Annotated in this window: 41 protein-coding genes (2 of these 41 running past the window's edge); 27 read left to right on the top strand and 14 right to left on the bottom strand. The window is 42.6% G+C overall.

The window, feature by feature from the left end; all coding sequences use genetic code 11:
* Positions 1 to 2,258 carry the 3' portion of a T9SS type A sorting domain-containing protein gene (locus tag AC1XUE_RS06685; RefSeq protein ID WP_483355162.1) on the top strand. It extends 166 nt beyond the left edge of the window, so only the last 2,258 of its 2,424 coding nucleotides appear in the window; the start codon falls outside the window, past its left edge; the stop codon is at positions 2,256 to 2,258.
* Between the two features lie 101 nt (positions 2,259 to 2,359).
* On the opposite strand, the gene AC1XUE_RS06680 is transcribed toward AC1XUE_RS06685, so the two are convergent.
* The 4 genes from AC1XUE_RS06680 to AC1XUE_RS06665 all read right to left on the bottom strand — a co-directional run bounded on the left by AC1XUE_RS06680 (position 2,360) and on the right by AC1XUE_RS06665 (position 13,306).
* Positions 2,360 to 3,922: a glycoside hydrolase gene (locus tag AC1XUE_RS06680; protein WP_483355161.1), complete on the bottom strand. Its 1,563-nt coding sequence runs from the start codon at positions 3,920 to 3,922 to the stop codon at positions 2,360 to 2,362.
* A 62-nt stretch (positions 3,923 to 3,984) separates the two neighbouring features.
* Positions 3,985 to 5,667 (bottom strand): RagB/SusD family nutrient uptake outer membrane protein, encoded by a 1,683-nt coding sequence (locus AC1XUE_RS06675; RefSeq protein WP_483355160.1) that lies wholly within the window; start codon positions 5,665 to 5,667, stop codon positions 3,985 to 3,987.
* Between the two features lie 15 nt (positions 5,668 to 5,682).
* Complete coding sequence (locus AC1XUE_RS06670; protein WP_483355159.1) at positions 5,683 to 8,805, bottom strand: SusC/RagA family TonB-linked outer membrane protein; 3,123 nt, start codon at positions 8,803 to 8,805, stop codon at positions 5,683 to 5,685.
* Positions 8,806 to 9,100: 295 nt separating this feature from the next.
* Positions 9,101 to 13,306 carry a two-component regulator propeller domain-containing protein gene (locus AC1XUE_RS06665; RefSeq protein ID WP_483355158.1) on the bottom strand — a complete coding sequence of 1,402 codons (4,206 nt, stop codon included), beginning with the start codon at positions 13,304 to 13,306 and terminating at the stop codon, positions 9,101 to 9,103.
* A gap of 292 nt (positions 13,307 to 13,598) precedes the next feature.
* Between AC1XUE_RS06665 and AC1XUE_RS06660 the strand changes: the two genes are divergently transcribed.
* On the top strand, positions 13,599 to 14,885 hold the full coding sequence (locus AC1XUE_RS06660) for a DUF6055 domain-containing protein (RefSeq protein ID WP_483355157.1): 1,287 nt from the start codon (positions 13,599 to 13,601) through the stop codon (positions 14,883 to 14,885).
* Between the two features lie 303 nt (positions 14,886 to 15,188).
* Here AC1XUE_RS06660 and AC1XUE_RS06655 read toward each other — a convergent pair whose 3' ends face one another.
* Genes AC1XUE_RS06655 through AC1XUE_RS06645 form a run of 3 tightly spaced genes read right to left on the bottom strand, consistent with a single transcriptional unit; the run spans position 15,189 to position 19,623 of the window.
* Positions 15,189 to 16,622, bottom strand: coding sequence for a TolC family protein (locus tag AC1XUE_RS06655; RefSeq protein ID WP_483355156.1), 1,434 nt, complete (start codon positions 16,620 to 16,622; stop codon positions 15,189 to 15,191).
* On the bottom strand, positions 16,622 to 17,956 hold the full coding sequence (locus AC1XUE_RS06650) for an HlyD family secretion protein (RefSeq protein WP_483355155.1): 1,335 nt from the start codon (positions 17,954 to 17,956) through the stop codon (positions 16,622 to 16,624). Before AC1XUE_RS06650 ends, AC1XUE_RS06655 begins: the two co-directional genes overlap by 1 nt.
* A gap of 2 nt (positions 17,957 to 17,958) precedes the next feature.
* On the bottom strand, positions 17,959 to 19,623 hold the full coding sequence (locus AC1XUE_RS06645; protein WP_483355154.1) for a peptidase domain-containing ABC transporter: 1,665 nt from the start codon (positions 19,621 to 19,623) through the stop codon (positions 17,959 to 17,961).
* 146 nt (positions 19,624 to 19,769) lie between these two features.
* Between AC1XUE_RS06645 and AC1XUE_RS06640 the strand changes: the two genes are divergently transcribed.
* The 3 genes from AC1XUE_RS06640 (at position 19,770) to AC1XUE_RS06630 (ending at position 23,051) form a co-directional block, all read left to right on the top strand.
* A complete protein-coding gene (locus tag AC1XUE_RS06640) occupies positions 19,770 to 20,441 on the top strand; it encodes a TetR/AcrR family transcriptional regulator (RefSeq protein WP_483355153.1) in 672 nt (223 codons plus the stop codon).
* A 273-nt stretch (positions 20,442 to 20,714) separates the two neighbouring features.
* Complete coding sequence (locus AC1XUE_RS06635) at positions 20,715 to 21,326, top strand: gluconate 2-dehydrogenase subunit 3 family protein (RefSeq protein ID WP_483355152.1); 612 nt, start codon at positions 20,715 to 20,717, stop codon at positions 21,324 to 21,326.
* Between the two features lie 9 nt (positions 21,327 to 21,335).
* Positions 21,336 to 23,051 carry a GMC oxidoreductase gene (locus AC1XUE_RS06630; protein ID WP_483355151.1) on the top strand — a complete coding sequence of 572 codons (1,716 nt, stop codon included), beginning with the start codon at positions 21,336 to 21,338 and terminating at the stop codon, positions 23,049 to 23,051.
* Positions 23,052 to 23,120: 69 nt separating this feature from the next.
* Here the strand turns inward: AC1XUE_RS06630 and AC1XUE_RS06625 are convergent, their stop codons facing one another.
* On the bottom strand, positions 23,121 to 25,610 hold the full coding sequence (locus AC1XUE_RS06625) for a glycoside hydrolase family 95 protein (protein ID WP_483355150.1): 2,490 nt from the start codon (positions 25,608 to 25,610) through the stop codon (positions 23,121 to 23,123).
* 569 nt (positions 25,611 to 26,179) lie between these two features.
* Between AC1XUE_RS06625 and AC1XUE_RS06620 the strand changes: the two genes are divergently transcribed.
* The 6 genes from AC1XUE_RS06620 (at position 26,180) to AC1XUE_RS06595 (ending at position 32,406) form a co-directional block, all read left to right on the top strand.
* The gene (locus tag AC1XUE_RS06620) at positions 26,180 to 28,744 is read left to right on the top strand and encodes a TonB-dependent receptor (protein WP_483355149.1); all 2,565 of its coding nucleotides are present in this window, start codon (positions 26,180 to 26,182) and stop codon (positions 28,742 to 28,744) included.
* Positions 28,745 to 28,748: 4 nt separating this feature from the next.
* A complete protein-coding gene (locus AC1XUE_RS06615; protein WP_483355148.1) occupies positions 28,749 to 29,708 on the top strand; it encodes a DUF1684 domain-containing protein in 960 nt (319 codons plus the stop codon).
* 259 nt (positions 29,709 to 29,967) lie between these two features.
* Positions 29,968 to 30,261 (top strand): type II toxin-antitoxin system HigB family toxin, encoded by a 294-nt coding sequence (locus AC1XUE_RS06610; RefSeq protein ID WP_483355147.1) that lies wholly within the window; start codon positions 29,968 to 29,970, stop codon positions 30,259 to 30,261.
* 21 nt (positions 30,262 to 30,282) lie between these two features.
* Complete coding sequence (locus AC1XUE_RS06605) at positions 30,283 to 30,663, top strand: helix-turn-helix domain-containing protein (protein ID WP_483355146.1); 381 nt, start codon at positions 30,283 to 30,285, stop codon at positions 30,661 to 30,663.
* Between the two features lie 49 nt (positions 30,664 to 30,712).
* A complete protein-coding gene (locus tag AC1XUE_RS06600; protein ID WP_483355145.1) occupies positions 30,713 to 31,060 on the top strand; it encodes a cysteine-rich CWC family protein in 348 nt (115 codons plus the stop codon).
* Between the two features lie 554 nt (positions 31,061 to 31,614).
* Positions 31,615 to 32,406, top strand: a complete 792-nt coding sequence (locus AC1XUE_RS06595) for an alpha/beta hydrolase (protein ID WP_483355144.1) — start codon at positions 31,615 to 31,617, stop codon at positions 32,404 to 32,406.
* 58 nt (positions 32,407 to 32,464) lie between these two features.
* On the opposite strand, the gene AC1XUE_RS06590 is transcribed toward AC1XUE_RS06595, so the two are convergent.
* From AC1XUE_RS06590 to AC1XUE_RS06575, 4 genes are all read right to left on the bottom strand, one after another.
* Positions 32,465 to 33,466: a WG repeat-containing protein gene (locus AC1XUE_RS06590; RefSeq protein ID WP_483355143.1), complete on the bottom strand. Its 1,002-nt coding sequence runs from the start codon at positions 33,464 to 33,466 to the stop codon at positions 32,465 to 32,467.
* Between the two features lie 114 nt (positions 33,467 to 33,580).
* On the bottom strand, positions 33,581 to 34,936 hold the full coding sequence (locus AC1XUE_RS06585; protein ID WP_483355998.1) for a M24 family metallopeptidase: 1,356 nt from the start codon (positions 34,934 to 34,936) through the stop codon (positions 33,581 to 33,583).
* A gap of 93 nt (positions 34,937 to 35,029) precedes the next feature.
* Positions 35,030 to 37,531 carry a PIG-L family deacetylase gene (locus AC1XUE_RS06580; protein ID WP_483355142.1) on the bottom strand — a complete coding sequence of 834 codons (2,502 nt, stop codon included), beginning with the start codon at positions 37,529 to 37,531 and terminating at the stop codon, positions 35,030 to 35,032.
* A gap of 19 nt (positions 37,532 to 37,550) precedes the next feature.
* On the bottom strand, positions 37,551 to 38,177 hold the full coding sequence (locus AC1XUE_RS06575) for a 4'-phosphopantetheinyl transferase family protein (protein WP_483355141.1): 627 nt from the start codon (positions 38,175 to 38,177) through the stop codon (positions 37,551 to 37,553).
* A gap of 147 nt (positions 38,178 to 38,324) precedes the next feature.
* Here AC1XUE_RS06575 and AC1XUE_RS06570 point away from each other — a divergent pair, with 147 nt between their 5' ends.
* From AC1XUE_RS06570 to AC1XUE_RS06505, 14 genes are all read left to right on the top strand, one after another.
* Positions 38,325 to 40,019, top strand: a complete 1,695-nt coding sequence (locus AC1XUE_RS06570) for a C45 family autoproteolytic acyltransferase/hydrolase (RefSeq protein WP_483355140.1) — start codon at positions 38,325 to 38,327, stop codon at positions 40,017 to 40,019.
* 18 nt (positions 40,020 to 40,037) lie between these two features.
* Entirely contained in the window at positions 40,038 to 41,288 is a 1,251-nt protein-coding gene (flxY, locus tag AC1XUE_RS06565; RefSeq protein ID WP_483355139.1) for a flexirubin biosynthesis putative acyl-CoA ligase FlxY, read from the top strand.
* Between the two features lie 261 nt (positions 41,289 to 41,549).
* The gene (locus AC1XUE_RS06560) at positions 41,550 to 42,179 is read left to right on the top strand and encodes a hypothetical protein (protein WP_483355138.1); all 630 of its coding nucleotides are present in this window, start codon (positions 41,550 to 41,552) and stop codon (positions 42,177 to 42,179) included.
* Positions 42,180 to 42,366: 187 nt separating this feature from the next.
* Entirely contained in the window at positions 42,367 to 43,023 is a 657-nt protein-coding gene (locus AC1XUE_RS06555) for a YdcF family protein (protein ID WP_483355137.1), read from the top strand.
* A gap of 8 nt (positions 43,024 to 43,031) precedes the next feature.
* Positions 43,032 to 44,096 carry a methyltransferase gene (locus AC1XUE_RS06550; RefSeq protein WP_483355136.1) on the top strand — a complete coding sequence of 355 codons (1,065 nt, stop codon included), beginning with the start codon at positions 43,032 to 43,034 and terminating at the stop codon, positions 44,094 to 44,096.
* 43 nt (positions 44,097 to 44,139) lie between these two features.
* Positions 44,140 to 44,622, top strand: a complete 483-nt coding sequence (locus AC1XUE_RS06545) for a hypothetical protein (protein ID WP_483355135.1) — start codon at positions 44,140 to 44,142, stop codon at positions 44,620 to 44,622.
* Between the two features lie 27 nt (positions 44,623 to 44,649).
* Positions 44,650 to 45,552 (top strand): hypothetical protein, encoded by a 903-nt coding sequence (locus AC1XUE_RS06540; protein ID WP_483355134.1) that lies wholly within the window; start codon positions 44,650 to 44,652, stop codon positions 45,550 to 45,552.
* Between the two features lie 48 nt (positions 45,553 to 45,600).
* Positions 45,601 to 46,743, top strand: coding sequence for a dialkylresorcinol biosynthesis protein DarB (gene darB, locus AC1XUE_RS06535; protein WP_483355133.1), 1,143 nt, complete (start codon positions 45,601 to 45,603; stop codon positions 46,741 to 46,743).
* 66 nt (positions 46,744 to 46,809) lie between these two features.
* Positions 46,810 to 47,208: a flexirubin biosynthesis protein DarG gene (gene DarG, locus AC1XUE_RS06530; protein WP_483355132.1), complete on the top strand. Its 399-nt coding sequence runs from the start codon at positions 46,810 to 46,812 to the stop codon at positions 47,206 to 47,208.
* 4 nt (positions 47,209 to 47,212) lie between these two features.
* Positions 47,213 to 48,244 (top strand): BtrH-related acyltransferase DarH, encoded by a 1,032-nt coding sequence (darH, locus tag AC1XUE_RS06525; RefSeq protein WP_483355131.1) that lies wholly within the window; start codon positions 47,213 to 47,215, stop codon positions 48,242 to 48,244.
* Between the two features lie 11 nt (positions 48,245 to 48,255).
* Complete coding sequence (locus AC1XUE_RS06520) at positions 48,256 to 49,005, top strand: ABC transporter ATP-binding protein (protein WP_483355130.1); 750 nt, start codon at positions 48,256 to 48,258, stop codon at positions 49,003 to 49,005.
* A gap of 4 nt (positions 49,006 to 49,009) precedes the next feature.
* Positions 49,010 to 50,287, top strand: coding sequence for an ABC transporter permease (locus AC1XUE_RS06515; protein ID WP_483355129.1), 1,278 nt, complete (start codon positions 49,010 to 49,012; stop codon positions 50,285 to 50,287).
* A gap of 73 nt (positions 50,288 to 50,360) precedes the next feature.
* Positions 50,361 to 50,627, top strand: a complete 267-nt coding sequence (locus AC1XUE_RS06510; protein WP_483355128.1) for a phosphopantetheine-binding protein — start codon at positions 50,361 to 50,363, stop codon at positions 50,625 to 50,627.
* Positions 50,628 to 50,631: 4 nt separating this feature from the next.
* On the top strand, positions 50,632 to 51,816 hold the full coding sequence (locus AC1XUE_RS06505; RefSeq protein WP_483355127.1) for a beta-ketoacyl-[acyl-carrier-protein] synthase family protein: 1,185 nt from the start codon (positions 50,632 to 50,634) through the stop codon (positions 51,814 to 51,816).
* A 1-nt stretch (position 51,817) separates the two neighbouring features.
* Here AC1XUE_RS06505 and scpA read toward each other — a convergent pair whose 3' ends face one another.
* Both scpA and AC1XUE_RS06495 read right to left on the bottom strand, forming a co-directional pair.
* Positions 51,818 to 53,899: a methylmalonyl-CoA mutase gene (gene scpA, locus AC1XUE_RS06500; RefSeq protein WP_483355126.1), complete on the bottom strand. Its 2,082-nt coding sequence runs from the start codon at positions 53,897 to 53,899 to the stop codon at positions 51,818 to 51,820.
* A 10-nt stretch (positions 53,900 to 53,909) separates the two neighbouring features.
* Positions 53,910 to 55,259, bottom strand: a complete 1,350-nt coding sequence (locus tag AC1XUE_RS06495) for a methylmalonyl-CoA mutase family protein (protein WP_483355125.1) — start codon at positions 55,257 to 55,259, stop codon at positions 53,910 to 53,912.
* 262 nt (positions 55,260 to 55,521) lie between these two features.
* On the opposite strand from AC1XUE_RS06495, the gene dnaA reads away from it, so the two are divergent.
* Together dnaA and AC1XUE_RS06485 are read left to right on the top strand one after the other, a co-directional pair.
* A complete protein-coding gene (gene dnaA, locus AC1XUE_RS06490) occupies positions 55,522 to 56,949 on the top strand; it encodes a chromosomal replication initiator protein DnaA (RefSeq protein ID WP_483355124.1) in 1,428 nt (475 codons plus the stop codon).
* A gap of 48 nt (positions 56,950 to 56,997) precedes the next feature.
* Positions 56,998 to 57,671: the 5' portion of a GNAT family N-acetyltransferase gene (locus AC1XUE_RS06485; RefSeq protein WP_483355123.1), read on the top strand. The gene runs 319 nt beyond the window's last position; 674 of the gene's 993 nt are visible here — the first part of the coding sequence; the start codon lies at positions 56,998 to 57,000; the stop codon falls past the right edge of the window.

Raw genomic sequence — 57,671 nt, 5'->3', positions numbered from 1 at the left:
ACTGGCCGGTATTGGCCTCAGATGTACAAATTGCATCTTTGACCATCAACAATGGGGCTCAGCTGGATGTAAACGGGTACAAAACTACCACTATCAATTTTTTAAAAATAAATGGAGTCTCGTTAGGGGTGACCATCAATAATAGTAATGCAAGTAGCGACATTGTGTTTGAAGTACTTGGAGATAGGGGTGATGCCCAAGAAGTGAAGAATTATATTGCCGGAACCAGATTTAATGGTAACGTAAAATTTAATATTAGTGGCTTGGCCAATTTTTATGATAGTTACAATGGAATAATAGCAAGTCCATGCTATTATTCAGGAAACGTTGAAGTGAATAGTAGTAATGGAAATGATATATACATCAGTTCTTCCGGAAAGTCTACCTTTAAATCGAATCTGAGTGTAAATCGAAGTTTCCCTGGGAATACATATCTTTTTAAGGCTGGAGGTGATGTTGAAGGAAATTTTAGCTATACAAGTAATGCGGGAGGTACGACTTCGATAGGTGGAAATATAGATACAGAAATTAAAGGAACTGTCAATATTGAACACATTGTCGATATGGCCAGCTCTCCTCCCTTATGGATAGATAGGTATGGCTTTTACATGAGTCAAATCACCAATCTTATCGGAGGGGGAAAAATAAAAGTACAAAACCCATCGGCGCGTCCTGCTGAGATTGACGATGGATTTCGAATGTCTTATTGTAAACTATTGGTAAATGACATTGATTTAGTCATAAACCATGGAGCACGCATGCAACGTAACACTATTGAGGGAAATATAAATGTTATCCATTCAAAAGGAGGCTATGATATGAGGTGGGGTGGAAACATTATACATGGAAATATTAACTGCAATTTAAGTAAATATTTAGCGATGGGTTCCCACATGTGGGAAGATGGAATGTATGTACGTACTGAAGACCAGATTTTTGGAAATTTAACTATACAAAGTAGTTCCACAAGCGCAATTTTTTGGTTAAACGCGAGTCTATACGGTGATTTGGAAGTTAACGTACCAATCTGCTATTTGAGTGGACGTTTTGTAGGCTTAAAGAATACTGTGATTTCTGGAACTACATTCTTCAATGTGGAAAAATTGATTCTTGATAAGAAATCGGGGGCCAGCATAACTCTTCTTTCAAACCTGAACATTTCCGGAAATGCTGATTTTATTGAGGGAAATATTCATACCGGAATAAATAACAGGTTAGAATTTTTAAATGGTTCTACTTATACCGGCGGAAGTAAACTTAGTCATGTAGTTGGTGCAGTATCTAAAATAGGCAATGAAGCCTTTACATTTCCTATTGGTAGTATGCAATCGTATAATCCTATTAGCATCAGTCCATCAGCTAATAGCACGGTATCAGATAGTTTTCTGGCTCAATACTTTAATTTGAATCCCGATGATGCTGGGTACAATACCAGCTCTTTCACAGGTGCGATAACTAAGGTTGGGAAATGTGAGTACTGGACTTTGGATCGTTTGGCTGGTAACGCATCTGCTATTGTCGGGCTTGGATTATCATCACCATGTGCCGGGACAGGTTATGTAACTGATTTGAGTAAAGTAAATGTTGTTCGTTGGAATGGAACAACTTGGGAAGACCTTGGGAACGGGGGTACGTCAGGCACGGCTGCAGAAGGAAAAGTAAGAACGCTGAGTACAGTAAGTTCTTTCAGTCCGTTTACTATCGGAAGTACGGATGTTTCGTTAAATCCTCTACCAGTGAAGCTGATAGGATTTAGTGTAACTAAGACGGAAAATTGTAATCTGGTAAAATGGCAAACAGCAAGTGAGATAAATGCAAGCCATTTTGATATAGAGTACAGCTTAGATGGGAAATATTTTAAGTTTCTGGAATCAGTGCAATCAAGAGGAATGAGTGCGAATCATTATGTTTATGAAGATTTCAGTAACTTATCTAAGGGAGGGATCTATTACCGATTAAAAATGTTGGATAATGATAATAGCCATGGATATAGCCAAATTATTTATCTGGTATCGAAAGAGGCGCCCATCCTAACGTATCATCTATACCCCAATCCTTCCAATGGAGTGGTGACCTTAGAATCCAAATCTTCAAAAATGGATGATCTTAAAGCGGTTATTACGAATGCTTATGGTATACCAGTTAAAAACTATGAGCTTAAAGATCAGACATTCTCAATTGATTTGAAATCTTACCCGACAGGTATGTATCTTTTGAAACTCTCTACTGGCGAAACGTTTAAAATTATGAAGGAATAAGGCAGAATTATGCCTGGGATTGTAGCAAAGACCATTTACTATTCTGAATTAGTAAATGGCCTTTGAGTTTTTGTGAGTGCTGTATCTGTTAAACCAGAGCTCTATTGCACAGTCCCTATTAATGTGACAATACTTCTAGGGCCAACTTTCAAGCCCGATGCAGCAGATGTTATGTCGAAAGGAGCCATGTCCAAAGTTGCTGAAGTCTGGTACCCTTTTGTGATCTTCATATTACTCTCTCTTGTTTTGATCGCTATATCTCTGGCTTGGGTGCCGGAATTAATCAATACCGTAACCAGTTCACCGTTCACATTTTTGTAGGATGAGATCAGAAGATCATTCTCTGGCCTGTTTGAAATAATCTCTGTGCGAAGAGCGCCGGGGCGAACAAAACGGCTAAACTGTCCCAATGCCCACAGCATTTTGGAACTTTGGAAATCACCGTCTGTTTTATTTTTATCGATATAAATAAGACCGTCTTTGTAATCATACGGGGAAATCGCAATCCACCAATGCCACGCTGATGCTTGTGCGTTGACCAGATCGTTGTGAATCACTTTGGCCACATAAATCCCCGGATCTATTCCCAGGTCCTTGCCATTGCCGTTGATTTCTCCATCGTTTTCGCCAAGAATGCAATATTCGGACATCCAGTATTTTAATCCGTCCACAGATTTGATTTTTTCCGCCAGCTTTACTCTTTTTTCTGCGGCACTCCGGAAAGGAGAAGTTGTGAAATAGCTATGTCCTGAAATACTTTTGGACAGATTTGGCAGATCTCCAACATAGTTAGAAGAGGCCTTATCAAAGAAAGCATAAATCTGATTCTGACGATCCTGTTTGTTGAATTCAGAATACAGGTAATCGATCTGACCCGCTTCCGCTATATCTATTTTGGTAGGCAGGTTCTGGCTGGTTAATGCTGAGCTGAGAGCTTTGGTGATTTGGGCAATTTCATTGTTGTAAAATGGCGTTCCTTCCTGTCCGCCATCACTCCAATCCCATTGTGGCTCGTTCACCGGGCTGATGTGATTGAATGTTATGCCCGTTTTGTTTTTTACTCCCGCAACTACATCAGCCAGAAAAGTTGCAAATTTCGGAAAATTGATGGGGGCCAGGTTGCTTTTACCGTTGTCAGCATATCCTTTTTTATTGATGGTAAACTGCACCGGAGGGCTATTTGGAAATGCTAAAAATTCGTTAACGCCACGTTCTTTGGCTGCATTCAGAAACCAGACCTGACCTGCCTGTTTGTTCCAGTCATAGGTGCCATCCTCATTTAAAAACGATTCGGCTCTGCGCCATTCATCACCAATTCCGCTTTGTGCACCCTGTTCGGCAGTACCAGCTCCGATATTGAACCGCCATAACGACAACCCAATTCCTTTTGGCTGCCCATCGGAACCGCTTTCCCGACTGAAAAGTAAATCTGCAATGGCGTTTCTTTTGGCATCAGGCCAGTTTCCTACAAATTGCCCGGACCAGGCGTCTGAAGCTCCAAAGTGATTAATGGTTTGAAATGTATTGTTGGGATTAATAGTGAGTGTGATGACATTCTCGCTTTCTTGGTTTTTAAGACCTGTTTCTGAGCCTTTACAAGCAAAAAACAGTGCAGTAATGCCAGCCAGCAGGAGAATGCGGCAGGGGATATAGATAAAAGACATGGTTTAGGGGTTTAAAAAAAGCCCTTTTCCTGGTTTTGGAAAAGGGCTTTGGTGATAAATACTTAGTAACCCTGATTCTGAGTTAACTTATTGTTGGAAGCTTGTATTTCCGCCCGAGGAATTGGCAGCCAGTATTGTTTCTCAACAAAACTTTTACCTGTAAGTGCTTCTTTTCTTCTATAGACATAGTTGTTTCCACTCCTTGTGATCTCAATACCATAAGCTGGTACGTTTTCTTTTACAGGAGCCGTTTTCCAACGGCGTACATCGTAGAAACGGTGTTCTTCAAATGCTAGCTCAATTCTTCTTTCATTATGAATACGCTCGCGCATCTGAGTCTGAGTAAGCCCTGCTGGCAGAGCCGGCATGTTTACGCCTGTACGTTGTCTTACTGCATTAACAGCTGCATACACAGTTGCATCCGGACCGCTTGCTTCATTTTGAGCTTCCGCATAGTTCAGAAGAATTTCAGCATAACGGAAATAGATCCAGGTTTGTGTTCCTGCTACGTCCCATGGGTTATCAATAGGAAGGTTATCATTCATAAATTTCTTCAGATAATATCCCGTTCTTGACGTGTTCCAGTTTGACGGACCATCCTTACTATCTTTTCCACCTGGGGTGAAAGTTTCAATAACGCTGTTCCGGTAAGGAGCACCATTGTAAAGGATCGTTGCATAGAAGCGCGGATCACGGTTCAGATACGGATTTTGCGGATCGTAGGTTGTATTGGCATCTGTAATTCTGGTACCATCTTTCATCTCGTAATCATCCACAAGGTTTTGAAGAGGTACATTTCCTCCCCAGGCATTGTAACTGTTAGGACCGTTGGCTATTTCCAGACACACGTGGCGCGCACCAATAGCGTATAAACGTCCGAATATGATTTCGGGATTGTCGTTGGTCAGAAACAGATTTCGGTAACCTCCTGTATAAAGGCTATATTGGTTCAGATCCATTACCGCTTTTGCTGCAGCGGCAGCCTGTGCCCATGTAGCGGCGTTGTTGTAAAGCGGACTGGCCCCATAAAGCAATATTCTGGATTTAAGTGCCATAGCAGCACCTTTTGTAGCACGGCCTAGTTTCCAGTTGTTATTATCATTAGCAGCTGGAAGCAGAGCAATGGCTTCGTCAAGCTGGGCAGACACGTAGTCAATTCCTGCTTTGATATCCGAGCGGTTGAAGAGATCCTGACTTGTCAGGTCGTCGCTGATCTGGGTTACTTTGTCGCCCATCAACACCACACTTCCGTAATTGCGGATCAGATCATGGTAACGGAATGCACGTAGGAAATGCAATTCGCCTTTCAACATATTCTTTTTACCCTGGCTCATTGGCACCTGATCCAGATTTGCCAGTGCATAATTGATCTCACGAATACTGCGGTAGCTTCTTCCCCAGAAAGTGCCGGCGATACCGGTATTTTCCGGAGCAATTTGTCCGCGTTGGATGAGCCACGTATTGTCGTCATTGTTGTAGATGGACTCATCCGTCAATGATGACCACATGGCGTATTCGAAACCACGTCCGAAGCCCGGGTTAGTTCCTTCGGCTTCTTTATCGGTAAGTCTTGTGCCCATGTATCTGTTCAGTACAAAAGCTTCAAACAAAACGGAGTCAGACAAAATGGCTGCATCGGAAACACGGTCAGTGGGTACTACGTCCAGGAAATTCTCCTGGCAGGATACCATAAACAACGATGCAGCAAGTGCTGATGAAACGGCTATTTTCTTGATATACTTCATTTTGATTCTTTTCAATTAAAACTTGATGTTTAATCCAAGGTTCAGAATACGCTGCTGAGGATAGAACTGACCACTTCCCTGGCTTCCTTCCGGATCGAAATCTTTCACGCCTGTGATGGTGAACAGGTTGAAAGCGCTTGCATAAACTCTTAGCGACTGAATTTTGAGCTTCGATAGCGCATCTTTCGGTAGTGTATAACCGAATTCCACATTTTTAAGACGTAGGAATGATGCATTGTTCAACCAGAAGTTGTTTTGGTTCAGTCCACCATTGATCGATGAAGATGCACGGGTGTCAGCACGTGGGTAGGTTCCCTCAGGATTTGTAGGACTCCATCTGTTGTCTGCCCAGCTGCTGTAGAAGTTACCCACTTGTCCGGATTCAGGGAGTACATATTGGCTCACCATCCCTTGTCCTGCAAAGACGATCGACATATCAAATGCCTTGTATCCTCCATTGAAAACAACACCGTAGGTAAGCAATGGGATGTTACCATATTGGGTTCTTACTTTGTCATCAGCAGTGATTTCTCCGTCTCCGTTAAAATCTTCAAGGATCAGGTCACCAATCTGTGCACCTTTCAGGTGTGGGTAAGCATCAAGCTGTTCCTGGGTGCGGAAAATGCCGAGCGTATTGTAAAGCAGATAGGTATTAAGCTGGTTTCCGGTTTCTCTTTGGTAATCCAGCGTACCTGGTGCTTCGTCTTTAAAGATGATCTTGCTTTTTGCGTAAGTTACGTTCCCAGAGATATTGTAACGGAATTTACCGGAATGGTTGTAGCCCAGTGTAGCTTCAAATCCACTATTGTTTACTTTTCCGATGTTTTCACTTGGTACTAATGCGTCAGATCCGTGTGGATTCACAATACCAGATGTATTCGGTATAGATGCATTACGTGTCGCAAGAATATCCGAACGTTTCTGATCAAAATAGATTACTTCGATATTGAAGTTTTTCAGGAATACAGCGTTCAAACCGATATCAAGCTTGTTGGATTTCTCCCAGGTAATGTTCGGGTTAGCCAATTTGGTAAGGTCGATACCAGGTGTGATTACATTTGCTCCTGTAACGTATTGGTTTACAAAAGTGTAGTTGTTGTAGAACTGGAACTGGCCTACATTGTCATTACCCAATGAACCATAAGAAGCGCGGAATTTCAAATCATCTATGAAACGTACACTGCTTTTGAACCAGTCTTCTTCAGAGATACGGTAACCAGCAGAAACCGACGGGAAGAAACCATATTGTTTACCTCTTGGGAAGATCGAAGACCCATCAACACGTGCCTGAACCTCAGCCAGATACTTTTCATTGTAGTCGTAGGCGAATCTACCGATATAACTTTTTCTTGTGAAGTTGATGGTGCTACCGCTGTTGTTTCTATCCGTAGCTGCTGCACCACCCTGAGATAATTCGGGCGTAGACGCAGTAGGGAAATTGATACGGTTTGCATCAAAAATGATCTCATTTCTCTTATTCTGCTCGTAGGCAACAAATGTATTAATGTTGTGCTTGCCTATGCTTTTCAGGTAATTCAAACGGATATGCTGTGTAATATTGGTCAGGTTCACCTGTTTCTGATACAACGATGCTTTTCCGGCAGATCCACCTGTTACAGTTTGTGAGTAGGAGTCAGTGACCTCGTTGTAGTTGTAAAGCGTGTAAGGAATAGCAAATGTTTTGGTGAAGTTGAAAGACTTATCCACCGAGTAAAAACCATCCACCGATAATCCGCTTACAAATGGCAGATTATAGCTCGCTCTCAAAATACCGTTGAAAATCGAAGTTGGGTTGTTGGTTGTTCCTCCCATATCAGTTCCTAATACCGCCGGATTACTGTTTTCAACCCCTGTGGAATAGTATCCATTCGGATAACGGTCGATCAGTGTCGGATAGGCGCGGTAGATAGAACGGAAGGTATTCTCTGCAGATGATACCGGGAACATTCTGTTTTCCTGACGGCCGTTTAATCCAAGACTTACTTTGAAATCCTTGGTGACGTTCGCATCGATATTTGAACGGAAGTTATACTGCTTGTACTTCGTTGCAGAGTTTCTGTAAAGGGCATCCTGATAGATCGTACCCAGAGACACATAGTATTTTACATTTTCGGTACCACCGTTAATACCCAGATTATGCTGGTTTTGCAGCGCGAAGTTTTTCAACGCTACTTTTTGCCAGTCTGTATCCGGGTAATTGATAGGATCAGAACCGTTTCTGAATTTCTCGATCTCATCTGCAGAATAGAACTGGTTCATTCCTCCTGCAGGATTGTTGTAATAGTCGATCTCATTCATGATCGTAGCATAAGTCGCTGCGTTTGCCATTTTAGGCAAACGGGTAGGGGAGGAGAATCCCTGGTTAAAGCTGTATGAGATAACCGGCTTACCCGTTGTTCCGCGCTTTGTAGTGACAAGTATTACCCCGTTTGCAGCACGGCTTCCGTATACCGCGGCCGATGCATCTTTCAGGATAGAAATACTTTCGATATCATTCGGATCAAGACGATCCAAACCACCCACCTGGCCAGGAATACCGTCTACAACAACCAATACATCATTATTTCCTGTTGAAGCAGAACCACGGATTGTGTAGCTGGAACCATCATACCCCGGCTCACCACCACGGTTGTTGGCAACGAAACCAGAAAAACGTCCTGCCAATGAGTTGGATACGTTAGGCTGGGGACTTTTTACAATATCAGCTCCTTTCAGTTCAGATACAGAACCTGTAAGCGTGGCTTTCTTTTGAGTGCCGTAACCTACCACAACAAGTTCGTCCAGGGTTTTGTCATTCGTCTCAAGTTTTATATCGATCTGACTTCGATTGCCCACTGCCATTTCCTGAGCAATGTATCCAATGTAGGTATATACAAGTGTACCGCTTCCGTCCGGAAGGTTCAATGTATACTTTCCATCTACGTCTGTAGTTGTTCCTGTGGTGGTCCCTTTCAGTATCACACTGGCTCCGGGAAGTGTCTCTCCATTGTCACCCGTCACTACTCCGCTTACCGACAAAGTTTGTCCGTAAGAGAACGTAGAAAGCACTGAAAGCAGCATCAGGAACATCCCTGCCACTTTTATTTTTTCGTAATACAGCCGAAGGAATTCAGCATGTTTATGAAAACTTTTTTTCATACTTGAATTTGGTTGATAGTTAAAATTTGGTCTGGTAAACAGTCTTGGATTATCCTTGTTTTTTCAGCTCACATTCATACCGATCCGCATGGAATAAGGCGAATCTTGAAATAATACCAGGAGCTGAAAAGGGTGGGGAGTTTTATAAACTGATCGATCAAAAGTAGGATTATTTAAATGTTACAAAGAGGGGGTATTTTCACAATAAAGAGGGGGTATATCAACAAAAATGCCCGATCCTATTAGAATCGGGCATTTTTAGCTAAACATATTTCAAAAAATGGTCACAAATTTTTTATTTAGATTTGAAAATATCCTTGTTGAGGGAATGCCGCTCATGAAATGGTTTTCTGTATTTTTTTATATATTCTGATGGCTTCATACCAAAGAGAGCCGTGAATTGTTCCCGGAAATATTTAACGTCGTTGATGCCTACTTGTTCCGATGTTTCGAGTATCGTGGTGTCGGTACTGATCAAAATTTCGGCTGCCCGTCTCAATCTGATGAACCTGATAAAACCATTAGTCGACTGGCCGGAAATTGACTTGATCCGGTTGTACAGAGTTGAGTGGCTCATACCAATTTCTGATGCCAGCATTTTGATGTTGAATTCGGGATTTGTGATATGCTGTTCCACAATCGATATACACTTTTCAAGAAACTCTTTGTACTCAGGCGATATCTTCGAATCACCGGACTGCAATGTAATTTCGTTATAAAAATACTTCTGCAGATCATTGCGGCTTTTGAGCAGAGAAGCCACCCTAGCCACGAGTAAATCCTTATCAAAAGGTTTACTGAGGTATTCGTCTGCTCCGCCCTCGATGCCTCTTAAACGGGATTCCTGAGACGAGCTTGCTGTAAGAAGTACAACCGGAATATGACTTACAGAAATATCCTGCTTCATGCGTTCACACATTTCAATGCCCGTCATGCCGCCCATCATCACATCGCTGAGTACAATATCCGGGGTATGTTTTTTGATCATTTCCAGACCAAGTTCCGCGCTGTCAGCTTCAAGCAACTGATATTGATTACCAAAAATGACCGACAAATACTTTCTCATTTCTAAGTCATCATCTACAATCAGCATGGTCTCCATTTTGGCATTGAGCTCCTCTCTCACAGGCCGGGCGAGTTTTATTCTTGCAGAACGGTCGCGATCCTCATCCGGCAGCGATAGCTCCTCAAGAAAAACGGAGGAGCGGTGACGTACATCATCCGGTTTCTTTTCTACTATCAGGTCAGGATGTTTTTTGGGTAATGATAATGTAAAAATGGTGCCTCCTGATGGGTTAGGGGCATATGCCAGCGTTCCAAAATGATTTTCTACAAACGTTTTGGCAAGAAACAGCCCTATTCCAAAGCCTCCCTTGGACAGCACTCTTTTATCATGGTACTGGTCAAAAACAGAAAAAATGCTATCCCCGGCTTCAGCTGGTATACCTATTCCGCTATCTGTCACTGTAATCTGGACCTGACCATGACTTTCCTTCAAATGTACCAGCACGTCTCCGTGATCAGGTGTAAACTTGATGGCATTCGAAATAAGGTTAAACAGCGCTATCTCCAATTTCTCACTGTCGACCGACATTTCCAGATTTTCATTTTCACATAGTAATTCATACCGAATTTGTTTTTGTTCGGCCTGATGCAAAAAGTAAGAAAAAACTTCTTTCACCAAAGTGGGTATGTGATGTACGCCAAGGTTGAGCTCATTGTGCTTCTGATCTGCTTTACGAAAAAGCAGAAGCTGATCTACCAGGCTAAGCAATCTTTTCGCATTCCTGTAAATAATATTCAGACTTGCATTGTTGTCACCTTCCTGTTTAAGAAGTAATTCCTTTACCGGATTGATGATCAGCGTAAGCGGCGTTCGGAATTCGTGAGAAATATGGGTGAAATAGGAAATCTTTCGTTCGTTGAGCTCCTTTTCTTTTTGCGATTCCAGCTGTGCGAGACGTACCTCATATTTTAACGAGGCCTGTCTGCTTTTATATTTCTGATAATAATAGATCAATAGCCCTAAAACGAGCATATACAAAACCATGGCCCACCATGTCTCATACCAAGGGGGCAGGATGCGGATTCTGAGTGTACTTTGCGCGTCTGACCATACTCCATCCTGATTGGACGCTTTTACTCTGAATGTATATTCACCAGGAGACAAGTACCGGTAGGTGGCAGTACGCTCGTTTTTTACATAGTTCCAATCGTGATCCAGACCGTCCAGTTTATAAGCAAACTGACCTTTCTCGGGATAAGCATAATTGAGTGCCGTGTATTGAATTGAAAAAACGGATTCATCCGGTTTGAGCGTGATGGACGATGACGGGCCAATTTGTTCTTCAAGAATGATACGGCCATTTTGTTTACTGCCCACCTCAACTTCTTTACCAAAAAGTTGTAAACCGGTGATCAGCACCGGTGGTTTATAAGCAGATAAATGGATGTCACCCGGATTAAAAATATTCCATCCTTCTGTACCTCCAAAGCATAAAAATGTATTATCAGGGCCAGCCAGAACCGAATTTGGGTTGAATTGCCCGGCTTGCAGTCCATCACCATGGTCAAAATTCTCAACACGTTTTGTATTCATGTCGATCAAAGACAGTCCTGTATTCGTGCTGATCCAGATACGATTCTCGTTCTCAGGCTGAATTGAGTTGATTACATTATTTGCCAGCCCGTTCATTTCGTTGTATCGCTTTACATTTTTACCCGGGATATCGTAGATGATCAACCCATTTCCTTCGGTGCCGATAAACAACCTATCCTGCCTATCCAGGTACAGTGAGAAAATGATGCGGTTGGAGATCAGGAATCCGTGTCGGGTACTATTGAAAAATTGTGTGAAGCGCATCGTTTGGGTATTCAGGTAATTAAGTCCGCCACCATAAGTACCAATCCAGAGATTACCTTTTTTATCTTCAGCTATTGCCCGTACATCATTGGCATTGATACTGCTGTTACCTGGAATGAATTGTCTGAAATTGCCTGACTTTCGGTCCAGCAGACATAAACCGCCTCCATTTGTTCCTACCCAAAGTCTGTTTTTTGAATCCTCGTAAACCACGCGCACATCGTTCACCGGCAAGCTTCCGGGTTGGGCGGCATTACTTGAAAATCTGGTGAAAGAATCATTGCCAGCGTTGTACAGGAACAAACCTTTGGAATAACTTCCAAACCATAAGTTATCTTGTCTGTCGCGGTGTGCAGCAATGATGGCACCATCCGTGAGGCTGCCGGGTTTGCCATCCACGGCATAGTGCTTCAACAATTGTCCGGATGGAGTTGTCTTATAGATGCCGTCACCATCTGTTCCAAGCCAGAGATTTCCTTCCCGATCGGTACACATTCCGTAGAAACGGAGGTAGGATTCAGCACGGGAATCTGCGATTTTTTTCTGAAACAGCGTGAATTTCTCAGGAATACTACCAATCATATACACACCTTCACCATAAGTGCCCAGCCAAATATTCTGGTATTTATCCAGATACATCGTTTGTACGGATCTCTGGGTAATTCCTTCGTTTTGCGTATTTTTTACCAGATTGAAAGCGTATGCTGATACCGGCTTACTGTTGAAGCGATTCAGATCCAGACTGTAGATGCCACCGTCCTGCACACCAATAAACAGCATACCCGCTTTGTTTTCCAGTAAAGACAAGAAAATATTACTTCTGTGAAATGTATTGAGGCTGACCTGATAAAATTTTCCTTCATTTCGTCTGAAAACAAACAGTCCCTTGGCTGAGGCGATCCATATATTCTTAAAATGATCCTCAAAAATCTGATTGATACGCGCTTTGGGAAGTATACTGAAATCAATAGCGGATTTCCTCAGATTCCTTTGTGCATCCGTCTCAAAAAGCTCTATACCCGTTTCACGTGTTCCCAGCCATAGTAAACCATGGGAATCTTCAAAAACATTCAGAATGGAATTGGTTCCTAAGCCGGGGAGGTTTTTCCGATCATAAAAACGGAATTTTTTATTCTTCTTATTAAGAGAAGCGAATCCCGAACCATTCAGGGAAATCCATAAGTCACCATTTCGGGCCCTGGATATATCACTGACGTCATCGTTAATTCCTCTTTTTTGAGAAGATGGCAGATGTCGGATAAATTTTTCACGACCGGTGATCAACTCGCTGATACCGCTTCGGGATGATATCCAAAGGCTTCCATCGAGATCGGCCAGGATGGATTTGACGTAGTTTCCTGCAATACTGTTCGTATCCTGAGGATTATGTTTGTACACCTTGAAATTGTGACCGTCGAATCGGTTGAGGCCGTCGCCGGTGGCAAACCACAAAAATCCCCTCTTACCCTGTGCAATGCTATTGACCACACCATAAGATAGACCTTCCTGAATACCATAGCGCGATACTTTTCCAAATCCATCTGCAAAAGACGGTATGCTGAAATAAATAAGGAGTATGGTAAACGAAAACAATTTACTGATAAACCCTGTCTTCCTCGCCCTGATTGTATCTGTCATTGAAGCTAATACCGGCCGGATGGCCATCCATGTAATAATATAACATTTTATATACGTTTACTTATAACGAGCCGGATCGTAGAAGAATTCGTGCAGATTGAAAAAAGGCTGAGATTAACCAATATAACGCGGATTTTAACCGATACATGAGCGGTAGAATCAACGCTCTTGCGAAATGTTATATTTAAGGTATAAATCATTTTTTCCCTTTATAGCACATATGGCGATTAAAATTACTCTCACGTATTTTGTGGCAATATTTTGTGTCAGCTCTCTGTTTGTATTGCCTGCAATGGCGTATGCCCCAGATACTCTCAAAAGTAGAGCAAAAGAAAAAGAACTGTATATTCCGGCTAAGGTCATGAAGGTTCCTGATGGTAACGACTATACCAGTGACAGTAGTGAATATAGCTTCAAGCGGATGGTTCAGTCGGACAATATTGCCATTTTTTGGAATAAGGAATTTGGAAACGATCCTGCAAATAATCCAAACGAAAAAGTGCGATTTGACCCCAGGGCCGCGCTGATAGAATGTGAAAGGTTTTATGACTATTATGTGAATGAGCTCAAAATTGTTCAGAAAGGCCATTCGTTGACAGATCAGTATAAAATGATCCTCTATGTATTCGGTGGAGAGGAGCAAACTGCATTTGGAGGTGGAGTTGAAAATAAGATCGGGATTTTGTGGACACCCGCTATACGGATGTCAAAAGCACCTTACGGAGCATTAGCGCACGAACTGGGACATGCGTTTCAATATATGGCAAGTTCCGATAACAAACGTGGTCCGCGCGGGCCTATCATGGAAATGTCTGCGCAATACATGCTTTGGCAGGTATATCCGGAATGGATGACATTCGAAAATTACCACCTGGTGAACTTCATGAAGAAAACACATTATGCTTTTCTTCATCCTACCAATATGTACCATTCCCCCTACGTATTGGAATACTGGTCGGAAAAGCATGGAAAGGAATTTTTTGGAAAACTTTGTCGGGAAACAATGGAAGGAGAGGATCCTGTGGCCACATACAAGCGGATTACAGATACGGATCAGGAAGAATTCAACGACGAAATTTTTGATGCATCCCGGAAGTTCATTACCTGGGATTTGAAAAGGGTAGAAAAGGTTGCTTCGAGGTACGCCAATCAACATACTACTAAATTAAACGAAGCAGGTGATGGCTGGTATAAAGTGGATTCAACTAACTGCCCTCAGAATTATGGTTATAATGGCATTCAATTACTCGTGCCTGATGCCGGTACAAAGCTAAATCTGAATTTTAAAGGAATAGCTGGTGCCAATGGTTATTCTAAAGTAAAGGCGGACAAGGCAGGATGGCGCTATGGTTTTTTGGCACAGAAGAAAAATGGGAATCGTGTGTATAGTGATGTGTTTAGAAATGCCGAGGGAGAAGCACATTTTACGGTACCCAAGGACACGGAACATCTTTGGTTAGTGGTGAGTGGCGCGCCTGCAGAACATTGGGCTATTCCTTTCGGCAGACAGAAATCTCCGGCTCCGGAAGAGCAATGGCCGTATCAGTTTAAATTGACGGGGACGGCGGTTGTGCGTTAATGGCGTTACAATTTGTTTTTCAACCCCTTTTGCGGGCGCGTTAATTTGATTGTTTTCCCATTCGGCCCCGGGTCGTTACCCGGGGTTATTCATATTCAATCCCTCCGGGATTCTGTGTTCTGTCACAGCCGGATTTATCAATTTCTCCTGGATTTTATATGATGGAAGGAAGTCCTGAGGACTTCAATACGAGTAGCTCGGGGTGCAGTCCGGATTCACTATATTCAATATCGCCACAGCAACCCTGTAAGGGTTGGATATTCACTTGCTCGCCTAACCCGGCTGTAAATCGGGCCGAGCGCGCTACAACGCCAGTAACCCTGCGCTCCATTGCAATGCGTAAATCGTTTTAAAATATTTTGTCCTTAATTCAAGCAATTTTTGCTGTGCTTCGAGTGCTTTGTTTTCCCTTGCATTGATCAGGAAAAGAGAACTTTCCCCACTTTCCAATTTGGCTTCTTCTGCCTGCACCAGGCGTTGATAGTTCAGATAATTATTGCTTTGCAAATTAATCTGGCTGCGAAGGTTGGTCAGTTCGTTGTAATAGCTTTTTACCTTGAGCTGAACATTAAGCCTTTTCTGGTCAAAATCCAGCCTGGTAGTTTCGATTTTAATCTTCGCTTTTCTGTATTCACCACGTCCTTCCGACAAACGAAGTGGAAGTGCAAATTTGAATCCATAGCGGTAATTATTGTCAAAAAAAGGCGTCAGGTATTCATTGTCGATTACTCCATAGCCTTTGCTGAGATGATTGTACGTAAAATCAGCTTTGGGTAGGAGCATCTGGAATTTTAGTTTCCTTTCAATATCAAGTGCATCAAGTTTAAAGTCATAAATCTGAAGCTCCGGATGACTTTTATTGGCTACAGTCAGTAGTTCATCCAGGCTTGTATTGAAGTTATTGACCGCATCTTCACTTTCCCAGCCATCCTGCGGAATAACTGCAACCGGAAGATCATAAGGTTCCGTATCTTTTGTCCATAAGTAAGCCGACAATTGTAGACCTGTATTTTGAAATTCCAGCCACCTTTCGTTTTGTTGATATTGAAAACTCTGTAGCTGAGTAAGTGCCTCCACCGTGTCAATTGCAGCAGTTTCACCATTCAGAAATGATTGACGTATCAGGTCGAGTCTTCGCTGGTTAATGATAACTGTATTTTCAATTACTTTATAGGTTTGATAGGAGCGAACCCATAGCCAATACGCATCCATAGCGTCCATCAGCAGGTCGTTCACTACGGCACGCTGTTCTGTCACAGCCATGGTACTGAAGATGCGCGCCTGTTTCAAAGCAGCTCTTCGCTTATCCATGAGCAGATCTCTGGCGAGAGGAACTGTTACGCCTATATAGCTGGATTTTCCGGCCGTCATCGTGGGGTCTAGCCTGCTTCCCCTCAGATTTTCAATTCCGCTTTGTATTTCAACACCAAACCAGGTAGGAATGGTGATTTGTGGAGAAGTTTGCTGGTAATAATCTGTTCCGGCAAATCTTTTTTTGGAAAGATAGGCACTGATCACCGGATCGAATGCTCCGCGAGCAACAAGCAAATCAGCCTGTGCATGGTCTATATGAAGGTCCGTCTGTCGGGAAACGGGGTGATACTTTCGTACTATTTCCAATACCTCTTCTGCATTGAGTTCAGGTATGGAATCGCGGGTCTGGCCTGCACTACGCGTGTATAGCATGCAGGCCAGCAGCAGCACGACCGTAAACACAATTTTATGAATATGTAGCATTACTTGATTTTCACTTTTTGGTTAGTCTTCTGCTCGTGAAGATTATAATAGTCTGGTGGGAAACCATTGATATTCCGCCATAATTCATACCAGACAGGAACATCTTTTAATAAGGCAATGCCTTGAGCACCAGTCCCCAGCTTGAGCTGAGACGGCCAGTCTTTGTCCGTATTGTCTTCCTCAACCAGTACCCGGAACATCCCGTTTGGACTAATGGTGTTTTCGTAAGCAACAATTTTACCACCGAAGGTACCATAGCTGTTGTTGGGCCATCCACTGAATACGATCGCCGGAAAACCGTCAAACATGAAGCGAACTTTCTGGCCCACACCCACCAGTGGCAAATCCACCGGTTCCACATACATTTCTACAGCATAATGCACCCGCGTAGGAACAATGACGGCAATACGTTCGCCATCTTTCAATATCTCTCCGATACCCGCTTTATTTGCCTGGACAACCTGCCCGTCCTGGGGTGCCAGAATTGTATACATGTCGTTGCGGATGATATAGTTGCTCACCTGATTTTCAAGCTTGGCAACCTCAGCTTCACCCGTCGCGACGTTACTCATACTTTGAAAGCGCTCTCCTTCTACCTTGCTGATTTTTTCGGCATATTCCTGTATTACACTGTTTTGTTCGATGCGGGTATTGATGACTTCCTGCTGGGTTTGAGCCAGCTTATTTTCAACCATTACACGCTTGGCCAAAGCATTTTGAAACGAAAGGTTACGCTGTTGCAACTGCGTTTGAGAAACAAGTCCGTCCTCATACATTTTCTGCTGACGCTCGTACTGATTTTTTGCTAATTCGAATTCATTGTTAACTGCTTCCAGTTCAGCTTTTTCAGCAGCCAGTTTATTATCAAGTTGTTTGAGTTTATTATCAAGCTGATCAATTTTTAGCTTTTGAGACGTCTTTAATGCCTCCATTTGAACAGATGCTGTTTCAGCCTTTCTTCCGTAATATTCAATAGTCCCCTTTTTAGCTTCCAATTGCTGGCGGGTACGGCCGATGAGGTTGGGATCGAGATAATCTTCCTTGATCTCGGAGATGTGCATGATGGTATCCCCCTTCTTCACAAATTCTCCTTCCCTCACAGCCCATTTTACGATTTTTCCAGGAATCGGAGAGTTGATATTCTGCGCTCTTTGTTCCTGATAAAGCGTTGTTATATTTCCCTTCGCCTTGATATTCTGAGTCCACGGCAAAAAGAGTATTGCCAGTAGAAACAACAGAAAAACAAAGGACCATCTCACCACCTTGCTATCTTCATTGATACGGTATATCTGATCGAAGGACCTCAAAGGAATCTGATATTTTGCCTGATCCATTCTTATTTATTTTTAGTAATGTTTACAAATCCGGACTGAAGTGAGAGGACGTAGTCACTTTCCTCTGCGAACTCCTTATCCTGTGTAGCAATGATTACGGTCACATGAGCCGGCCTGTTTTTAAGATACGCTATCAGTTGTTCGCGTGTGTCGCCATCCATATGATCCCAGGGTTCTTCCAGGATCAGTACTTCCGGCTCGGTAACAAATGCGCGAAGTAGCAGAATACTTCTCAGCGTACGGCCAACCAGTTTTTTCCCATTCGCATTTACCTGAGTGTCCAGCCCCTTAGGCAATTGCTTGATGTATTCTATCAGGCCGGTTTGCTGTGCAAGATCTATGATATGTTCCTGCGTCACAGCTTTATTGCCCATGCTGATATTGTCAAAAACACTGCCGCCAAAGATCTCTTTCTGGTTAAGGTATATTCCATAATGGCTGCGGAGCGACTTGGTTTCGTAGTTGATAAGCGGAATATCATTGATGTTGAACACGCCGTCGAAATTGCGGTATACGCCGGCCAGAAGTTTCAATAGGGTAGATTTTCCCGTTGACTCTCCCGTAACGATGGCTATTCTGCTTCCGGCAGGTATTTTCAGGCTCAGATTCTGAACAATTTTACGACTGTCGGGGAAGCCAAATGTGAGGTTACTGAGTTCAATATCAAGTCCGTTTTTAACTTGCGTAAGTTCAATACCGTTGTTGGTTTCAGTCAATCCTTCGGTAACGCTCGCAAGCTTTTCAAGCCCTGTAACCACATCATACACGCTTTCCAGGCTGACAATCAATTTCTCAACAGCAGCCAATACGGTAAGTACAACTATCTCAGCAGCAATAAATTCACCGATATTTAATTGTTGACTGAGCAAAAGATAAGTACCCACAGAGAGCATAGCCAACGTGATGGCAACCTTAAAAAAAACCAGTGTTTTATATTGGAATAGCAGTACTCTGAAGTGGTCCGTACGGGAGTTCAGATAGCTTGTTACGTAGTTGTCGGTTTTGGTAAGATTAAGATGTGAGTTGCGGTTAACTTTAAAGGGATTGATCACACGCGCCATTTCAGTTAGCCATTCCACTGTCTTGTATTTATACTTACTTTCTTCAAGACTCGAATCCAGACCATCGCGTCCTGTCCAATAAAAAATCAGCCAGAGGATCAGCAAGAGAACCAGACCAAAAATGATGAAGAAGGTGTGGTAAATTCCTAAAAGAAGTAAGCCGAAGACAATCTGAATACTGGCTACGGGAACGTCGAGCAGCAACTTTGAAAGTCCTTTCTGAACATTTAATGTGTCGAAAAACCTGTTTACTTTTTCCGGGAGATAAAGATCATCTGTTTTGACAAGATCGAAGCGGGGAATGATATCTGCGAATTGGAAAGCATTACGGGCAAAGATTTTCTGCTGTATTTTTTCGATAATTTTCATTTGATTGATCTGAAAAATACCTACTGCTGCGACACCTAATACTACGAGAAAAATCAACACATATATGGAAGTAACCATAGCTGCTCCCAGTACAAAACCAATAATTGCCTGTATTCCGACGGGCACACTCAGCTGTACCAGTCCACTCAACATCGCGTAAAAGTAAATAGATACGATCTCAGGTTTTTCCAGCTTAATGAGGCTCCAAAGCCTTTGTAAAGGAGTCATTTTTTTCATGAAGCGGTTTTTTTGCTACAAATATAACATTAGTAACGAAAAATAATAGTAATACTATTGCATAAAGTAGTTATAATATTTCTAATGATATTTTAACTTTTGTCCGTAGAAATTTTGCAACTTTGCAAAAACTTTATTTACGCGGCATGGAATTTCAACTTACTTTCCACCTGAATGAGAATATCTATCTTCGGGATCCTGAAAAGAGTGAGATAGGTAAACATATTGTAAAAAGTGCGATTGATCTGATTCAGGAGCTGGGCTTTGAACATTTTACTTTTAAGAAACTTGCGGTTGAGATTCATACTACAGAAGCAACCATTTACCGCTATTTTGAAAACAAGCACAGGTTGTTACTCTATATTCTGAACTGGTACTGGAGTTATATGGAGTTTCTGTTGGAATTCAAATTGCAGAATGTTGCCGATAGAAAAGTGAAACTAAAAACGATTGTAGAATTGCTCACACACGAGTTGCCTGAGAGTTCCGGACAATTGGATTATAATAAGAAGTATCTCAATCAGATCGTCATTGCTGAAAGTAGTAAGGTGTATCTGGTGAAGGAAGTAAGCGAATTCAACAAAAATGAAGTTTTCAAACCTTACAAAGACCTTTGTGCAAAGATCGCCGAAGCGATTACCGCCTACAATCCTGAATACGCATATCCATTATCACTGAGTAGCACGCTGATTGAAACGGCCCATCACCAACAGTTTTTTTGTGAATTTTTACCCAAACTTACTGATGTGAATCCACAGAATAAGAGTGAGTTTACATCCGAATTCTTGACCAATCTGCTTTTTAAAGTATTGCACTAAACCGTTTCATCGGATGCTTGTCAGTCCGATGTAAGCAGTTTACAATTCATTTAATGTGACAGAGGTGCTTCCGGCTATCCAAGTTTCCTTTCTTCTTTTTCTTAGGATTTCACAGCTATCTACGCTGAAGCCTTGCGGGTTAAGTGTATCCAATAATTAAATTCTTCAAACATATAACCGGTAGAATACGCAATACTTGTGTTTTATACAATTGTTAAAGCACAAAAATACTTTGCTATAATACTATTTAATCTCACCATTCAGCTGAGCAATATGATGAACAGACGGGAAGTACTCAAGAGCGTAGCCATTATGCTGGGCGGTGCTTTTTCAGCTCCGACGCTCCAGGCAATGGAGGCCTGGAAGGAGCGAGAGCAGAAAGATACAGGGATGTTCGGGTCGAATCTCTCAAAGTCTCAAGAGCAGATTGTTTCCGAAATAGCGGAAATGATTATTCCACGCACCGATACACCTGGGGCTATAGATGCCGGAGTACCTACATTTATAGTGATGATGATGAAGGACTGTTACCGAAAACCGGAACAGGAGAGTTTTGTGGAAGGGTTGCGCGAATTGGAACGGAACCGGTTCCTGTCACTTAACAAGAAGCAAAAAGAGGTGGCTATAGGTGATCTGGAATCCCAAACGGTGGAGTTGATGAAGGAATACCAGGTGCAACAAACCAAAATGGGCGATAATGATGATCGTGAACAGATGAAGGAGGTTGCAAAAGGTTTGCCGTTCTGGAGGCTTATGAAGGAGTTGACATTACTGGGGTATTTTACTTCGGAAGCGGGGATTAAAGGTTCGTTTGATTATGTGCCTATTCCCGGCCGGCTCGAGCTAGTCAAACTGAAACCAGGTCAAAAAGCTTACGCTTACTAAATCATCATCATGAATTTAAATTTACAAGTCAGTAAAACGCATACATTCGACGCTATTGTCGTGGGATCGGGTATGACGGGCGGGATGGCTGCCAAAGAACTTACCGAGAGAGGATTAAAAGTTTTGATGATAGAGCGTGGCAGAGAGATCAAACACGGTGAGGACTATGAAACAGCCATGAAGGCTCCCTGGGATTTTGAGCACAGAGGCAAGGTTTCTATTCATTCGGCTGAGGAATATTGGGCGAACAGCCGTTTTGGTACATTAGCGAACGAAGAAACAGCTCCATTCTTTACAGATGATAAGAAGAATCCTTATATAGAAAAACGTCCTTTTGACTGGATCAGGGCGTATCATACGGGTGGTAAATCGATGCATTGGGGACGACAGTCGTATAGGATGTGTAAGGAGGACTTTGAGGCCAATGCGAAGGAAGGAATTGCTGTTGACTGGCCGATTCGTTATGAGGATCTTGAACCTTGGTATACCCATGTTGAAAAGTTTGTCGGGATCAGCGGACAAAAGGAAGGCTTGGACATACTGCCCGATGGACATTTCCTCCCACCAATGCCGATGTATGCGCCGGAACGTCATTTCCGTGATCAGATGAAAAAGAATTTGAACCGTCCGGTTACGATTGGACGGATCGCGAACCTCACGCAACCGCAATCCTGGCATACGGCGCTGGGTCGTGCAGCTTGTCAATACAGAAGCAAATGTGCCCGTGGATGTCCTTATGGAGGTTATTACAGTTCCATCGCCGGTTCCATTCCGGCAGCACGAAAAACGGATCGGCTTACTCTACTGCACGATACGATTGCTACAGAGATCTTGTATGATGAAAAAACGCAGAAAGCAAAGGGTGTTCGTGTGATCAATCAGCATACGATGGCAGTAGAAGAGTTCTTTTCTAAAATCGTCTTTTTGAATGCAGGTTCCATGAATACAGCCGGACTGATGCTCAACTCAGTATCAGGACGCTTTCAGAACGGCTTTGGTAACGACAGCGACCAGGTGGGGCGCAATATTATGGATCATCATCTTGGAGCAGGGGCTAATGCTACCGTGGAAGGATTCAACGATGACTACGTATTCGGCCAACGGCCTACAGCTTTATATATTCCGCGTTTCCGAAACTGGAAAGGGGATAAGCAGGATTTTCTGCGCGGTTACGGCTATCAGGGAGGAGCTAGCCGTGCCGACTGGAAAAGAGGGATTGGCCAGAATGGTTTCGGTGCATCTTTTAAGGAAGATCTGACGCGTCCGGGAAGTTGGAATATCGGCTTCGGAGGTTTTGGTGAAGTATTGCCAAATCCGGATAACAGGATGTACCTCGACAAAGAGAAAAAAGATAAATGGGGTGTACCGATAATCGTGTTTGATGCGGCTTTTGGCGAAAATGAAATCGCTATGAGAAAGGATATGATGCGCTCTGCGATGGAGATGCTGGAAGCGGCAGGATTTAAAAACATCACGGGGAATAACAGACAGGATACGCACCTCGGACTGGGTATTCACGATATGGGCACTGCCCGTATGGGAAAAGATCCGAAAACATCTGTGCTCAATAAGTACAATCAGATACACGCAGCTAAAAATGTATTTGTCACGGATGGTGCTGCGATGGTTTCGTCAGGTTGTGTGAATCCCTCCATCACTTATATGGCCATGACGGCACGTGCGGCGGATCATGCAGTGAAGGAGTTGAATCGTAAGAATCTGTAGTTTAACAAAGCAAAAATCTCCGCCATCAGGATGTTCTGAATGGCGGAGATTTTTGCTTTTTATGTATTTTCAAAGTGCTGTAAGCTGATAGATTTTTCCTACCTGCGTTTTAAAGCTATACACGAATCCCGATTCCGTTTTTTCTTCCTTCGCTGTCGTTCCTGTGATTTTAACAGGTTGCAACGTTTTAATCACACAGTTCTCGCCAGTAAGCGATTTGATGGCAGAAGAAAGCAATTTGCCGTTCTTCCATTTTATATCTACTTCAAATCCACCGCGTGCTCTGAGTCCTTTTACAGAACCTTCTTTCCAGACGGATGGTAATGCAGGCAAAAGCTGTATTTCTTTCAAATGACTCTGAATCAGCATTTCCGACATGCCCGCAGTTCCGGCAAAGTTTCCGTCGATCTGGAACGGCGGGTGTGCATCAAAAAAGTTGGGATACGTTCCGCCGCCCTTTGAGCTGCCGTCAGCGTTCACATATTGCATCAATTGACGAATCAGTGTATAGGCGTGATCTCCATCCAGGAGTCTCGCCCAGAAGTTGATCTTCCAACCTTTACTCCATCCCGTTCCGGCATCACCCCTAATGGCAAGTGTACGTTTGGCTGCATTGAAGAATTCAGGTGTTGCGGGCGATATCTGGCGTCCGGGATGCAATCCGAACAGGTGTGATACGTGGCGATGCAGCGTATCTGTTTCAGGGAAATCCTTATACCATTCCAGTAACTGTCCTTTACTTCCAACCTTTAATGGATAAAGTTTTGAACGTTTTTCAATCAGTAATTTTCTAAACGAATCATCGTTGCCCAATACTTCTCCCGCATCGATCAGGTTAGAAAAAAGATCATAGATAATGGACATGTCCATGGTAGTTGCTACTGATACTGAAGCGGGTTTTCCATTTGCGTCGAGGAAAAGGTTTTCGGGAGAGGTGGAAGGAGCAGTGACGAGGTATCCGTCTTTATCTTCCACAAGCCAGTCGATGCTGAACAGTGCTGCTTCCTTCATCACCGGATATGCTTTTTCCAAAAGGAATTTCTTGTCACCGGTAAAGCGGTAATGTTCCCATAGATGCTGGCAAAGCCAGTTGCCGCCCATATACCAGTTGGCCCACACCGGATCACCTGCACCCACGTCACCTACGGGATTGGACAGACCCCAGATATCTGCATTGTGGTGGGCCACCCAGCCCTTCGCGCCATAAAATTCCTTCGCAGTCACTTTGCCGGTCTCAGAAAGGTCCTTAATCCAGCTCATAAGCGGCAGGTGCATTTCCGAGAGGTTGGTTACTTCTGCGGGCCAGTAATTCATTTGCGTATTGATATTGATCGTATAGTTGGAGCTCCATGGGGCACGAAGCTCCTTGTTCCATATGCCCTGTAAATTAGCAGGAGGCGTTGCCGGTAAGCCGTATTGTGCCGGACGTGACGACGAGATCAGCAGATAACGACCAAACTGGAAATACAACATCTCAATACCCGGATCGTAATCTCCTTTTGAATATTGCTGCAGACGGACATCAGAAGGAAGTTTGATGTTAGGGTTGCCAGTGGTAGTATCCCGGATGTCCAATACCATCCGGTTATAGTAAGTTTGATAGTCAGTCGTGTGAGCTTTGTATAGGGCAGGGTAGGCCTTTTTCAATGCTTTATCCAGAAAAGATTTGGCGAGCGCATTTTCATCTTTCCCATCTTTATCCGGACACTTATCAAAACCATTAAAGCTCGTTGCAGCTGAAACATACAGCAAAACTTCCGTGGCGCCACTTATTGTAATCCCGCTTGTATCTGTACTAATTTGTCCGTCTTTATTTACCGCTTTCATGCGAAACTGAAACCTTGGGCCATTGCAGCTTGACGGATCGTCATATACAATAGGTTGCTGATCCTTCGGGTTATAGTAGCTTGGGTTTACGTGTGCCGGAGCTTTCCCCTTCACAATTAATTCTTTTGATTTTGAATCTTCCAATGTATATTTCAGCTGGCTGCTTGCCGCAACTTTAAAATTCAATTGTCCGGGTTTGGAAGCCGTAAACCGAACCAGCATTACATTGTCAGGAGCGGAAGTAAGAATTTCTCTTTTGTATTCTGTTCCGTTTATTGTGAAACGGGTTGTTGCGGTAGCATTGGCAATATTCAGGTCACGGTAATAGGCAGTGGGCTTTGCACCTTTGAAATCCTGAAGTATCCTGATGTCGCCCATTGGCATGTAGGATTCGGTATACAGTCCCTGCATTTTTTTTGTAAGCTCATTGGCCTTCTGGTAGTCCTGTTCCTCCAGAAGAGCTTTACGTACTTGGGGCAGATAATCTACTGAAGCCGGATTTACTTTGGTTTTGACCGGTCCTCCAGACCATAATGTACTTTCGTTCAATTGAAGTAATTCGTTTTCAACCCCTCCGAAAACCATAGTACCTATACGTCCGTTTCCAACAGGAAGTGCCTCTACCCAATGCTTGGCGGGTTTATCATACCAAAGTTTTGTATTGTTGTTTTCTTGTGCAAAACCTGTCAGACAACTTAAAAATGTCGCGACAGACAGTAAAGTAAGTTTCATAAAATGTAAAGTGATGGTGCTGTCGCTATTGAAGCGAGTGGCCGATAGGATACTATTATTTGATGGCAAATTACTGTATTTCTGCGGACCTGTCTTAACCTGATCAGAAAGAAATTAAACGAGGCGCGTTGCGAGAATCTTTTTATTTCAGGTAAAAGATGTCTTTGTTTCAATGAGAAAGGAGTGGACCATTATAGGTTTTATGCTATCCGATTATCATTTATTTCTTAAGCCAAATTATAATTATGAGCTATTTTTTATCATTTTTTACGATTTTTTTTAAAATATTAATTCGCTTACATGATTGATATATAATGATTTGTGATTATTTATTTAGTAGTTCTATAAAATCTACCAATTTTATATAGTATATATCAAAACAGATTGTACATTTGCAGACGAATCAAGATAAATTAGCATTTATGAAAATACAGTTACTGCACTCCACTTCCTGTTGCTGTTGCTAGCACCACAATAAAAGAATTACGCTGAGGCGTGATGGTGCCGGCCGACATCAAAGTCTGTCAACACAAACAGAGAAGAAAAACACCACCAAAAACACCACCAAAATGAAACAAGTTCTTAAGTCAGCTTTCCTCCTGACGGCATTGATCTTTCCGCTGTTGCTATCAGCACAGGATAGAACTTTGATTAATGCTAATGTTACTGGTAAAGTATTGGATTCCAAGTCTAACGAACCGCTTATAGGAGCCACCATTACCATCAAAGGAACTACCAATGGCGATGTAACAGATGCCAATGGAGAGTTCGAACTCGTTACAGGACAAACACTTCCTTTCACCCTGATTGTGACTTATGTAGGTTATTTGAAGAAAGAAGTAGTGATCAATGACAAGAAAGTAGAGATTCTGCTTGACCCCAACAATACCCAGTTAGACGATGTAGTAATTTCTTCACGTCGTCGTCAGGAATCGGCTCAGGATGTACCCATTCCAATATCAGTGATTGGCGGAACGCGGGCAGAAGATGCAGGTGCATTCAACGTAAACCGTTTGAAAGAACTGGTACCCACCGTACAGCTGTATGCTTCCAACGCACGTAACACTACCTTGAACATTCGCGGTTTAGGATCGACTTACGGTCTTACGAATGATGGAATTGACCCGGGAGTTGGATTTTATGTAGACGGTGTATACTACGCTCGTCCGGCGGCGACGGCTTTGGATTTTATTGATATTGAGCGTGTTGAAGTACTTCGTGGACCACAGGGAACGCTTTTTGGTAAAAACACAACTGCGGGTGCTTTTAACATCACCACCCGTGGTGCTAGTTTTAATCCTGGCGCAAGCTTTGAATTGAGCTACGGAAATCTAGGTTTTATACAGGCAAAGGCTTCTCTGACAGGTCCTATTAGTAAGAAGCTAGCGGCGCGTGTTTCTTTCACAGGTACACAACGCAATGGTACTTTCTTTAATGAACATACACAACTACCGATCAACGATATTAACAACATTGGTGTAAGGGGACAATTGCTTTATAAGCCAAACGACAACATCAATATCACTGTAATTGGAGATATTTCTGATCAGAAGCCGACCGGTTACGGATGGCCTGTGGCAGGTGTTGTAACAACACAGAGAGCTACTTATCGTCAATTTAACAACATCATTGCTGACCTTGGCTATACGATTCCTTATAAAAGTGCATTTGAGCGTAAGTTAGATCTGGATACGCCTTCGAAAGCAGATAACCAGCTCGGCGGTGTCTCTGTGAATGCGGATATCAAAATAGGAAACGGTACGCTTACTTCTACCACAGCTTGGAGATATTGGAAATGGGTTCCTTTGAATGACCGTGATTATATTGGTCTGCCGGTATTTACAATTTCGTCAGGTAACTCCAAGCATGATCAATGGTCTCAGGAGATCCGTTATTCGGGGAAAATTTCATCGAAATTGAGTGGAGTTGTAGGCGTGTTTGGTTTGTGGCAGGATCTTACTTCTGATCCGGTACAGACTGAGGAAGCAGGTTCGGCACAATGGAGATTTGCTCAGAGTTCAACAAGTCCGTTGTGGGCAACTGCAGGTTTGTTTGACAACTTTGGTATTCGTACGACCAACCGCATCAAAAGTACCAGTGTGGCTGCTTTTGCACAAGCTGACTGGGTAATTACAGACAAACTTCACCTACTACCAGGTATTCGTTATAACTACGACAAAAAAGTGGTTGACTACAGCCGCGTAGCTTATGGCGGTTTGCAAACAACTGACCCTGCACTGTTGGCATTGAAAAACGGTGTTTATTCTAACCAGGCATTCAATACTGATTACGCAGAAGGAAATTTCTCAGGACAGGTTTCTGTTCAGTATAAAGCAACAAACAAGGTAAATGCTTATGCAACTTACTCGATTGGTTACAAGCCAATTGGTGTGAACGTGGGTGGATTGCCAAGTGCAAACGGACAGGTTTTGATTGATCTTGCAAGAGTGAAGCCTGAGTACGTAGCGCACAAAGAAATTGGTATCAAAACCAAACCATCTCCTAACTCGGTGTTGAACCTTACGTTCTACCGCTCTGACATCGACGATTTCCAGACGCAGGTACAAACTCCGGAGCCTGGTGTGAACCGTGGATACCTTGCTAATGCTGAGAAAGTACGTGTGCAAGGAGCTGAATTGGATGGAAATATCCGTTTTGGTGCTTTCACCTTCAATGCTGCTGTTGCTTATACTGATGGTAAGTATGTGAAATTCACAAACGCGCCGGTTCCTTTGGAAGAAGTAGGTGGTCCTGCGGCATTCAAAGACATTTCAGGTGGCCGTTTGCCAGGTATTTCTAAATGGTCAGGATCTGCGGGAGGTGAAGCAGTAGCCAAGGGAACCTTCCTTGGACTGAAAGGTAACTACTTCGTTGCGGCTGATGTATTCTACAGATCAGGATTCTCATCCAGCCCTTCACCGTCTCAGTATTTGAATATCGATGAATATTCGCTGACAAACGGGCGTGTTGGTTTCAGAGCATCGAACGGAGTTTCGTTCTTCCTTTGGGGTAGAAACCTTTTCAACAAAAATTATTACGAACAACTATTGGCTGCTCCCGGAAGTTACGGACAGTATGCGGGAATCGTGGGTGACCAACGTACTTACGGAGTAACCGTTAGATATACATTTTGATTGAATGAATGAAGAAGTAGCCGGGCCAGGAATGATGCATTTCCGGCCCGGCTATTTTCAAATTAACCAACAGACTTTTAATACGATGAAAAAATCAATCTTTTCCATTTCCTGTCTTTTGCTGGGTTTTGTGCTGCTAAGTTTTAGGGGAGATGCCACATATGAGACTCAGATTAAAGAGTGGCATAAAAAGCGGATTGAAGGGCTGAAAGCCGAAGAAGGCTGGCTTAATCTGGCTGGCCTGTTCTGGTTAGAAGAAGGTGTGAATACGTTCGGGGGAAGCTCAGAAAATGATATCATCTTTCCAAAAGAACATAGCCAACCGGCTTTGGGTAAAATTATCCTTCAAAAGGGAGAGGTAACCCTTGTAGCAAATAAGGGTGCCGATATTTTTAACGGTACAGAACCGGTTGATAAGATTTCATTATTCCCGTATGATAAACCGGTGGTGGTTAAACACCAGTCACTCAGATGGTTTATTATTAAAAGAGGTGATAAATATGCGATTCGTTTACGGGATCTGGAAAGCCAGACACTCAAAGATTTTAAAGGGATTCATACTTATCCCATTGATGAAAACTGGAGAGTGAAAGCGAAACTGGAAAAGACAGAAGGCAAAAAAGTAGCTATAACCGATATCACCGGACGACTTTCGGATGAAGATTCTCCGGGTACACTGGTTTTCAATATCAAAGGAAAAGAATACAGACTGGATGCAGTTGGAACGGAAAAGGACCTGTTTCTGATTTTCGGAGATGATACCAACAAGAAGGAAACTTACGGTGCAGGCCGTTTTTTGTATGCTTCTGAAAAAGCAGAAGATGGCTCTTATTGGCTGGATTTCAATAAAGCCACGAATCCTCCATGCGCATTCTCACCATATGCAACTTGTCCGTTACCGCCAAAGCAAAACAAACTTGCCGTGGCGATTACAGCAGGCGAAAAGCGGTTTGGCGATCATTGAGTTAATCATTATTAGAACATAGTATAGTAGGAAAGGGGGTAACGGCTGACGATCAGTGGTTATCCCTTTTCTGCTACATACCGTAATATTCAGAAGGTAAGATTTTGAATTGATAAATAAGAGAATTATTGAGTGTTGGTAGTATACCAACATTTACTATATTTGTATTATTACAACTGACCATAAATCAGACATTGTTTCTACTATTGGAATGTTATGATAAATCTTCAAATCCAGTTGAAACAAAATTATTTCAGGAATGATCATTGTTCAGACACGCAGGCTGGATCAGTTTGTGAGGAAGCATTCAGACTCTGGTAAAAGTTTACAGACTTGGAGAACTATTGTCAGAAAGGCGCACTGGAAGAAGTCAATTGATGTTTTGGAAGATTTTCCGAATGCTTCAATTATTCCCGGTAGTCGGGCAAGATTTAAAATAGTCGGAAATAAATATCGCCTGATTGTTGAAATAGATTACACAGATGGAATTGTTGAAGTCAGATTTATAGGCACACACAGTGAATACGACGCAATTGATGCTTTAACTGTATGATTATCTTTTGTTCCTTATTTTATGAAAAATACGAAAACCGACTGGTTTCTAATTAGCAATGAGCAGGAGTATGACAATGCACTTGCCCGGTTTCAGGAGATCAAAAGCGTTGTTCAAGGCTGCAAAGAGCATAAGGAGAAGCTATTGTTAGCTCATCTGATTGCTGATTATGAGGAGAAAACAAGTGAGCTGCCAGAAGTTGATCCGGTGGAGTTGATCAAAATCAGGATGGAAGATTTTGGTTATAAATCTGTTGACCTGGCGAAGGAGTATGGAGACAAAGGCACTGTTAGCAAAGTGTTAAACTACAAGCAGGCTCTGTCTCTTACTATGATCCGTAAGTTTAGTAAACTTTTGCATATCCCGGCAGATGCGTTAATAGCTGAATATGCTTTGAAATAGGTTTGCAGGCTAAAATATTTATCTATAATAAATGATCATTATCTGATCTGTGAATACTCTTTGTCCCCGCTGCCAGCAACCCATTCAATGCCTCGCCTCCGACATCGCTCAATGCGAATGCTCCAAAATTCGTCTGCAACCGGAGACTATCCGTTTTTTGGAAAAGACAAATTATGGTTGCTTATGTAATACTTGTTTGTATGATGTGAACCAGCTGGTTGCTGCTTCGAAAGATATTGCTTTTTCCAAAAGTGGATCTGAATTGATTAAAGGTGTCCATTACTACATGGAAGGACCTTATCTTGTATTTACCGAACTGTATCATATTCAAAAAGGCTATTGCTGTCGTAACGGTTGCCGGCATTGTGCTTACGGATTTACTCAGGATAGACTATAAGTGGAAAGAAAGAAGTGCCATTTCACGGGACGTTAACTTTCCGGTAAGATACAGGTAATACAATATGCCGATCTTTACACCCAGGCATTGGAAATAATAGTAAGGCTTCTAGTGGATATTGAAGTTACAAAGGGAGAGCAATTTTTGCCCTCCTTTTGTTTTTATGCGGCTACTAAATAATCTAAGGCTTAGTTTAGCTCAGATGATCCACTTAAGCTCTGTCATAAAGTAGATCGTTAACCACATCGGAAAAACTTCTTTTGATCTGATCATAGAGTTTTTGCCTGAGTAAATCAAGTTCAGCTACCTGCATATTTTTGAATTGAGAACGTAAGTTCATCTATTATTTCATTCAGGTTGCTTTAGGGATCGGGATCGGTATTTCAACAGCGATTTATCTGGTGAATTGGCTTATATCGGGAGGTTTGAAACTGTGATGTTGATGGTATGGAAGTAAACTACAACCTTAAGCTATAGCATGAAAAATTGGCTTAGTTTTTATACACTCGACTCAAATTTGTCAGTTCTCAATCACAAAACTAAAGACCAATATTATGAAAAAGACCATTGTTTTTATTCACGGAATGTTTCAGAATTCCCGCAGCTGGGATAAATGGGTAGCTTATTTTAATGAAAGAGGATACCACTGTGTAGCGCCGTCATGGCCTGACCACGAAGGAGATCCTTCCACCTTAAGGGCAAATCCTCCGGCATCTTTGGGTGACCTGATGCTGGAAGATGTGATCACTGCTATGGAGCAGGCAGTAGTCGCAGCCGGTGGTGGTGAGGTGGAAGTAAAAGATAAACCAATTGTAATCGGGCACTCGGTAGGTGGGCTTCTTACTCAGATTTTTGTCAATAGAAATCTTGCAAGTGTAGGTGTACCTATTTGCTCGGTGGCTCCTAATATGATGATGACGCTCGACTGGCCGTTTTTTAAAAATGTAGCTGCCATTACCAATCCTTTCAAAGGCGACGAACCTTTTAAGCAAACACCTGAAAGTTTCCACGAAGGGTTCTGCAATACATTAGATGAAGCGGCAGCACGACGCGCTTATGATGAAACCGCAACGCACGACAGTCGGAATGTATTACGTGGATGCCTGGGATCTGCGGGACAGGTAGATCTGGATGTTCCACATTCACCACTGTTATTTATCGGTGCCGAAGAGGATTTAATTGTGCCCACAGAGCTCGTAGAAAAAAATAGCAAGGCTTATACAGATGACGTCAGTGGCGGCTCATTCTTCCGTGAATTTGAAAACCGATCACATTATATATGTGGCGAACCAGGCTGGGAAGAGGTAGCTGCTTACATACACAACTGGCTGGAATCACAGCAGTAACCTACAAATCATAGTTATAAAAAACAGGGATAGCCCACGGTTGGATTGTTCCTGTTTTTTATTTGAGCTGTGCCGTGCTGAGAGATACACTTATCAATTTATAACCTGTATCGGTACGTAGGAATGCAAAATGATCCTGCTTCAGATGGATTCCTTTGCCATGGCTGATGACGATATTTTGGACAGGATAACGATTTTTCAGAGGCTCGTTACAATTATTGAAGTAAGGTGAAAATATTTCAGATTCAAATACAAACGGATTCAGGCTTTCATTGAATACATCATATTTACAATCCGCGCTATTCAATTGATCCAGCAATTTTTTCAGTATAGCAAAATTCTGTTTTATAAAAATTTCGCCGTTTTCGGATATCCAACCGGATTGATCGCTCCAGTATTTTACTTCGTTGAAAGTCGCATTGTTTAAGGAAGACTCACTGAAATCAGTTAGCAGAGCGGTTTTGAGCCATAGGCGGAACTCGGCATCAGTATCAATAAATCCATAATATTGACCATTCATTCCCTTATAGTATTTTCTTGTATCCTCAGTTCCGGGTTTGTCCGACAGTTGTAAGGTATGCAGGCTGATAGAATGTTCTACATCAAAGTTTTCAATCAATATCTGATTTGTTGTGTCAATTAATACAGACTCGCCACCTTCCCATATTGTATGCTCGTCATGATGGGTTGCTTGCTTATTTGCGCCTGAAAGTGCGACAATCAATCCGTTCTCGACTTTGGACAAATCATTATACATGGCAGGAATGACAATGTTTCCTTTTTTGTTTAAAAGACCGGCTTTGTCGGTTTTCGGGTCACGGAATCGTATAAATCCTTCGCTTTCACAATCAAGGGTGTTGTCAAAAACGTACATACTATCCCGACCAGTAACTCTGCCGGATTTGGTCAGATAATAGCTGGCCATTTTTCCTGACACTCGCTCATAAACAGCAATAATATCGTCAAACTTTTGAGCAGGAGAATAGGTCTCAAACCTGGGCGGAATGCGAATTTGGCTATCCTGGTTTTTATATCCTACCAAAGAACTATCTGCATTCATAAAAGCAATCCAGTGATTTTGACCCTGAGCTGATACGATAAAAAGCGTTAAAAGGAACGTATATATGAAATACCGCAAATTCATAACAGACAAAACACAGTTTCTTTTCCAACGCTATTCAACACCATGAAGTTGTCGTGGAATAGAGAAAATCTCTTTTTGCCTGCCATCGATATATCGGAATCCATTTTGATCGTAGTAGCCGTCTTCTTCCAGCATGATGCGTATGGTCTTGTTCCATTCTTTAATTTGAACGGCGACATTCAGTTCGATTGAATAGGCTGTGTTTTCATGTAGCGGATAGTCACCTGTGCCTTTTACTGTTTTCTGGTTATCCCACATGCCTATAGCAGGACCTGCCGCATGTCCGTGTGAGCCAATCGGGTGAGAGTAAATCGAACCAGTAATGCCTTCACTTTCGGCTTGCTGCAGTGCTTCTGTCAACATTTCATTGCCGGTTTTACCTGCTTTAAAACAGTCTGTAAGAATATCCTGCAGTCGGTTTCCTTGTGCAAATGCTTTTTTAAGATAATCAGGTATGTCCTTTTCGCCAGGTTTTAAAATGTAGGCATGTTGTTGCTGATCCGTGTTAAGTCTGAGATAAGTAATACCAAAATCGACATGAATGAGGTCACCAGGCATAATAGGCTGGGAGCCGGGGCGCTTGGCAAATGTTCTCAGATGATCAAAATTCTGATCATCTGCTCGCTGAATATCTACTGTAGGATGAAACCACGTACCCAATCCCAGATCTGTAACACGCTGGCGCAGATACCATACTACGTCATCCGTAGTGGTGACACCGGGCTGAATTACTTTTTCGGAAAATGCCTCATTGATGATTTCATGCGAAATCCGGCAGATCATTGGGTAAATAGCCATTTCCTTTGCCGTGCGGGTTTCAAGCCAGCCGATAGCTAATTTCTCAGCCGATACAATCTTCGGCTGATATGTTTCTGGTAGCTTCTGCATAAACTCTTCATGTTCCGTGAACGTAAGTCCATCGGCATGAGCATATGTGGGAGAATAATTTAATCCGATTTTTTTCGGATTCTTGGCTTTAATTACTTTTATCAAAGCATCCCATTGATCCGGGTTAGAGCTGATGTCCCACTCTCCGGTCAACAATGTGCCGACATCATATCGTGCAATAGCCAGTTTATCCAGCGGTTTTCCGTTTCCAGGGTCGTAAAAAACCATGATTGTTCGTCGACGGGCCGACAGCCATACACTTGGCAACATGGTTTTCATCACCGGATCTTCATTATACTCTCTGGAAATGACGATCCACATGTCGATTCCTTCCCTTTTCATCAGTGTAGGCAAGAGGTTTTCAAAGCGGTCTTCCAGAATGTGATCTACCACCGCAGTGCGTTCCCGCTCCGGGAGGATAATTGGAATCTTCTGTGCAATGGAATGGTAAAAAGGCAGGAAAGCAAGAAAAAGTGAAACAGGTAATACTTTCTTCATCATAGGAGTTTGTACATTGAGTATTTCAATAGAAGGAAAAATGGGTTGAAAGCATTCCAAGTCATGCGAACCTGCATGACTTGGAATATTCTACTATTGCTTCCCGACCGATATCATATTGGCAAACAATCGGTAAGCGCCAGTAACACCCGCAGGCAACTCCCGGAAAAAAGAAAGCCCTGTGTAGATATAGTGTCCTATTCCATATTGCGCATACAGCAGACTTCCTTCCTTGCTGGTTTCATCAGTATCGTTGCCAGCCAGTAAAGCCTGGTAGTTTTTCTTATCCCAGTCAATACCAAAATACAAGCCTCTTTCCTGAATCCAGCCGTCAAAATCCTTTTGTGTGATTTTATTAGGGTGGTTAAGCAGTGTATGGTTGGGAATGAGGAACTTCATATTAGCGTCCTCCTCAGTAATCCGGTCTCTACCAGTAGTTAGTGGATAAGGACCAATAGTAGGAACTGTCAAATTACCCGGAATGGTATATTGGACAATCATCGTTCCTCCATTTTTGACATATTCCATCAATTTCGATTGGTAATGTGCAAGCATCCCAACGGTATTATAGGCACGTACACCTACTACAATTGCTTCATAACCAGAGAGATCTTTAGCGAGTTCGGCACCGTCGAGCATGGTTACCTGGCAGCCCATCTGTCTGAGAGCGGTAGGCACGTCATCACCAGCTCCCGGAATGTAACCGATGTTTTTAACTGTAGTCCGCACGTCAATCTTAGCCAGCTTTGCTTCGGCGTCCGGGAAAATTGTCTGACTCGGAATGTGATGGTAAGCAATGGTCCTGATCGATTTGGTATAAGTCTGACCATCCGCGACGACGGATGCCGTCATCCGCACCTCCTGATCTTTGGCAGGTGGGGTAACTTTGAAAATGAAGTTTTGGGACTGGTTCTTTCCGGCTATGATAAAATCTGATGAAACAGGCTCTGTTTTCCATCCTGCGGGAAGGTTCAGCTTTACTTTTCCGGTTACTTTCTCCTTCTGAGCCTCCACCGTAACCGTCACATTTTTTGCTTCCGCAGAGGCGAAAATGTATACAGGTTCACTAATATTAATGGTTACGGTTGGGCGTATTTCAAATGGGCGATATATTTCTCCTTCTGCAGGATCCGTAAATTTGTATAGCCACGGACGCGTTACCGTAAATGTTTGCCCGCCAATATCAAATACGAAAGTAGTTACCGTTTCCGGACGGTTTTCAGGGTATCCTACATCCCGTTGATCGTCAATTTGAAACATACCTTTTACAATCGGTTTTTCCAGCCAATAGGGCTGGCTAATCTTCAGATCTTTGGGAAGCAGAGGATTTACACTAAATCTGTTTTCATCACCTTCTTTTAGGGTTAAATTAACTGTACTGTCTTTGCTACTACCGGTCCAGCGTAGAGAAATCAATTTTGCAGGATATCCGCTTCTGTTTACAATACCAATATTTACTTTTTCAAAATCACCCGGCGTCGCCGAAGAACTCACAGGATTACTTTCAAACCAAAGACCTGCACACTGGATGATCAGGTCTTTTACCTCCTGTATCTTTGATTTTACATTGATGTCAGAGCTGTCGAGTTTGGACAGTTGCTGATTCAGTTGCAGCAAACCAGACAATGATGCAGCAGGATCATTCAGACTGTAATTTTTGATCAAGGCTGATACCGTTTCCTGAACTTGCTGACTGCCTGGAATTCGTTTCCATGTCAGATCTACGCCATCGAATATATTTTTAGATGCCGGTTCGCCTGCTTTATGTAAGAAGTAATCAATTCTTTCTCCACGTGCAGGTGCGCTTCCGAATCCCTGGCTTTTATGCTGACTTCGGCTCAGTGCTGAAATTTCAGAATATGAGGTTCCAAGCAAGGGATTGTATCCATTGATCGGTATAGATATATAAGTACTTTTCTCATCAGCAGGAGCCTTATTAGTGAATCCCGGTGAAAATGTGTTCCAAACCAGTCTTTTTGCCTGCCATGGTTTTACGTACTTCAGCTGGTCTGAAAATGCTTTTTTATCAGCTGCCATATCAAATGCCTTTTCTCCCAGGTAAGCGGATGTTTGGTGATGACCATGGCCCGCCCGTGGATCCGGCGGGAAACGCGTGATAATTACATCCGGTTGAAACTTGCGGATCAGCCACACTATATCTCCCAGAACTTTGTTTTCATCCCAGAAATTGAGCGTCTCTTCTCTTGTTTTTGAAAACCCAAAATCATAAGCGCGGGAGAAATACTGTTGTGCCCCGTCAATCTTGCGGGCACCCAATAATTCCTGCGTTCTGATTACACCAATGTTATAACCCTGCTCAGCACCGATCAGGTTTTGTCCGCCATCACCACGCGTAAGTGCCAGATACCCAGTGCGAACCATTTGGTCTTTTGACATATAGGTAAGCAGCAATGTATTTTCGTCGTCGGGGTGAGCAGCTATATGCAGCACCGAACCTACAACATTTAACTTTTTGATATTCTGATAGATCTCCGCTGACGAAAGGGTAGGGACCTGTGCCAGAGAAGGCAACGCGAAAAGCAGACTTAGAAAACGGAGGAAGGATTTTGTCAGGGTTACAGAAATTCGTTTCATAGGTATCAATGGTGCTGTTTCAGAGTGTTCTGGTAAGGATATAATCGTCTAACTGTTCGTATGCGACGTGTATACGCTGTTTCTGACCGTAATGTAAAATATTAACCTGAATTGTACCAGATTGGTTGCGGGCAAAAGGCAACAAAGTCACATCTTCTTTGAAGTCCAGCTGATGATCGCCCAGATATTTGAAAATGGATTCCTTTGCGGACCAAATAATATGGAGCATGATATTGTCCGTGGTGTCAAAACTGTTCAGTTCGGTTTCATTTATGTAAAAATCAACACCCTTGCTGATATCGGGTTTCAATTTCTGAATATCAATGCCAACTGGTTTTCTGCTGTCAATGTAAACTACGGCGTACCCGGCAGAGTGTGAAATGGAAATATGCGCTTCACTATTCTCTAAATAAGGTTTTCCATGTATGTCGTAGCTTAATCCGGCATTGTGAGTCAACATGGTTTGCAAAAGATTTCTTGTTGCAAGCCATTCTTTTTTCTTCCTTTCGCTCCGTTTGTTAAGAAGTACTTTTTCTTCGTCGTACGTGAGTATCAATGTCGCCAGGAGTGCATCGGTAGTTTCGCTGATCTGCCAAAGACCCAGCTGAGCAGTTTCCGATACTTTTTTTATGTTTACAAGACCCATTTATTCCTAATTTTGACGAGTTGAATGACGCTGTACTTCTGACGTAAAGTTATTCCTGGAGGAGGGATATGAAAAAGTTTTTTTATCGAAGAGATTTATTCCAACGCAGATACGTTTGATCTGATGTGTGCTTCTGTATCTTGAAAAATGATGTTTATTAAAAATAAGGTAGTCAGGAAAATTGGCAAAATCTCTTTGATTTTCCTGCTGCTCATTTCTTTTCTGTTTGCTCTTTTTCTCTGGCGGATCCATATTCCCGCTCCGGAAGTGAGCGGTTCAAAAACGGTGGACAGTTATAAGCGTGTTCAGGTTGGCGAAAATCATTATCAGGTCGATCATTGCTGGCTACGTAAAAATGAGCATGGTATTTGGGAAATGTATCTGGAAGGTTCTCCGTATGAGCGTGGACTGATCTATGGGATCCTTGCCAGAGAACTCATGGAAAAACAGGAAGTGCATTTTGTGAATCAGATCAACGAAATGATACCGAATAATTTCTTCCTGCACGTATTAAGAGGATTTGTCGGCTGGTTCAACAGGGACATCTACAAATACATTCCTGAGGAAAATCTCCAGGAAATATATGGCGCTTCGCAATCCTTTTCGGACAAATTCAATTATATCGGTCCTAAGTATTACCGAATACTCAATTACCATGCGGCGCACGACATAGGCCACGCGCTTACGGATCTGAATATGGTGGGTTGTACTTCGTTCGCGGTGAAAAATAAGTTATCAGCGGATTCTTCCTTATTAATCGGAAGGAATTTTGATTTTTACATGGGAGATGCATTTGCTGAAGATAAGCTGATCGTGTTCATGAAACCTGACAAAGGCTATCAATTCGCATCATACGCCTGGGCAGGATTAACGGGCGTGGTGTCTGGTATGAACGAAAAAGGCATCACAGTTACGCTCAACGCTTCCAAATCTGATATCCCGTTTGCCGCCAAAGAGCCGATCTCTCTGTTGGCGCGTGAGATTTTGCAGTATGCAGGAACCATAGAGGAAGCCAGAAAAATTGCCGCCAGAAGCGAAACGTTTGTTTCGGAATCGCTACTGATCGGATCGGCTGCAGATCATGACGCAGCGATCATTGAGAAGTCTCCGGGTAAAATGGACATGTATCAGCCTGTCGGCGATCAGCTTGTGTGCGCCAATCATTATCAGAGTAAAGCATTCGCAAAGGATTCAGTGAATATCAAAAACATTCAGTCGAGCGATTCCCGCTACCGGTTTGAACGTATGAATGAGTTACTTTCCCGGTCATTTCCATTGGATATAAAAAAGGCGGCCGGTGTGCTGAGGGATAAGAATGGTGTGAATGATAAGTTTATTGGTTACGGAAATGCCAAATCGCTGAATCAATTGATTGCGCATCATGGTGTGATTTTCAAGCCAGAACAGAAAAAAATGTGGGTATCAACACCTCCGTATCAATTAGGCGCATTCATTTGTTATGATCTGCAGCATGTGTTCGGAAATGTAAAATCATTCCATACTATCGATTCACTGGCTGTAGCAAGTGATCCGTTCCTGAATTCTGCCGATTATCAAAAGTATGAAGCTTATAAAGTCGTCAAACAGCATATCCATAAGTTTGTCATGCTGAGCATTCCTTACGAACTGAGCGCAGAAGCGGAAAGAGATTTTATCGGTAATAATCCGGAGAGCTATGTGACCTATTTGTCTTTAGGAAATTATTATGAAGCCCGTAAGGAATACCAGAAAGCCATTGCTTATTATAAGCGATCACTGACACGAGAAGTAGCATCAGAAAATGAAAGACAGATACTACTCGATAGAATAGAGGCCTGCAAAAAGTCGCTGGCCAAAGCATAGTTACATTACCAACAAGTCATGAAAAACGAAATAGCGAATACACGGCTACAGTCACTGGTCGAATATGTTGCAGGGCGCTCGCCTTATTATCAACGAATATTCACTGAATATGATATTGACTACACCCGCATTAAGTCCGCTTCGGATCTGAAGCAGCTCCCGTTCACAACTAAGGATGATTTGGCCCGGGAAAACGACGCTTTTCTTTGTGTTCCAAAAAGCAGTATTGCCGATTTTGTAACAACTTCCGGTACGATGAGCGATCCGGTCGCCTTTTATCTCACCGACTCAGATATAGAAAGACTGGCTACCAATGAGTCTGAATCTTTTCGCTGTGCTGGTGGTGGTGCCGATGATATTTATCAGCTGATGACTACGATCGACAAGCGTTTCATGGCAGGATTGGCTTATTGGATGGGTGCGCGGAAAATAGGAGCTGGAATGATCCGGGTAGGGCCGGGTGCACCGTTTCTGCAATGGGAGTCCATTCAGCGGTTTTCGCCAACGGTTTTGATTGCGATTCCATCTTTCATTCCAAGATTGCTGGATTATGCCGAAGCAAACGGAATCGACTTCGCTTCTTCAAGTGTCAGGGCGGTGATTTGTATTGGCGAGCCGATCCGGAATGCGGATTTTACCTATAACGAGCTGGGCAAACGTATTACCTCTCAATGGAATGTAAAACTCTATTCCACCTACGCATCTACAGAAATGGGTGCAGCATTTACGGAGTGCGAATATGGAAACGGCGGCCATCTCAACCCGGAACTGCTGATATTGGAAGTGGTAGATGAAGAAGGAAATACGGTTAGTGAAGGGGGATTGGGTGAAGTCGTTGTAACTACCCTAGGCGTGGAAGGTATGCCCTTGATCCGCTATAAAACCGGAGATCTCTGTCATGTATATTACGAACCGTGCAGATGTGGCAGAACCAGCGAACGACTAGGCCCCGTTGTCGGCAGGAAGCAACAGATGATCAAGTTCAAGGGAACCACGATATTTCCGCCTGCGATTTTTGATGTGCTGGATATGGTGAAGGAAATAGAGTTATATCAGGTGGTGGTTTCGAAAAACCAATATGGGAATGATGAAATAACGGTTTTACTACCGCTAAACTTATCCAATCCAACATTCCGGGAGATGCTTCACTCGCTCTTCAAATCGAAGCTTCGGGTGTCTCCTCTACTCGAATTTATTACCGCTCAAGAACTCAACTTCAGAATATACAAACAGGAAAAACGCAAACCTGAGAAATTGATATATATATGATCTGTCTCTATTCTGTAACAAATCGAATGTATGAAATCCTTCGTTGAAGCGGCCTCTATGGAGGTATTTCTGTGTTTGTGTGATACTTTTTTTACTCAGGCATGTTGATCTGAAATCGGGCAGCGTGGATTCCGGTGAAAGTCCGTGAATAGGATTATTCGTATTACAGACTTTTATGCCAAGGCAGGAAAAAGCTTAGCTGATTTTTTAGATAAAAAATTGAAATAAATAGCCATCTGATTAATTGAATTAAAACTTAAAATGAAAAAGTTCTTTATTGCTGGCCTCCTGGCTTTAAGTTTTGTGCAGGGTTACGCGCAGAATACCCTTGCTGATGTTTTCACCGGAAAAGAAAAAGTTATTTTTCTGGGACTGGATTTCACTCAGGCAAAATATATTGGCAGTCCGGGTTTTACTGACCCGAACGCAATTCAGAATCAGCATATGGTAAGCTGGAATACGCTGATAGAAGCTGAACCTAAAAAGTTTTCACTGGAAAAGCCGCTTAAATTGAGAGCAGATCAATACAGTGCAAAGGTTTCTGATATGATCAAACATAACAAGAATGCGAATGTGGCAGACAATATTATCAACGAATCTTACACACTTACAGAGGATCAGGCAAGAAGAGCAGTGTCCAAATATGTGTTAAGTGAAAAGGAGGGTGTTGGTGTCGTGTACGTTGTGGAAAGTCTGAACAAAACCCTGGAGAAAATGACTGTATGGGTTACGTTTATTGATCTTGCGACGCGCAACGTCCTACTTATTGAAAAAATAGAGGGTAAAGCAGCTGGTTTTGGTTTCCGTAATTATTGGGCAGGTGCGGTATATAAAATCAACGGAAACATCGGTTCCAATTATTACAAGAAGTGGAGCCAAACGGCTAAATAATGAGAATTAGGAAATAGTTTTCTATTTTCAGGTTTTCAAAACTGATACGAACCATAAGTTTTTTTGCAAGCTGTGAAACGTTCTTCTCTTTTGGACGTTTTACAGCTTACTTATTTTGAAGCCAGTCAGCGTGAAAATCCGATACCTAAGTGTACTGTTCCTGTTGCTCTTTGCAAGCTGCACCAAAATGCTGTTTCGTTCCGCCGAAAAGTCATTCCGTGAGCATGTTAAAGAACAACCTTATGATGTTATCATTGTTCCCGGATTTCCATATAATGGGCAAAACTGGGATAGAGTGGTAAAGATGAGGGTTCACTGGGCCAATTTTCTGTTTCAGAACGGATATACTAAAAATATCATTTTTTCAGGCTCCGCAGTTGCTACTCCATATATTGAAAGCAAAATTATGGCACAATATGCGACAGCTTTGGGTGTGCCTTTGGAACGGATTTTTACGGAAGAAAATGCCGAACATAGTACGGAAAACGTGTATTACTCGTTTTGTATGGCCCGTGATATGGGTTTCAAAAAAGTTGCGTTGGCTACAGATCCCTATCAGAATAGTTATATGACTAAATTTGTCCGGAGATTTGAGTTGCCGATTAATTTCCTGCCCACTGTGCTGGATACTTTAAAGGCCATGCAAATGCCTGAACCCGGGATAAATCCTGCAGTAGCGATGAAGCCGCATTATGTGAAGTTGTCAGAGCGTGAAAATTTTTTTCAAAGGTTTCGGGGAACGATGGGTGCATACATTCAGTGGCATGAACAGGATTTGAAAACGAAGAAACTAAGGAGAAGATATAAAAACAGCACCCAGTCCTCCGGACAAGGTGACCATTAAAACAGCGAATGAAAAAAGAATTATCGGCAATTGAAGCCAAGTATGAAGCGCAAAAAATCGCTTTCGGCCCCATGTTTTTCCAGGCGGTTGTAGCCATGCGTGACTTGGGTATCCTCGAATTTATCAACAAACATCGTAAAGGGGTAAGCATTGATACGATTGTGGAGAAGATGGATGTAAGTGAGTATGGTATCAAATTGCTTGTTGAAGCTGCCGAGGTGACAGGTGTTGTAGAAGTTGAGGACCAAATAGTGAAGATTACGAAAATCGGTTTTTTCCTTCTCAAAGATGAAATGACACGTATCAACGTGAACTTCATGAATGACGTTTGCTACATGGGTGCAAAGGCCATGACGGACAGCATAGTAAAAGGTAAGCCCGAAGGATTGAAACAGCTGGGCGAATGGCCGACGATATATGAGGGGCTTTCGATATTACCTGAGCCGGCCAAAAAATCATGGTTTGATTTCGATCATTACTATTCGGATGGCGCTTTCCCGGAAGCGTTAAAAATTGTTTTTCGTAAGAATCCGAGGATGATATTTGATATAGGCGGCAATACCGGTAAATGGTCTTTTGCCTGCTGTGCGCATGATCCGGATGTCCGGATAAAAATACTTGATTTGCCTGTTCAGTTAAAAGTAGCTCGCCAGAATGCCACAGAAAAAGGGTTGCTGGATCGTATCGATTTTCATGCAATCGACCTGCTGAACACGGAACAGAAAATTCCTCAGGGACCTGATGTGATCTGGATGAGTCAGTTTCTGGACTGTTTTTCAACGGAGGAAATTGTGCAAATTCTCAAGAATGCATGGCAAGCGGCTTCAGAAGATACTACGCTATATATTCTGGAACCATTTTTTGACAACCAGGCTTTTCCTGCGGCTGAGTACAGTTTGGTAGCCACTTCGTTATATTTTACCATCATGGCCAATGGCAACAGTAAGATGTACAGTATCGATGTGATGAAAGACTTGGTTAAAGAATCGGGATTTGAGGTAGTGGAGACCTATCCTTTGATCGGAGACAGTTATCATTCGATACTGGAGTGCCGCAAAAGGTCTCATGCATAGTATTGAGTAATTTCTATCTTTGTAGAACTGAATTGGTGTGAAAATGAAAGTGCGTATTTTTTCAGCGGTTGTGCTCCTGACACTATTTTGTAACTTAAAAGGCACAGGAAAGGACCTGGCGGCTTTTTTTGAGATCCTGGCAGGTACCTCAGAGGCTGCGCTGGATAATGAAATAGCCAGAATAGAGGCAGGTTCATCAACATCGCAAGCCAAAGCTCACAAAGGAGCCTTGCTGATGAAAAAAGCCGATTTTACGAAAGGGGCAAGTAATAAGGTCAGGATGTTCAAAGGTGGTGCAGCGTTGCTGGAAGCAGAAATCAGCCGGAATCCTGACAATGCGGAATACCGGTTTATCAGGCTAACTATTCAGGAACATGCTCCCGGAATTTTGAAATACAACAAGAATCTGAGGGAAGATAAAGAGTTGATTATAAGCAATTATAAGAGGCTTAGTGAAGAACTTAGGAAAGTGATCAGGAATTATTCGTTAAATTCAAAAGTTATCAAAACAATAGATTTGCAGTAAAGGCATCTGAAATATTAGCTTGTTCAAATGAAAAAGGTGCTAGTAATTAATTATTCTCAATCGGGCCAGTTGAATGAAATCATTGACAACTTTTTACTCCCTTTTGAAAATGCAGAAATTGAGAGAGTTGCCATCGAGCCGGTAAATCCCATTGCATTTCCCTGGACCAGTGAAGTGTTCTACAACACTATGCCTGAATGTGTGAATGAGGAAGCGATTGCTATCAAACCTATTCATTATCAATCCGATCGGTATGATTTAATAGTGTTTGGTTACCAGCCATGGTTTTTGTCTCCATCACTTCCTGCGACCTCCATTTTACAGGATCACACCTTTCGGCAAAAACTGAATGGCACACCGGTCGTGACTGTGATAGGTGGAAGAAATATGTGGCTCAATTCCCAGGAGAGTATCAAGACCTATATCAAGGCGGCTGGTGGAAGATTGGTTGGTAATATCCCATTGATGGATCGTGAGCCTAATTTAATAAGCGTACTCACTATTTTTCACTGGATGCTTACGGGTAAAAAGGAGCGGAAATGGGGTGTATTACCAGTTCCGGGCGTGAGTGAAAAGGATATTAAGAGTGCCGATAGGTTTGGAGTGATTGTGAACCAGGCATTACAGGAAAGCAATTTTTCAGGTCTGCAAAAGCAAATTCTATCTCTCGGGCTGATCGACATTCCGACCGATATATGGTTTATCGAAATGAGGGGCAAAAAGATATTCAGAATATGGGCAAGCCTGATTAAGAAAAGGGGAACAACAGCGCAAAAAAGACAGTTTTTTGTCAATTTGTTTAAGTATTATTTACTGATAGCGCTTTTCGTAGCTTCCCCTATTATTTTAACGGTATATTTTATATTGATTGCCCCGTTTAGTCAAAAGTCAATAAAGAAGTCAAAAGAATACTATTACGGTGTAGACTGATATTACTATCGGTAAATCATCAACCTATTAATTATTACCATTATTAAAATGTCAGAAGCATACATAACCAGAGTTTCCAAATTTCTTCCAAACGAGGGCGTTGCCAACGAAGAGATGGAAGGATATCTGGGATTCATAAACGGCAAGTCATCTAAATCCAAAGCGATTGTTTTAAGAAACAACAAAATCAAGAACCGCTACTACGCATATACACGAGATGGTCAGCCAACTCATACAAATGCAGAAATGGCTGCTTTGGCCGTGAAGGGACTTTTTACAGAGGATGTCAATGAAATAAAAGAGGCAGATCTACTGAGTGCAGGTACCTCCAGTCCTGACCAGCTCATGCCTTCACATGGCGTAATGATTCACGGATGGCTGCCGGAAACGGGTTCCATCGAAGTGGTATCTCCCTCTGGCGTTTGCTGTGCAGGTATGCATGCTTTGAAATATGCCTACATGTCAGTAAAACTTCAGGATAAGAAAAAGGCAATTGCAGTTGCATCTGAGCGTTTTTCTCCTTCCCTGAGGGCCGAGCAATTTGAAGAGGAAGTGCAGGAGCTCATCCGTTTGGAGCAGAATCCTTACGTTTCATTTGATAAAGATTTTTTAAGATGGATGCTTTCTGATGGAGCAGGTGCCTTTTTAGTTGAAGGTAAACCTAATGAGACAGGTCCTTCACTTAAAATTGAGTGGATTGAGGGCTGTTCTTTTGCCAACGTCGAAGAGGCTTGTATGTATCAGGGTGCACACAAACTGGAGGATGGAACTCTGAAAAGTTTCAAGGATTATTCAACTGAGGAAATTCAGTCCAAGTCAGTTTTTGGCATTAAGCAGGACGTGAAATTGTTGAGTGAAAAGATCGTAAAGCTGGGATTCAACAATCTGAAAGGAATATTGGACGAAAAAGGATTTGATATGAATGACGTCGATTATTTCCTTCCTCATATTTCGAGTTACTTTTTTGAAAGTAAAATTGAAGATGTACTGATTGAAAATGGCATCCCGGTTCCGAAGGAGAAATGGTTTACAAATCTTGCAACAAAAGGGAATGTAGGAGCTGCATCCATTTATATGATGGTGGAAGAGCTGTTCAATAGTGGTAAACTTGAAAAAGGTCAGAAGGTTTTGCTGGCGGTGCCGGAGAGTTCAAGATTTTCTTATATGTTCTGTCTGTTAACGGTTTGCTAATAATAATTGATTAAATTGTTATCCTATTTCCCTATCTGACTCATGCTGTTTTAACTATCATTCATTATGAAAAAGGAAGATTTGCCACAGGAGCCGGGCGCTTTATCACGTTTGACACGTGAGCTTTGCTATGTCAAAAATGAGGATGGGAAATATGAAACCGCGCTGAGCAAAGGCTGGGATGTAAAAAAAGAGGCGCTCGACAGTGCCTGGGACAACGTGAATGATAGAGTGGAAGAGGCGCGGAAGGCTGTAATAAATGGTGAGAAAAGTCCGGTATACTATTTTATGGAACTAAGACTCATGGATCTTCAGGTATTGGCAGGCTATACGGGATTCTTTACTTTTTTTATAAAACGACATTTGAAACCATCTGTATTTAAGGGGCTTAGTGACAGAAAGCTTCAGAAGTATGCCGACGCCTTTGATGTTACAGTAGACGAATTGAAAAATTTTAAAGGTTAAACAATTGAATACCGATTTACAGACAGATGAATTTCAGCACGTTCAGGCCGCACACTGTGAAAATGGTGTAACAACGGCACTGCTTCGTCATCATGGACTTGATTTCGTAACCGAACCTCTCGCTTTTGGGATGGGATCAGGGCTGTTTTATATACAAATCCCTTTTCTCACCATTAACAACGGTCCTGCCATTTCTTTCAGGACGATGCCGGGTGCCATCTTTGCAAGAACCTGCAAGGCGCTTGGGGTAGAAGTAAGTCGTAAGAAATTTAGTAACCAGGAAAAAGCTCAGCTTTTTCTGGATAAGAAAATAAGCGAAGGCGTGCCCGTAGGCTGTCAGGTAGGTGTTTTTCATCTGACCTATTTTCCAAAAGAATACAGATTCCATTTTAATGCCCATAACCTGATTGTATATGGTCGCGAAGGTGATCAATACAACATCAGTGACCCTATCATGGAAGACGTGACGCATCTTTCTGCACAGGAATTAAATCGGGTGAGATTTGCACAAGGGCCACTAGCTCCAAAAGGACATATCTACTTTCCTGAAAAGATTGGTGTTATCAATGACGACCTGATCAGAAAAGGTATTGTAACGGGGATTAAGCGAAATGTCCGGGATATGTTACGCATTCCTGGAAACTTTGCTGGTGTGGATGGTATCAGACATACATCCAATCATGTAAGAAAGTGGAGAGACAAATTAGGACTTAAGAAAGCAAGTCTATACCTGGGTCAGATTGTTCGTATGCAGGAAGAGATCGGTACCGGCGGCGGTGGGTTCCGATTCTTATATGGTGCCTTTCTCGAAGAATCAGCAGTCTGGCTACAGGACGATCGTCTTTCCAATTTGTCAGAAGACTTTACCCGTGCGGGAGATTTGTGGAGGGGAAGTGCTATCAAGATGGCAGGAGTATACAAAGGCAGGCTGACAGAACAGAAAGATTTTGAAGAAATCGCAGATATGCTTCTCAACATCCGTTCGGTGGAAAAGGAAGCATTTCAAAAACTTTCCAAACTTAATCTTGGAAAGTGAGCCAGTAAAACATGACTAAATTACCTGCAATAGAGATTCAACAGGTATCTCATACATATAAATCAGCTTCTGAAAATACGCTTACAGATATATCACTGGATATTTTTGAATCGGATGTTTTTGGTTTGCTCGGCCCTAACGGAGCTGGAAAAACTACGCTGATTTCTATTCTTTGCGGCATTATTCCGCAGTCTTCCGGAGAAGTTCGATTTTATAACCGTGGTGAAGAAGTGTCCCTGACAGGAAGAAGAAGTCTGATCGGTTTTGTTCCTCAGGAATACGCTTTTTATCATGAGCTCACACCCAGGCAAAATCTGGATTATTTCGGAGCCATGTATAATCTGAAAAAAGAGGATCTGGTTGCGAGGCGGGAAGAATTACTGGAAGTACTTGGCTTGACAAAAGCTGCCGACAAACCGGTTGGTACCTTTTCGGGAGGTATGAAACGTCGCGTCAATCTGGCTATTGGTATCATCCATCGCCCGGGTATTCTTTTTTTGGATGAACCGACTGTCGGCGTCGACGTTCAAAGTAAAAATGCGATTATTAGATATCTTCAGCAGTTGAATCAGGCAGGCACAACAATTGTCTACACTTCTCATCACATGTCAGAAGCAGAAGAATTCTGTAATCGGATTGCACTTGTGGATCATGGAAAGGTTATCGCACATGGAGGATTGTCAGAATTGAAAACCGCTCATCAGGTCTCAGATTTGCAGTCGCTCTTTATCAAACTGACCGGAGAAGCGTATAGAGATTAGTAATATGTTTAAAGTTTATGCATCTGTAAAAAAGGAATTTTTGTTGCTGATCAACGATAAAGTAGGTCTGGCGCTGATGTTCCTGATGCCATTATTACTGGTTTTTATTATCACCATCATTCAGGATAGCGTCTATAAGGTCGTGAATGAGAATAAGATTCCCTTGCTGGTGATGAACAGCGACCACGGTGAACTAGGAAAGAAACTGACAGATGTACTCACAACTTCAGGTTTATTTGAAATAGAAAATGTAGCAGGTACTGATGCTAGTATTTTAAAGGAAGAATTGCTGGCCAGAGGTAAAATGATTGCATTGCATATTCCTGAATCATTTTCTATCGGGCTCGAATCCAATGCCGGAGATGTGAGCAATATTCTGATGAAAGATCTTGGTCTGGATTATGATTCTACAAGCACCCAAAAAGCTGATATTCCATCCATCACTTTTTATAGCGATCCTGTATTACAGGAAAATTATACCTATTCGGTGATGGGTGTCATACAATCTTACCTGAGCATCATTGAAAATTCTCTGATGATCGATGATATGTATGCTGAAATGGGGCTTGGAGATAAATCCGGGATTTTAAAAGAGAGAATGATAGAGAACCGCGTAAAGATCAATAAGATCGTCGCGACCAATAATAAGTCTATGGCGGTTCCCAACTCGACCCAGCATAATGTTCCTGCATGGACTATCTTCGCCATGTTTTTTATGGTGGTATCGTTGGGAAGCAATATTGTGAAGGAGCGGGTAAATGGTAGTTTCCTAAGATTGAAAACGATGCCGTCCAGTTTTATGCTGGTGATGTTTGGTAAAATGAGTGTGTATTTGGGCGTGGCAGTATTACAGGTTATCCTGACGTTTTCGATGGGCATGTGGATATTACCCTTGTTAGGACTACCCAAACTGATGTTGCCGGGAAATCTCCCGGCTTTTGCTTCTGTCATTTTCATGAGTAGCATGGCAGCTGTAAGCTATGCACTTGTAATAGGTTCGTTTGCCAGAACGCAGGAGCAGGCCAACGGTTTCGGAGCGGTGTCAATTATCATGTTCGGAGCAATTGGGGGTATTTTGGTGCCGACATTCGTAATGCCGTCCTACATGCAGGTAGTAAGCAATTTTTCGCCTCTCCATTGGTGCCTGGAAGGATTTTACATATTGTTTCTGAAAGGCGGGAGCTGGCCTGAATTATGGGGTGTATTTGTATTTCTTGGCATATTTATCCTCATTTGCCAACTTTGTACCTATTTTAAACTGAAGATTGAAAAAATCATATAGCGAAGGAACACGATCCCTCCGAAGCAATTTTATACATTGAAAATCATAAATTACTATTAGAAATCATTTAACCATGGATATAGAAAGTTTAAAGTCTGTTCTGAAAGGACAAATTGTGCAATATCTTAACCTGCTTGATATTAATCCTGATGATATCAAAGATGACGAACCGCTATTTGGTGGTGATTTGGGTCTGGATTCCATTGATTCTCTGGAGCTTGTCGTATTGCTGGAACGAGAGTATGGTATCAAAATCAACAATCCGGCAGAAGGAAGGAAGATATTGGTAGATGTCAACCACATGGCAGCTTATATTCTGGCTAACACCAAAACTGCGTGAGTAAATGGGCCGTGTGATTGTAACAGGAATGGGGATTATCAGTGCAGCAGGTAATGGTGTAATTGAGAATTATGCTGGTCTGAGTCAGGGAAAAACCGGCGTGGCTAAGGCAGTCCATTTCAAATCGGTTTACACGGCAATTTTACCTTTCGGAGAAGTCAGACAAAGTACAGAGCAACTTCGCGAAGCGCTGGGGATATCGGCTAGGGGGTATACCCGAACAGACCTGCTTGCACTCATGGCAATGAAGGAAGCCGTGCAACAAGCAGAACTGACCGAAGATGAACTTCGGGAATATGATACTGCATTTATATCGGCCAGTACAGTAGGTGGCATGTGTCTGACGGATCAGTTATACCAAGATGCTAATCTTCAGTCAGGAAGCTCTGAATATCTCGAATCTTATAGCTGTGCGTCTCACACGCTTCGGCTCGCAGCACATTTTGGGATGCGTGGTTATACCAATACCATTAATACCGCCTGTTCTTCTTCAGCAAATGCGATTATGTTAGGCGCTCGTCTCATTAAGTCAGGCCGGATAAAGCGGGCTATTGTAGGCGGAGTAGATAGTTTGGCTAAATATACCGTCAACGGCTTTAATGCACTTAAGATCCTGTCGGCAAATCCTTCAAAACCATTTGATTTAGAACGTGATGGCCTGAACCTGGGGGAGGCGGCAGCATACCTTATATTAGAGTCTGAGGAAAATGCTGCAGGTAAACCATTTCTGGCTGAAATTGCAGGCTATGGTAATGCAAATGATGCACATCATCCGTCTGCCATGTCAGATGAGGCGATAGGAGCGGTAGCGTCCATGAGAGCGGCTTTGCATTCAGCAGGATTACAAGCCAGTGCTATCGATTATGTAAATGCACATGGCACCGGAACACTCAATAATGATCAAGTTGAATTGAACGGATTGAAACAGATTTTCGATAAAGTTCCTTCTTATAATTCCACAAAACCCTATACAGGTCATACACTGGGAGCGGCAGGAGCAGTCGAAGCGGTTTTTAGCATTCTGTCTCTTCAGCATCAGATCATTTTTCCGTTGCTAAACATCCGATTGCCTATTGATCCTGAATGTGCACCGGTGTCAGTACTTTCCAAATCTGAAATCAGGAATGTGCTTTCTAATTCATTCGGGTTTGGCGGAAACTGTACTTCGTTGATTTTAAGCCAGATCTGAGTCAAGTCATCAACTTGGTCAGGATTTTCTGTGCAGCCACAGAAATAATAGTCCCGGGTCCGAATATTCCTTTTACACCGGCATCATACAAAAATTGATGATCCTGAGCAGGAATCACTCCTCCGACGATAACCATAATGTCGTCTCTGCCTAATCTTTGTAGTTCATCAATCAACTGAGGGAGCAGGGTTTTGTGACCTGCCGTCAGGCTGGAGATGCCTACAACATGTACATCATTTTCTGCAGCTTGCAATGCCACCTCCTGTGGTGTCTGGAATAATGGCGCTATATCAACATCAAAACCTATATCAGCAAAACTGGTAGCGATAATTTTTGCTCCACGATCGTGTCCATCCTGTCCCATCTTAGCAACCAGAATGCGTGGTCTGCGCCCATCCATTTCTGCAAACGCATCCGACATTTGTAACGCAGTCCGGAAATTGTCATCATCAGATGATTCCGACTGATAAATTCCGGAAACTGCCCGGATTGTCGATCTATATCTTCCGAATTTCTTTTCCATAGCTTCCGAAATTTCTCCAAGTGTAGCCCTTTTACGTGCAGCGTCTACGGCGAGTGAGAGCAAGTTCTCGTCCATGTTCATTCTGCCGGGTTTGGAACATGCCTCAGTAATTTTATTAAGTGCTTCCGTCACTTCGCTGTCACTACGCGTTTTTTTAAGAACTTCAAGTCTTTCCATCTGATTGGCCCGGACTGTACTATTATCAATTTCGAGAATATCCAATGGTTCTTTCTCTGAAGTTTGAAATTTATTTACACCGATTAACGAATCCTGACCCGTCTCAATCCTGGCTTGTTTTCTTACGGCTGCTTCTTCAATCCTCATTTTAGGAATGCCTGTTTCAATTGCTTTGGCCATTCCTCCTAATTGTTCAATTTCTTCTATCAGTTCCCAGGCTTGGTGACAAAGCTCATCTGTTAGTTTTTCTATGTAATGAGAGCCCCCCCATGGATCCACTGTATGACAAATGCCACTTTCGTGTTGAAGATACAGTTGGGTGTTACGTGCAATTTGTGCAGAAAAATCGGTCGGTAATGCAATGGCCTCATCCAACGAATTGGTGTGTAAAGATTGGGTGTGTCCCATTACCGCAGCCATCGCTTCAATACAGGTTCTGGCAACATTATTGAATGGATCCTGCTCCGTCAGACTAAATCCGCTGGTTTGACAATGTGCTCTCAGCATTAAAGATTTTTCATTTTTTGGACCGAAACGTTTTACAATTTTGGCCCAGAGTGCCCTTCCTGCACGGAGTTTAGCCATCTCAGTAAAATGATTCATGCCAATTCCCCAGAAGAAGGATATTCTGGGGGCAAAGTCATCAATATTGAGGCCGGCGGCTATTCCTGTACGGAGGTATTCAAGTCCATCTGCCAGGGTATAGGCAAGCTCAATATGTGCGGGGGCTCCGGCTTCGTGCATGTGATAGCCACTCACACTGATCGAATTAAACAACGGCATGTAGCGGGAGGAATAAGCAAAAATATCGCCTACAATACGCATGGATGCCTCCGGTGGATAGATATAGGTGTTACGTACCATGAACTCTTTCAAAATATCATTCTGAATGGTTCCGGAAAGCTTTTCATAAGCCACTCCCTGTTCTTCAGCCGCCACCAGGTAAAATGCCATAATGGGTAGCACAGCACCGTTCATGGTCATGGAAACAGACATCTGATCGAGTGGAATACTATCGAAAAGCAATTTCATGTCTTCCACAGAATCGATGGCAACTCCCGCTTTTCCTACGTCTCCCTCTACCCTCGGGTGATCCGAATCATATCCACGGTGTGTAGCCAGATCAAACGCTATGGACAGTCCTTTTTGACCGGCAGCCAGGTTTTTCCTATAAAATGCATTTGAATCTTCAGCCGTTGAAAATCCTGCATATTGACGTATTGTCCATGGTTTTTGTAAATACATACTTGCATAAGGTGCACGTAAAAAAGGAGGTGCTCCGGCACCGAAAGCAAGATGCGGTAAGGAGGTGGAATCGACCGGATATTGTCCCGTTTCCTCATCAATCCGTTCTTCTTCTATTTTAGCAAAATCCGGCTTCATGGCGTTCGAGTTAGTTGGTATACCAGGATAATGGCAGATTTTTCGATGCAAGGAGTCCAGCTGCAGGGCTGTCTTTCACTTCTGTATGAATCACAGGTTTCGAAGTGGTGTTATATTGATTGACACCCACCATCACACAACCCTCTTTCATTGCTTTCATTTTTGCATTCCACGATAGCGTAACCAGATCAGGTATCAGTCCATTTTTAAAACTTTGGCATATACCTCCCCGCCTTTCGATTTCTAAAAATAGGTTCCATGCTGATTCCGCTATCATTAAACTGCGATTTTCAATGAAATAAGAGCCTGCTGAGGGATCAGGTATTTGCCCTACACCGCATTCGTGAGCGATAATGGAAGAAATATTCAACGCTATCCTCTCAGAAAAATCACTGCCGTTATCAAAGGGGAAAACTGTTAGTGCATTGCAGCCACCAATGATTGCACTCATTGCTTCACTTGTAGTTCTGATGATATTGGTATGCTCCATTGTTTCAGCATGGTAAAAACGCGAAGTTTCCGCGTGAATAAACGGATCATTAATTTCAGAAGATGCACAATTGTATGCTTTCATTAAACGGTGATGAAGCATACGGAATGCTCTGAGCTTTGCAATTTCAGACAGATAGTCGGTACCAACCGAAAGTGAGAAGAATAGATGATTAGAAATAGTCTGAGCAGTAAGGGCCGAATCTGTGAGCTTATCCAGGTAAAATGTAAATGAAGCCATAACCATGGCAAGTTCCTGCTCTGGGGTTACGCCAGCCTGATGGTAAACGTGGCCATCAATCATAAGGGGATAAAAACCCTGATTCTCCTTTGCTAAATTACATACATGTGTCAATGCTGACAGGCTATGGTCAAATTCGTTTCCGGATCTTATCCAATAGGCAAGCGGGTCATGGGCAATGCCGCCTTTTAAACCTGTCATGTTGTTCTCAAATGTCTTATAGAGATCAACGGCGTTGTAATCAGAAGATATGAAAAATGGAATTTTTTTTGGCTTGAAAATACTCAGAATGTTCTTGATCTGGTCAATGGAATTGTTCTGAGCGATTAATAATATAGCCTGTGCACCCGATGTTAGTTTCTGCTCAATTTTTCTCGTGGTATCGGTAATATCTTTAATACGTAATGCCGGCATATTAAGCCAGCCTGTATCTTTTCTCTGGCATTTTTGCAACAAAGCATAACGTGCGGGATCATATTCCTCATGAGAAAAATAAGGGGAGCACAGATGAGGATAAAAAGGATGGAAATGGGGTAGCTCCGAAATGGGTCGTTTGATTTCCTTTACCACCAGCTTTTCCCAGTCTGACCGATGAGAAGATTGAAATTCGGCAAACAGATTTCCGGCCATATCCATCATATTTAATCAGAAGGTAAAACGAAAATGACAACAATACAATGCTGTAATTTTAAGGTAAGTTATGTTTTATTCATGATTTCACTAAGTAATGTTCCCAAATAACAATCGCTTTTGATCAGTATTGAGTATACGGCTTGAAATTACCTCGTTACGATCTTAAATTGTGCGGTATTTTCAGCAGCAAGGATCAGGTTATTTTTATATCTTTGCGTCCTTTTGATTTTTAAAGAAGCACTGACTAGGGTTTTTGACATTGGAAAGACTAAGCGGATATAGGGAAGTAGATCAGGTATGGGACGCATGTCTCAGGGTCGTTCAGGAACATGTACCGGAAGAAAGCTTTAGGACATGGTTCGAACCCATTCGTCCCTTGAAGCTGTATGGCAAGGTACTTACCATACAGGTGCCAAGTCAATTCTTTTATGAGTGGCTGGAGGATAACTATGTGAATCTGCTTAGGAAGGCACTCGACTATGCGATTGGTCGTGATGGCTTGCTTGAATATTCCATTATCGTAGATAAAGGTAATGACAAGCATCAGCCGCTTACAATGAACGTGTCCACCCCGAAGACAACCAGTACTTCCAAACCAGACAATTTTTCAACAGATCCGCGGGTAGGGGCTAACATTAAGTTAAAGGATCATGATGCCATGACCCTTGATACTTATTTGAATCCCAATTACTCTTTTGATAATTTTATTGAAGGAGATTGTAACCGCTTGGCGCGTTCAGCAGGCTTTGCGGTAGCTCAGCGTCCGGGACTTACCTCTTTCAATCCACTCATGATGTACGGTGGGGTTGGGCTTGGTAAAACACACCTGGTACAAGCCATTGGTAATTACATCACCAATCATTTTGATAATAAACTGGTATTGTATGTTTCTTCGGAAAAGTTCACGAATCAGTTTATTAACTCAATCAAAAACAATACGTTACAGGATTTTACCGACTTCTATATGAAGGTGGATGTACTGGCTATTGATGATGTTCAGTTCCTGTCAGGTAAGGAGAAGACACAGGACACCTTCTTTCATATCTTCAACCATCTGCATCAGATGGGCAAGCAGATCATCATGACCAGTGACCGCCCGCCGCGTGAACTGCAGGGATTGCAGGATCGTTTGCTTTCCAGGTTCAAATGGGGGCTTACTGCCGATTTGCAGACACCTGATTTCGAAACGCGTATTGCCATTATTCAGAAAAAAATCCAGTCTGAAGGAATTTCTATCGATTACGATGTAATTGAATATGTAGCGCATAGTGTAAATTCCAACGTACGTGAACTGGAAGGGGTAATCGTTTCGCTGATGGCGCAGGCCTCACTAACCCGACGGGAAATTGACGTGGAACTGGCGAAAAATACGCTGCGTAACATCGTTATGAATGAGGAGAAGGAGGTGACCATTGATACTATTCAGGAAGTTGTTGCCGACTATTTTCAGGTTACCATTGCAGATTTAAAAAGTAAAAGCCGGAAGAAAGAAGTAGTCTATCCAAGGCAGCTGGCAATGTATCTGGCAAAAGAATATACAGAGCTTCCTCTTAAGTCTATTGGTTATCATTTTGGCGGAAGAGACCATAGTACGGTGATTCACTCGATACAAAGTGTGAATCTGCTCATGGATGAAACACCTGACGTAGAGGAAACGCTTCTCAAGCTACGCAGTTACTTTAAATAAAAAGCTACGTTTCAAGCACATTCATTGGTTTATTTAATCCTGATTGTGTTGGAACCTGTTCTCCTTAATCGTTCAGATATAGATCCCTGTCGCTGGGATGTTCTGATTACTGATTCTTTACATTCTGTTTTTTACGGATTCAGCTGGTATCTGGACATTGTAAGTGAAAGCTGGCAGGCGCTTGTCTGGCCATCTGCTAATGATTATCAGATTATAATGCCATTGCCTGTCAAGAGACGGCTGAGTTTTCCGGTTATTTATCAGCCTCATTTTTGCCAATATCTCGGAATATTTTCCACGGCGGTCTTAACGAACGAGATTGTTTCTATCTTTTTAAGATCCTGTCTTTCTCACTTTCCTTACATATCTTCTTACAGTTTTCATCCTGATTTGTCAGGTACGATCAGGCATTTGATGAATCGTTTTCCGGATGTATCATTTTTGGAACATCGCACATGCAGAAAATCCCCTGTACAAAATCAATCCTATCATGCTGACAGAAAACGAAATCTGAAAAGAGGGCTTGAATGGAACTGGATATGCGAAGAGCAGACAAATACCGCTGCACTTATTGCTCTGTTCAAAGAGCATCATGCGCAGCGAATTGAAGGCGGGGTACGTGGGAGTGCTTACCAAACGCTTGAAAAGTTGGTAAAGGTTTTTCGACAATATGGAACCGTGACATTACAATATGCTACTTTGCATGGAGAAGTGCACGCAGG

This window comes from Dyadobacter sp. HNCC25DJ187 (assembly GCF_056895255.1).
This window is presented reverse-complemented; position numbering and strand designations above follow the sequence as displayed.

Coding starts and splice junctions, on each gene's coding strand:
- AC1XUE_RS06555 (WP_483355137.1), top strand. CDS start 42,367: ATGCTGTTTCGTTCCGCCGAAAAGTCATTCCGTGAGCATGTTAAAGAA.
- darB (WP_483355133.1), top strand. CDS start 45,601: ATGTCAGAAGCATACATAACCAGAGTTTCCAAATTTCTTCCAAACGAG.
- AC1XUE_RS06645 (WP_483355154.1), bottom strand. CDS start 19,623: ATGAAAAAAATGACTCCTTTACAAAGGCTTTGGAGCCTCATTAAGCTG.
- AC1XUE_RS06655 (WP_483355156.1), bottom strand. CDS start 16,622: ATGCTACATATTCATAAAATTGTGTTTACGGTCGTGCTGCTGCTGGCC.
- AC1XUE_RS06585 (WP_483355998.1), bottom strand. CDS start 34,936: ATGAAGAAAGTATTACCTGTTTCACTTTTTCTTGCTTTCCTGCCTTTT.
- AC1XUE_RS06520 (WP_483355130.1), top strand. CDS start 48,256: ATGACTAAATTACCTGCAATAGAGATTCAACAGGTATCTCATACATAT.
- AC1XUE_RS06675 (WP_483355160.1), bottom strand. CDS start 5,667: ATGAAGTATATCAAGAAAATAGCCGTTTCATCAGCACTTGCTGCATCG.
- AC1XUE_RS06560 (WP_483355138.1), top strand. CDS start 41,550: ATGAAAAAGTTCTTTATTGCTGGCCTCCTGGCTTTAAGTTTTGTGCAG.
- AC1XUE_RS06615 (WP_483355148.1), top strand. CDS start 28,749: ATGAATGAAGAAGTAGCCGGGCCAGGAATGATGCATTTCCGGCCCGGC.
- AC1XUE_RS06625 (WP_483355150.1), bottom strand. CDS start 25,610: ATGAAACTTACTTTACTGTCTGTCGCGACATTTTTAAGTTGTCTGACA.
- AC1XUE_RS06505 (WP_483355127.1), top strand. CDS start 50,632: ATGGGCCGTGTGATTGTAACAGGAATGGGGATTATCAGTGCAGCAGGT.
- flxY (WP_483355139.1), top strand. CDS start 40,038: ATGAAAAACGAAATAGCGAATACACGGCTACAGTCACTGGTCGAATAT.
- AC1XUE_RS06510 (WP_483355128.1), top strand. CDS start 50,361: ATGGATATAGAAAGTTTAAAGTCTGTTCTGAAAGGACAAATTGTGCAA.
- AC1XUE_RS06550 (WP_483355136.1), top strand. CDS start 43,032: ATGAAAAAAGAATTATCGGCAATTGAAGCCAAGTATGAAGCGCAAAAA.
- AC1XUE_RS06580 (WP_483355142.1), bottom strand. CDS start 37,531: ATGAAACGAATTTCTGTAACCCTGACAAAATCCTTCCTCCGTTTTCTA.
- scpA (WP_483355126.1), bottom strand. CDS start 53,899: ATGAAGCCGGATTTTGCTAAAATAGAAGAAGAACGGATTGATGAGGAA.
- AC1XUE_RS06650 (WP_483355155.1), bottom strand. CDS start 17,956: ATGGATCAGGCAAAATATCAGATTCCTTTGAGGTCCTTCGATCAGATA.
- AC1XUE_RS06680 (WP_483355161.1), bottom strand. CDS start 3,922: ATGTCTTTTATCTATATCCCCTGCCGCATTCTCCTGCTGGCTGGCATT.
- AC1XUE_RS06495 (WP_483355125.1), bottom strand. CDS start 55,259: ATGGCCGGAAATCTGTTTGCCGAATTTCAATCTTCTCATCGGTCAGAC.
- AC1XUE_RS06640 (WP_483355153.1), top strand. CDS start 19,770: ATGGAATTTCAACTTACTTTCCACCTGAATGAGAATATCTATCTTCGG.
- AC1XUE_RS06595 (WP_483355144.1), top strand. CDS start 31,615: ATGAAAAAGACCATTGTTTTTATTCACGGAATGTTTCAGAATTCCCGC.
- AC1XUE_RS06635 (WP_483355152.1), top strand. CDS start 20,715: ATGATGAACAGACGGGAAGTACTCAAGAGCGTAGCCATTATGCTGGGC.
- AC1XUE_RS06590 (WP_483355143.1), bottom strand. CDS start 33,466: ATGAATGCAGATAGTTCTTTGGTAGGATATAAAAACCAGGATAGCCAA.
- AC1XUE_RS06540 (WP_483355134.1), top strand. CDS start 44,650: ATGAAAAAGGTGCTAGTAATTAATTATTCTCAATCGGGCCAGTTGAAT.
- DarG (WP_483355132.1), top strand. CDS start 46,810: ATGAAAAAGGAAGATTTGCCACAGGAGCCGGGCGCTTTATCACGTTTG.
- AC1XUE_RS06575 (WP_483355141.1), bottom strand. CDS start 38,177: ATGGGTCTTGTAAACATAAAAAAAGTATCGGAAACTGCTCAGCTGGGT.
- AC1XUE_RS06670 (WP_483355159.1), bottom strand. CDS start 8,805: ATGAAAAAAAGTTTTCATAAACATGCTGAATTCCTTCGGCTGTATTAC.
- AC1XUE_RS06630 (WP_483355151.1), top strand. CDS start 21,336: ATGAATTTAAATTTACAAGTCAGTAAAACGCATACATTCGACGCTATT.
- AC1XUE_RS06515 (WP_483355129.1), top strand. CDS start 49,010: ATGTTTAAAGTTTATGCATCTGTAAAAAAGGAATTTTTGTTGCTGATC.
- AC1XUE_RS06620 (WP_483355149.1), top strand. CDS start 26,180: ATGAAACAAGTTCTTAAGTCAGCTTTCCTCCTGACGGCATTGATCTTT.
- AC1XUE_RS06605 (WP_483355146.1), top strand. CDS start 30,283: ATGAAAAATACGAAAACCGACTGGTTTCTAATTAGCAATGAGCAGGAG.
- AC1XUE_RS06570 (WP_483355140.1), top strand. CDS start 38,325: ATGATGTTTATTAAAAATAAGGTAGTCAGGAAAATTGGCAAAATCTCT.
- AC1XUE_RS06665 (WP_483355158.1), bottom strand. CDS start 13,306: ATGACAGATACAATCAGGGCGAGGAAGACAGGGTTTATCAGTAAATTG.
- AC1XUE_RS06660 (WP_483355157.1), top strand. CDS start 13,599: ATGGCGTATGCCCCAGATACTCTCAAAAGTAGAGCAAAAGAAAAAGAA.
- AC1XUE_RS06545 (WP_483355135.1), top strand. CDS start 44,140: ATGAAAGTGCGTATTTTTTCAGCGGTTGTGCTCCTGACACTATTTTGT.
- AC1XUE_RS06610 (WP_483355147.1), top strand. CDS start 29,968: ATGATCATTGTTCAGACACGCAGGCTGGATCAGTTTGTGAGGAAGCAT.